Here is a 55589-nt window from a genome sequence, read left to right on the forward strand (position 1 = left end):
AGAACAGTCTTCCTCCAGCGAAACGGTTGAGGAGTCTAGCAGCTCTGAAGCAGAGTCCTCCTCCAGCGAAACGGTTGAGGAGTCTAGCAGCTCTGAAGCAGAGTCCTCCTCCAGCGAAACGGTTGAGGAGTCTAGCAGCTCTGAAGCAGAGTCCTCCTCCAGCGAAGTGGTTGAAGAATCCAGCAGTTCCGAGGAAAGTTCAAGCAGCGGGGCAGAATCTAGTAGTTCTGTCGAAGAAAGCCCCTGCATTGCCTTTGTGAACGGTGTCGGGGGCTATGCGGAACACTGCTATAATTCTGGTTTGAACAATATGACTGCGGAAACATGCTACACTATTTCCCCCACACGTCCAGGAAGTTTACAGTGGATGAATACGGATGCTTCAAATAGGGAATGGTGGGTGGAAACCTCCTGCTTAGACTTTGTTCCTCCCAGCTCCAGTTCTGCAACAACCATTGTGTCTAGCAGCTCTAGTGCAAGTAGCCCAGAAGCATTCGTAGCGGAACTGCAGTCGCAATTAAAGGTTTCCTTCGCTCACAACAGCCTTGCGATTTATGCGCCTAGAGAATCTTTAGTTCGCGTACAGGTGTTCGATATGCTGGGCAATCGCGTGAAGACTTTCCAGGAAACCTTTGCTGGTAGTAGGAATGTTTCCCTTCAAGGTCTCCCGCAGGGCAGTTACATGGTCCGCGTTGTGACCGGAAGTTCTGCAAAGACCAGCCGTATCAACATACGGTAAGTCTTTTGCCGACGGTGACTGGAGCTTACAAGTGTGTAATGTGGAGTGTGTAGTGAGAAATGAATAATTCCACATTCCCCTAACCCCTAGATCCTAGCCCCTAACCCCTAATCACTATTTACTATCTTTGGCCCGTATGTTTTTGAAGGGCGTGAAAGATGGGTTACCCATAGGCATCGGCTATTTTGCGGTGTCCTTCTCTTTCGGCATCGCCGGCTCCAAGTTCATGTCTTGGTTCTTGGTGACCTTCATCTCCATGACCAACTTGACTTCGGCGGGGCAGTTTGCGGGCCTTAACATCATGGTGGATGCCGCCGGCACTTTTTTGGAGATGGCTATCGCCACCTTCTTTATCAACCTGCGCTATTCCCTGATGGCCATTACCCTTTCCCAGAAAGTCTCGTCTGATTTTACGACGCCTTACCGCCTGCTTCTGGCCACGGGAATCACCGACGAAATTTTCGCCGTGTCCATGGCCCAGCAAAATCGCGTGACTCCCCGCTATTTCTTTGGCCTGATGGTGCTGCCCTATATCGGCTGGTCCCTGGGGACGCTCACGGGGGCTGTGTCAGGAGAGATTCTACCTTCCTGGATTACCAATGCCCTGGGCGTTGCCTTGTATGGCATGTTTGTGGCCATTGTGGTGCCCCCCTGCAAAAAACATCTGTCCACATTGATTGTCGTTGTTGTGGCTATCGCCTTGAGTCTTGCATTCAAGTATGTCCCTGTGCTGCAGGGCGTATCTTATGGTTTTTCCATCATCATCTGTGCGGTAGTAGCTTCTCTCTTTGGGGCCATGTTCTTTCCGGTCAAGGAGTCAGACGATGAACCTTAGGGAATATTTTGCCTTCTTGATGGTTATGGCGGGGGTGACCTTCCTTTTGCGGGCAGTCCCCTTTGTGCTTTTGAAAGGGAAGCTGAGCAATCCCTTTGTCAAGTCTTTCTTGGCCTACATCCCCTGCACGGTACTTGCCGCCATGACGGTGCCTGCCATCTTCTATTCTACGGATTCCATGCTGTCGGGCGTGCTTGCTCTTGTAACGGCCGTGGTGGCATCCCTGTTCCGTTTTGGGCTGGTGGGCGTTGCCCTGGTGGCCTGCTGCACGGTGCTTTTTATAGACGGCCTTTGGCCCATGTTCTTTTAATAATCTAGATTGGTGTGGCTTATGGAATTCGGGCGTTTTGAAGCATTGATTGAAAAGTTCCCTCAGGTGCAGATTTTTAGCACCGATGGTGCGGATCTGGACCGGGTCATTTCCCATTTCTTGAACCAGCGCAAGAATGTTTCTACTATGTCCGAATCCATGCAACGTAAAATCCAGCAGGCCCTGGCGCCCTTCTGGCAGCAACGTTTTATCAGCTTGCACGATTCGGAGGCTCCGCTGGTCAAGAACCTGCTTTTGAACAAGAAGTTCTTTTTGCAGACGGACCGCTATATCGACGACGTGCCGTTTCCGGAAACGGATCCCGCGAAGCTTGACGAGGCCATGGTCATCGCAGACTTGCCGATGGACATTCTGGAGAGAAAGCTCCTGAGCCTGTCTAACGGGGAACTCCGCCGGGTGTTGCTGGCCCGCATGTGGATGGAAAAACCGGAGTGGGTTTATTTCAATGACCTGTTCGGCGGTCTGGACCCGGAGTACCGCGTGCACTTGGCTGGCTGTGTGGCCGGTCTTGCCAAGCGGCAAAACTTGAATGTGGTGGTACGTCTTGCCCGTGAAGACGAACTGATTCCGGAGATTCCCGCTTTTGTATTCGAGAACAAGGTGTTCAAGGAATACGCCGGTTCGTTGCCCGATGTGGCGGTCCAGCCGAAATTCCGCAAGGCTGAACTGACGGACTACGAGGTTGTGAACCTGAAGTGTAGGCTTGGAGATCCCCGCCTGCGCGGGGATGACAATAAAGGGGAAGTCCTTTTCGATCTAAGAAATGTCAACGTCCGTTTTGGCGAAACGACGGTTATCAGAAATTTGAACTGGCAGGTCCGCAAGGGCGAACACTGGGTGGTCATGGGGGAGAACGGCGCAGGCAAGAGTACGTTGCTCGGGCTCTTGACGGCGGACCACCCCCAGATTTATGGAAACGACATTACACTCCTGGGCGAACGTCCGGGGCATGGTCTGAACATCTGGGACCACAAGGCGAAACTGGGATTCTTCTCTCCGGAACTGGCGCTCCAGTACCGCGAAGACCTGAGCCTCTTGGAGGTGCTCTGCACGGGATTTACGCCGAACCTCTGCAAGGCGGACAATACCACCTGGGAAGAACGGGCCAAGGCGAAGGAATGGCTTACCTACCTGGGTTTTGAAGACCCCGAAGAAAATGTCCGCAAGCTTTCACCCATAGACAAGCGGGTGATTCTTATGGCCCGTGCCGCTATCCGCCCGCCCCAGGTACTTTTGCTGGACGAACCCTCCCAGGGGCTGGAGAAGGGCTATCGGGATAAGTTTTTCCACTTGCTGGACCTGCTCTCTAAAGAAACGACTATTATTCTGGTGAGCCACTACGAAGAGGAATGGCCGCCTTGTATGACCCACCTTCTTCGAATGCCGCGATATTCATAAATGAGAAAATCAAAATGAAAAAATGTGTAATGTGAAATGACGAATGTGTAATTCCACATCACACACTCCACATTTCACATTTCACATCTCACATTGCTTATGCTTCTTTCTGAACAAAACATCTTAAGCGCCCTCCGGGCTGTCCAGGATCCCGATCTGCACAAGAACATCGTGGAGCTGAACTTTGTACAGAATCTGAAAATCGAAGGGACCAAGGTTACTTTTGACCTGGTGCTCACGACTCCGGCATGCCCCATCCGCGACCGGTTCAAGGACCAGTGCATTTCCATTGTGAAGGGGCTGGGTGCGTCTGAGGTGGAGGTGACCCTTACCTCCAATGCCGGCCGCGTAGGCGATGCTCCCGAACAGCCCCAGGTTTCTTTCCTTGGCGAAGTTTCCCACATCGTTGGGGTGGCCTCTGGCAAGGGCGGGGTAGGCAAGTCCACGGTGACGGCGAACCTCGCCATGGCGCTAAGCCTGTCCGGTGCCCGTGTGGGAATTCTGGACGCAGATATTTACGGCCCCAGTATGGGCCTCATGTTCGGTATCGACAGGGACCCCCAGGTTTTCGAAGACAATACCATCGCCCCGGTAGAAGCCAAGGGCGGCATTTCCATCGTGTCCATGTGCATGTTTGCCGGTTCCGAGAAGGCCACTATCTGGCGAGGCCCTATGGCAAGCCAGATGATCCAGCATTTCTTGAACCGGGTGCGCTGGGGCAAGCTCGACTACCTGCTGGTGGATTTTCCTCCTGGAACGGGGGATATCCAGCTGACGCTGACCCAGAACTGCCCCATGGCAGGTGCCGTAGTGGTGACCACCCCGCAAGAGGTGGCTCTTGCCGACTGTCGCAAGGGGCTTGCCATGTTTGACTCCGTTGGAGTTCCTGTGGTGGGAGTCGTGGAGAACATGAGTTATTTCATCTGCGACGGGTGCGGAAAACACCACAACATTTTCCGCCAAGGCGGCGGTGAACGCATAGCCAAAAATTGGGGTGTGCCGTTAATCGCGAAGATTCCTCTTGAACCTGCGGTCGCCGATTGCGGAGACGAAGGAACACCTGCGGTGCTCCGCTATCCGAATTCAGAATCGGCAAAGGCCTTTTTGCAGGCGGCAGATGCAGTCGTGAGAACACTTTCGGTATTCAAGTCGGTCGGAGATGGCGTACTCAAGAACTTCAACTATGCCTTTGACGAACTTCCGGAGGAGGATGTATGATCCAGCCCAAGAAAGTTTTCAGGACGAAAGATGGAAAGCTTGGCTTTGAGTGGAACGATGGAACACGAGGAGCATGTTCAGCCAGGGAACTTCGTCTCGCTTGCCCCTGTGCCCTGTGCGTAGATGAACATACCGGTGAAAAATTGCTTGACAATTCTGCTGTTCCCGACGATATTAAACTGGAGAGGGTTCAGTCCATTGGTCGCTACGCTGCGGGTTTATCCTTTAGCGACGGTCACCGTTCGGGAATTTACCCCTACGATAAACTGAAGGAATTGACGAAAAACGTGTAAAAAACAATATTTACTCCGAATATTTTGGAAAAATCATGAGCGAGTTTAACGAATCACTTTATTTTCGCGATTTGAATCGTTACCCAACTCTTTCTCAACAAGAGGAAGAGGCTTTGTTGACGATTATCCGGACCGGCGAAACGGAGGAAATTCGTAAATCGGCCCTCCAACGGCTCATTCGGGGTAACCTTCGCTTTGTGGTCTCTGTGGCCCGCAAGTACCAGGGGCGAGGACTGGCTTTGCTGGATTTGATTAACGAAGGCAATATCGGTCTTTACAAGGCAGCCAAGCGTTTTGACATGAACAAGGATGTCAAGTTCATCTCGTATGCTGTCTGGTGGATCCGCCAGTCTATTCAGAAAGCTCTTTTTGAGCAGGTTGGGTCTGTGCGTATCCCGCCCAACAAGCTCGCTTTGGTGAATCGTTTTAAACGAGCCTTGATGCTGAACGGTGGCGATTACGCCAAGACCATGGCCATGGAAGAGTTTGCGCCCAATGAAAAGGACATCATCGAGGTCATGGAAAAGATTGTGGACATCTCCCTGGATGCCCCTATCGGTGATGATGCGGGCAACAGTTCTGGAGCAGATACCGTCAGTACCTTGATGGATGTTCTTGGCAACGACGGTAAGCAAGAAGAGGAAATGGAGCGAGAAGAGCGTCGCAAGATGATTGACGAAACCTTGGCCTCGCTCCCTCGTAGGGAAGAAGAAATCCTGAAGATGTTCTATGGCCTGGATACCACGGAAGACACCACTCTCAAGGATATCGGTGAAGATTTGCGTTTGAGTCGTGAAAGGGTGCGCCAGATTAAGAACAAGACCCTTAGGCGTTTGCAGAAAAGCAAGGAACACAAAGAAAAACTCTCCGACTTCCTGGAGTTGTAATGCCTTTAGCGTCCGAGACATCGCGGAAAGCGGCATACTTATTCCTGATACTTTGCTGTCTGGCCGCTTTAGGCTTGGGCGGTTACCAGCTTTATTTGAATATGGCGCCTGCGAAGGTGGCGGTACCGGAAGTTCCTTTTGGAATCAAGGCCGGTACTGAATTTATGAAAGGCGATTCTCCCGACATGCGTGAGGAACTGGCATCACTCCCTATCCAGACTCAAGGTGAAATCCGCCGGGCGACCGAACTGTTCCGTAGTGGGGCTTATGCCCAGGCAAACGAAATTTTCAATGCAGTGTCGCTGTTGTATCCTGAATCGGTGGTTTCCCTGTGGAATGAAACGAATACTTTGTTTGAAATGGATTCGTTGACTGATTTGGAAAGCAACCGGTTGAATTTACTGGTTGGAAAGTTGCAGGGCAAGTATCCGGAGTCGGGGCTTTCTAAGTATCTGGAAAGCCGCAAGACCTATAAGTCGGGCAACAAGACGGTGGCCCTTGAAATGGCAAAGATTGCCGTGGATCAGGCTCCAACCCTAGTGGAGGCTCGCTTGTGGTTTGCTCGCCTGTTGAAGGAGAACAATCGCTTGCCTCAGGCAATAGAAGAAGCTCGTACGTCTATAAGCCTTTCGGCAGGGAACGAACCTCGCGGCTATGAAATGCTAGCTCGGCTTTTCCACGATCAGGGGAATCTGGACAGTTGTTCGTCGCTGCTGGACTATGGTTTGACTCAGTACCCCTTGGATGCGGAACTTATGCTCTTGCGTGGGTACTTGTGGGAGTATCAGGGCCGTTACGATGAAGCGGAAAAGATTTACCAGCGGATTCTGGCCTTTAGGCCTGATTTCGAGGGGGCTGCACTTGCCCTTTCTACAGTTGGTGAAAAGACTGCTCCTGGAACAGGAGGGGGTAAAATTTCTCCTATGGATCGCTCCCAGCTGGCCTGGGAAATTTTGGAACCCTTGGTGGAAAAATACCCAGAGAATATGCCCCTGCGGGAAGCTCTCGGGCTTGCTTATTTGAAGGGTCGCGACTACGATCGTGCCCGTATGCAGTTCCGAGAAATTCAGAGCAAAGATCCGGAGTATCCGGATATCCAACAGCGCATTCAGGAATGCAACGTGACGCGACCGGCCATGCCTGTGCAGGGGACCGGACTTGCGGCTGACTTGAACCGAGCCGTGGATAGCTTGCGTGAAACAATGGCTCCTGCGACGACGCATGATTTTTCCACAATGCTTGGCCATTACCTTGTTCGTTACGGTGCGTCGCCTGCTGAGTTTTTCAAGAAATACGACATCAAGAATTTTAGACCGGTGAAGAAAAATGTTTGGCAGGAATCCTTCTACGACGCTCCCTACAAGCACACCTATACGGTGGTGTTCGATTCCTTGAATCGTTTTCGTGAGGTTCATGTGGTCGTTTACGATTCTTCCAACACGTCTAATCATTTGGGGCTTGCTCCAGAGGTTTTCACCAGGTTTCTCAAACAGAATTCAAGGATTTCTGGTATCGGAAACAGTACTGGTGAAACGGATTGCGGGGAAGAGCTGGTGATTGATGCTGCGGTCTGGGAAACTCAAGATAATTTTGAAATTCTTGCTCGATTTGTCGGGACGCCTAAAGAAATCCGCATGGTGCGTTTCGACAAGTCCGTTCTCCCGGCTGGCCTCAAACTCTGTGACTACAGCACGTACCTGAAAGAGTTCTGAGTTGTGAGTTCTGAGTTGCGGGTAATGAGACATTAGACTGATAACTAGCCTGTTTTCCTCTTCTTCTCGTCTATTTTTGTATCTTTAGTCCTATGCTACGGTTCCGCTACATAGTGCTTGCATTGCTTGCTCTCTTGCTGGAGGGGTGTACTTGCTGTGCTTACTTGAACCATATGTTTAATGCGGAACGTTTGTATGATGAGGCGGGTGAACTTAGGGAAGCTCGGCTAGACAGCATTCCCGATGAAACTAATTCCAGCCCCGGAGCTGAAGAACGCCAGAAATACGACAAGATTATCGAGAAAGGTTCCAGAGTTTTGGAACGCTTCCCCAACAACAAGAAACGGACGGCCGAGGCGGTTTTCTTGATAGGTGAGTCTTTCCGCCACAAGGGAGAATGGGGAAAGGCCATAGTCAAGTACGATGAGTATGAAAGGTATTTTGCCGATTACGACTCTATGCGGGCGGTGGAATACCAGCGGGCTTACTGTCTCTATCGGAACCATGAATACAATATCAGCCGTTTTGCTCTGGAACCGGTGATTGCAAGTAAGAACCACCCGTACTATTTTCAGGGCTTGAATCTGCTTTCGCTTTTAGACGAACAGTCGGAATTCCCGGACCAGGCCATTGCCGCTCTGGAAGCAGTTCTTGCAGATACGGCAGGAACCCCCTTTATGAGGGGCAAGGCCCATTTCCGTCTGGCCGGTCTTTATTTCAAGAAAGAAGATTGGGCAAAATCCAGGGAACACTATACGGCCAAGGAAATTCAGGAACTGAATGTTCGGGAACGGCAGACGGCCGGTGAGCAGGCGGCGGAGTGCTTAGTAAACCAGAAAGAATACCTGAAGGCCGCCGACGAATACAAGGCTCTTTTCAAGAATCCGGATTACGAGCAGAAACAGCCGGAGTACTTAGTGCGTCTTGGGGAGGTAACCCTGATGGCGGAACGTTACCCCGATGCCTTTATCATCTTGCGGAAGGTGAATTCAGATTATCCCAAGACTCAGTATGCGGCCCGTAGTTACTACAACATGGGTGATTACGAGCAACAGAAAACCTTGAATTATGAGCAGGCCGTTATTTATTACGACAGCAGCTATAGTTCCCTGAATTACTGCGATTGGGCTCAAAAGAGCCGGGCTTTAAGCGAAGCGCTTAAGCGCCTGATTGCCATGCGAAATATGAACGATTCGTTGAGCAAGGATTCTGTTCCTAATGTGGATAATTTCTTCGGGACAGAATTCCAGATAGCGGAGCTTTTCTTGTTTAAGCTTGACCAGGTGGATAGTGCGGTAAATAGGCTGACGGGTATTATCGAGAATTCTACTGATTCTGCGCGGGTGATGCTTGCCACGTATGCTCGGGCATTTATTTACGACGAGTACAAAGGTGACGAAGATACCGCCGAAGAACTCTACAAAGAAATCATTGAAAAATATCCGGGTACGGAATATGCCAAGCAAGCTCAGGCGAACCTAGGGATGCGGGTGACCATCAAGACCCGTGATGACGAAGCCAGGGAACGGTATTTGCAGGCGGAAAGCCTGTGGACGGTGGCGTCGGAAGTGCCGCTGGACCAGATGGAACAGGTGGATTCGGCATACGCTACGGCCTTTGCCGCTTTTGACAGCTTGTACAGGGATTATCCCGACACCGAATCGGGTGTTCAGGCCCTTTACATGAAGTTCGTGTATTTTCAGATGGATCCAGAGCGTGGAGACAGTGTCGGAGTTGTTTTGAATGAATTGCGTTCAAAACACAGGGATACCCCTTGGGGAAAATACGCCGCCAAAGTTCTGGACCATAGGCTTGCCATTACCGACTCCGAAATAGAACGGCTTCGCAGGCGTGTTCAACAGAGCATAGAACACATTGACCAGATGTCTGCCCAGTATCACGAGTCAATTAACAAGAAGCCCGAAGAAAAGAAGGCTGAGGTCAAGAGCAAGGAAGATGAAATCCTTGAGAACACCTACAACAGCATGTATGACTTCGAGTAAGTTGGGTGTGCGGTTACGGCTGTCGCTGTGGGCTTTGTGCGTCGGACTTGCATTTGTTTTGTCGGGTTGTGCGGCTGCCAATGCAAAAATTGCTTCCCGAAAGGGCTATGTTCGTTTTCCCGAAAAGCATTACGCCTCCAAGGAAAAGGCCGAAATAGGCACCAAACTCCAGGGGGAAGCCAGTTATTACGGCCCGGGATTCCATGGAAAAAAGACCGCCAGCGGCGAAATTTTTAACCAGAACGATTACACTTGTGCCCACAAGTCCCTGCCCTTCGGCACAAAACTGAAGGTGGTTCGGGACGATACGGGGGCCTCGGTTGTGGTGCGGGTCAATGACCGCGGACCCTACGTAGATGGGCGAATTTTAGACCTGAGTGTGGCCGCCGGTAAGGATATCGGCCTTGACAAAGTGGGTCACGCCAAGGTCACTGCCACGGTGATTGAATAAAAATACGCAAAATGTCACTTTTTGACATGCTGTAGGTTCTATATTTACCTGCACAGAAAGACACTTTCTTGTTTGTGTGTCTTTCTAAAAAAGAGGTTAATATGAATCGTAAGTATCGTCGTGAAAACAATGCCCGCTCCGTAGAACTTCCTGAAAAATCCCCCTGGGATTCCGGTTTTTCCATATTCCGGCGCCGTATCAATGAACAGCTCCAGCTAGGCGGGGTAGATAGCAGTTTTGTAGATGACGATATGCTTTTGCCCTTTTATCGCGCTGGTGAAAGCGAAATATATGTGCTGGGCGCTCTCGGCTGCCCTGTAGGGGTGTGATGATTACTTACGGTTTACGCGGAACAGCAACTGGAACGAATTCATCGCGTGGTTGTGATGGTAGTAGTTTTCATAGTCCTCTTCGCCTTCCATGTCATCTCCGGAGGCAATGCCGAGGATTTGCCATTTCAGGGCTAGCCCGACGTAGGTCCTTTCCGAAACCTTCCAGTCCTTTCCGATTTCGAGATTCATGGCGAAGGCGAACCAGTCCTTGCTTTGGCTATTGCCGTGAATGTCAAAGTAGTAAGGGTCGTCCAGTAAAATGATTCCCATCAGTAAGTCGGCATTGATGAATGTCCCGCCCATAAAGGAATTTGGCTTGTTGTGCAGCCAGGGGAAGAACGTGATTCCTGCACCACCCATGAGGGTTGTTGTTTCAAAATCGTTTCCAAAGGCGTCGTTGTCGTTTCCGCTTCTCTGGTAATATCCGCCGTTGGGTACGGGCTGCTCCCGAATTCCGTTTTCTAAATCGTATTCGCCACTGGCTATGGAAAAGTCGAAAATTCCATGGACGGCGATAAGTTCCTTGAAGAGAAAGCCTAGCGAAAGTTCACCAGCGATACCCGCCCCGGTACCGTCATACTGGGTGTGTTCGTCGTAATAGCGGTGGTCGTAATAGATGTAGGAGTAATCAAATCCCAGGCCGCCGTTCAGGTAGAAACTGCTCCGCCTTTTGGGGCGTTTTTCCTTTGCAGATTGGTCGGGATTGTCCTGGGCTTGCAGAGCCTCCGCCTGCGCAGGAGTCACCACCTGGATTACATAAACGGTGTCCTGGGCAAAAGCAGTACCACCGGCGAGAAATATCGCCATAGCAAAAAGAATTGTATACCAAATCTTTCTCATGTACCCCCACACTTCCTGGAAAGATAGAACAAAAATCTATTTGGCCTTGTAGCTTACAAAACGAATGTTGTCGCAATAATCCTTGTGGGCGCCAGTAAATTCCAGCCAGGGGTAGTTTGCGGCTTCGTTTTTCAGGATTTCGGCCTGTTCCGACCCGATTTCCAAGAAGATAGGGGCCCCTGCGTTAAGCCGGCCTTCGGTCTGGGATAGCAGCTTGCGCACCAGGTCAAGGCCGTCGGGTCCGCCGTACAGTGCCAGCGCCGGGTCGAACTTGTCCACTTCTGGCTGGAGCTTGCCCTTTTCTCCGTCGGGGATGTAGGGAAGGTTCGCTATCAGGCAGTCTATCTTTGTGGAGGCTTCGCCGAACACATCGCCGGTGGCCTTCTTGATTGCCTCGAGTGTAACGGCGTCCAGCAGGTCGCCCTTGGCAAAGTTGAGCGTGTCGTCTAGTCCGTTGGCCAGTGCGTTTTCACGGGCCAGGGCCAGGGCGTCATCGGAAATGTCGGTGGCAAGAACCTTCGCTCCTTCGATTTCCTTGGCACAGGCGATGGCGATGGCCCCTGTGCCAGTCCCGATTTCCACGACAAAAGGATTCTCGATACCTTTTAGGGCGTCCTTCGCCATATCTACCAGGGATTCAGTCTCCGGGCGGGGAATCAGTGCACGAGGGTCGCACTTGATGACAAACCCGCGGAAGCTGGTATCACCGACAATGTGCTGTAAGGGCTCCCGGTTTCCGCGGCGGGCCACCAGCGGGCGCAAAGTATCAAGTTCCGCAGGGGTCAGGGGCTTCTCGAAATTCAGGTACAGGTCCATGCGGTTCTTCATCTTGAGACCGTGGCTGATAATGTACTGGGCGTCCAGCAACGGATCGGGCACGCCCTTCTTTTCGAAGAAGGCCTTGGTGCGGTTCAAGATTTCAAGCACTGTCATCTGCGGCATAAGATTCTCTTTTCCTCAATCGTCATTCCGGGCTTGACCCGGAATCCAGTTTCCCGTTCTGCAAAAAAGGAGATCCCCGCCTACTGCGGGGATGATATTTACGCGTTAAACTTTCCCAGTTTCTCTTGGGCGTTGGCCATCTGGAGCCCGTTGATGATTTCGTCCAGGTCGCCGGTGATGACCTTGTCCAGGTTATAGAGCGTAAGGCCTATGCGGTGGTCGGTGACGCGGTTCTGCGGGAAGTTGTAGGTGCGGATTTTGGCACTGCGGTCACCGGTACCCACCAGGGCCTTGCGGCTGGCCGCTTCTTCTTGTTCCTTCTTCGCAATCACGGCGTCCAGAATCTTGGAACGGAGCATTTCCATGGCGTGCAAACGGTTCTGCAGCTGGCTGCGTTCCGTCTGGCAGCTCACCACCACGCCGGTGGGAATGTGGGTCAGGCGAACGGCGGAGTCCGTCTTGTTGATGTACTGACCGCCAGCACCCGAAGAGCGGTAGGTATCCATGTGGATGTCCGCTTCGCGAATTTCCACGTCCACTTCTTCGGCTTCGGGGAGAATGGCTACCGTCGCAGCCGATGTGTGAACGCGGCCCTGGGCTTCGGTTTCGGGCACGCGCTGTACGCGGTGCACGCCGCTTTCGAATTTCAAAGTTCCATAGACGCTGTCGCCTTCGATGAACACCCGGATTTCCTTGTAGCCACCCACGGTACCTTCGCTGGCGTCCTGGATGGTCATTTTCCAACCCATGCGGCTGCAGTAGCCCTGGTACATGCGGAACAGGTCGCCTGCAAAGAGGGCCGACTCGTCACCGCCGGTACCGCCACGGATTTCGAGAGTGGCATTGCGGTAATCCCAGGGGTCCTTGGGGACCATCAAAATCTGCAGTTCGTTGGTGACGCCGGGCAGTTTCTTTTCGATGTCCGAAAGTTCGGACTTGGCCATGGCCACCATCTCGGGGTCGGAATCGCCAAGAGCCGCTTTCCATTCTTCTTGGTCGTTCAACATCTGCAGGTATTCCTTGGCCTTTGCTACGGCCTTTTCGATACCCTTGTACTGCTTGTGGATCTTGTTGTAACGGGCCTGGTCGGCTAGAACCTCCGGGTTCCCCAGTTCCGATTCCAGTTCCTCGTACTTTTCAATTAGTTTTTTTGCCTTGTCTTTCATCGGGCACAAATGTAGAAAAAAGGACGGTAAATTCTATATTGTCCTCTATGCAGGTGACCCCAATCGGCACATTCTACGGTGATGCAGTTTATAAGTACGACGCTCCTCGGCAGGGGAGGCTCTTTGCGGGGCATCCGGGCCGTATCGAACTGAAGCCGGGGCAGAACTTTGAGATGGCGCTCCGTGACCTGGACGGCTTTGAACGCATCTGGGTCATATTCCAGTTCCACGAAAATGAAGGCTGGCGCCCGACGACGCGCCCGCCGGTGCCGCCCAAAGGCAAGGACCGCGTAGGTACTTTCGCCAGCCGCAGCCCCTACCGTCCGAACCCCATCGGGCTTTCTTGCGTGCGACTCCTGAAAATTGATGGCCTTACTTTGTATATAGACGAGGCAGATCTGCTGAATGAAACTCCGGTACTGGACATCAAACCCTACATCCCCATGGCGGATGCCTTCCCCGATGCCAAGGCGGGCTGGGTGGAGGAACAGGAGGGGGAACCGTGGACAGTAGAATCGTCTGAAGCCTTTGCCGCACAGGCCCGCTGGATTGCGGAACGCTGCGGTTTTGATTTGGAAAGTTTTGCCCGGGTGCAACTATCTCGCGGGAATTTCTCCAAAGATTTTTTTGACAGCTCGCGCCGTCGCCTGACCATCAATGAAATTGAAAAAAACGGTGTGCTTGCCTACCGCACGTTCCGTATTCATTTCAACTATGACGATGTCGCCAACAAAGTTTTTTTACAACAAATTAGTAGTGGCTATACGGACGAAGAATTGAAAATTGGGGCCGAAGACAAGTATGGGGATAAGCAGGTTCATCGAGAATTTCTATCTGCTAAGATCCAGTCTTTGTGTAAACAAAAAATTACCTGAGCTAAAATTCCTTGAAAAGCGTTCTCTAAACGTTCCCTAATTGCATTTGTTTCTTTTGTTAGAAAAAAATATATTGTATCTTGGTTTGTTTTGCGCATTTTTTATTATTTTTAAGGCAACTAAAAACCAAAGGAGTTCTCTATGAATTTGAAATCCGCTTTCGCCCTGCTCGCCGCCGGAACATTCCTGGTCGCTTGCGGTGCTGACGAAGTCGTCAACGTCAATGACGAAGCCAAGGACAAGGCTACCATCACCCTCAAGGTGATGGACAACCACGATGGTTCTGCTGTCGAAGAAGCAGAAGTGTACTCCATTGTGGACGACAAGACTGTCAAGACTGACGAGTTCGGTCTCTCTACCTGGAAAAAGCAGGTTCTCGGAAATCATGCCTTCCAAATTTCCAAGGAAGGTTATGCCACGATCCTCACTCAGGTGACTCTAGACGAGCAAGGCCAGGGTAACGTGGCCCGCGTGGGCGATGTCATTGCTCCCATCTATATGTACAAGACCGGTGTGACTGCTAGTGGCACGGTTCTTTATACCAATGACAAGGGAAATAGGGAAGCCGCTGCGGAAGTCACTGTATACGCAACTCTCCCCAAGATGTTTGTTCCTTCCGAACTTTCTACCAAGACTGACAAGAATGGCGAGTACAAGTTCGAAAACCTCCCTGAAGGTGTTGAAGTTGATATCACCGTGGGCCAGGCAACCTTTGACAAGAAGAATTACGCTATTGTGGGCGAAACCACCATTGGCGGTTCTACTTACAGGGCCGGCGATGCCATCAAGGTTCCTCTGATTAGCATGAGCAAGGTGGCCGGTCAATTGGTGTTGGTTTCCAGCAACCTGGACAAGATTGACTCCAACTCTTCCATCACTTTGACATTCTCTGCGGAACTGGCTGCTGACTCCGTGAAGGCTAGCAAGTGGACCGTTGAAGATGGAAACGGTCGCGACCAGATGGTGGCCGTGTCCCTGGGTTCCGACAAGAAATCCATTACCATTAAACTGATTGATGGCTTCTGGAGCAAGACCTCGACCTACTACATTGAAGGCAATGCCTATTCTACCGAAGGTGCTTATGTTGAAGTGGATAAGAACTTCAAGGTTGGAGCTTCCGGTTCTGCTGCAGTTCCTGAAAATGTTACATTGAAGGCTACAGCCGATGAAGATTATCCCGAGACTCGGGTTGTCCTGACATGGACTGCTCCTAAAGGTGCTGTGAGCGGTTATACCTTGTGGTACAAGAATGTCACTCAGAAAATGAGTGCTTATGAGGTTGTCAATTCTAGTTATTATACCTTGAGCACTCTTGATTCGAAGGTGACTGTTCGCTTGACTTATCTTGGAGAGGAAGGAGACAAACTTTCCTTTAAGCTGATTCCTTATAACACAAACGGCACCGCAGACGTGACTAAGGCCAAGGCTGTGGAATACACCTATCCGACGGAAGAACCGGTGGTTGTTCCCGTGACTCCCGCTGTTGATGAGGAAGAACCCTAATTAGGTGCTTTTGCTTTCAGATTTGGCCTGGGCTTGTGCCCGGGCCTTTTTGTTATCCCCGCCCATTCGACCCCTCGGCAAGCTCAGCGTACCATTCAGTGCAGGCTAAGTCCGGGGTAAACTCCGGCGGGGATCTCCTAGAAAAAAAAGTATATTTAGTTCATGACTCCCAAATCGAATAATTGGCTTGCCGTTTTGCTGATGGCCTGCTTGCCTGTGCTTTTGCTTGCCTGTGCGGGCTCCGGTGGCGGCGAGGGCGGCTCTGCGGGTGATTCCGGCATGGGCGATGCCCCTTGTACGGAGTGCGGGGAACGGGGCGAAATCAAGCTGAAAATTTCCAAGGAAAAGTTCTACCGGGAGTGGAATGAGGCGGCCTATGGCCGTCTGGATTCCACAGCTGTGGTTGGCGTGTTGCCCACCTTGAAGGTGACGGCAGGCCGTCCGGAAACTTGCCGTATGTGTCACAGCTATAGTGCAGACGCCCTGGATTTTGACCTGGCCCGTATCGAAGATTCCTTGTTCGTGAAGGCATTCCCGAAGATGCGTCGGGAGCTGTTGCTGCCCGGCATGCGCCTGCCAGAATCGGACACCCTGTATATGGACAGCCTTTCGGCTTTGCTTTTGCAGACGGAATTTACCGATGGCAAGAAGCTGGAAGACTTTGCGCCCTGGCAGGAGCGGGACAATATAGAACAGAAGCTGGTCCGCGAGCCGCCCCAAGCCCTGCGGAACTTGCTGAACGAACTGGCCAGTCGGTACGAACTGCGTTATGTTTCTATGCCGGTGCGGCTGGATGTGTATATGGACCCAGATCTGGGAAGCAGTGGCGGTTACACTTGGAAGATTCTCTGGAGTCTTTGGGACGCCCGCTATGGAGAGTTGGTGTTCTTGGTGTATTCTGAATTTACCGCCGAGACGACCAGCCGTGTAGCTCCCGAAAAGGAGTGGGCTGTACCGTTTGCCCCCCGCCTCTGGAAGATGTTTTCTACGAATTTGAAAAGTATAGAGAATCATTAAATAGTGTGTAGTGTGGAATGTGAAATGTGTAATGATTTATTCCTCATACCCCAAAGGCGCAAAGCGCCTAAACGATACTTGGCAACTAGAATTGCGTTGCAATTCGTTGCCCTAGTAGAGTTATGCCCTTTGGGTAGACCTCAAACCCCTAGCCCCTAGATTCTAAATCCTAGCCCCTATCCCCTAAAATGAACACTCCCTTCTACATTTTCATGAAACTCTTGCCGAAGAATGCCGCTAGCCGTGCCTTCGGTGCTTTGACCCGCCTCCGTCTGCCTGTGATTTCGAAGGTGGCCCGCAATGCCTTTGCCGCCTATTACAAGCTGAACATGGAAGAGGCCGAATATCCGCTGGAGCATTACGCCAACATCGGAGAACTGTTTATCCGGCACTTGAAACCCGGTGCCCGCCCGATTGCGGAATCTGAAATTGTTTCTCCGGTAGATGGTGTGCTTTCCCAGACGGCCACATTCGACGAAAGGCAGGAGATGATTCAGGCGAAAGGCAAGACATACACGTTGAAGGACCTGCTCCGCGATGACGAAATGGCCAAGCGGTTTGAGGGCGGTGCTTTTGCGACGATTTACCTGGCGCCTTTCAACTACCACCGCATTCACAGTCCTGTTGCAGGAACGGTGGTGGGTGCCAGTTACTGTCCGGGAACTCTCTGGCCGGTAAATGTGGGCAGTGTTGAGCGAGTAGAAGGGCTGTTCTGCATTAACGAACGCCTTACCAGCCATATCCGCCTGGACGACGGATCGGAGATGCTTGTCGTTAAAGTCGGGGCTACCAATGTGGGCCGTATCGGTGTGGCCTACACCGACGAACTTCTGGTGAATGCGGGCAAGCTCCCTAGGGACTGCAAGCGTTACGACTGGAAACCCTCCAAAGAAATCCGTGTGGAAAAAGGCGGAGAGCTGGGACGCTTCGAGATGGGCAGCACCGTCATTCTCGTAGTGGACAAGAAGATCCGGGAACGCCATCCGGACCTGTTCAAGTCCAGGCTCGGTTCTGCAGTCAAGATGGGCGAGGCGCTTTAAGGCCCGAATCGTTGGTGACGCCCCTATGGCCTCTGCAAAGCGATTTCTGCAAGACGAACCTGTCCTTGGCAGGGCGCTTCGCCTGTTTGTAGAACGCTTTGCCAATCTGGATGATCCGGTTTTGCAGGTGTCGGCTCATGCAAAAACAGACGACGAAAAAATCGCCTGGACTCTGCTTGGAACGGCCCTGTATCAAGACCTGCGCATGGACGAAATTGGCGCATTGCTTACGGCGCTTTGTCGCAAGTTCCCCGGAGACAAGCTCTGGACTTTGCCCGTGCCCAAGGGTGGCGATATCGAGGCAGTTGTGGAGTCCGCCCTTGGAAACCGGGACTGGTCCTTGTTCAAGAACGTGGCGGGAATCTTTTGGAGCGTGGGCTTTTTTGTCCGCCGGCATGGAGACTTGAAAAACTGGATTGCAAGTTCCACTCCCGAAGAGATGTGGCGAGACTTGGGAGAGATTTATTTTATGGGAAAGCGTGGCGCGCGGCCTAAGGCCTGTGCCGCCATTTACCGCCTGTGCGGAAAGTCTCCCGCTGGTCTTGGCTATGGGGTAGGGCGCGGGCTCAAGCGTTTCCGTTGGCCAGACCTGCCCTTGACCATGGGAGCAAGACGATTCCTCTCTATCATGGGGCCTGCCCGGGAAGGCGGTTTTGCAGACCTTTCGCCTGAGCAGAAGCAGAAGATGATGAACGACTTTTGCGTGGCTCTGTATTCCGAGAATCCCTATGCCGTGGCCCATTCGTTGCAGTTCTATTTGGAAGAAGGGGAAAATTCCTTTATGTGCCGTGAGTGTCAGGCGGGTTGTGCCAACTGCCCGATTTTCGAGTTCTGTGATTACGGGGTGAAAGAATCATGATCCGTCTTTTTCTCGCAATAGCCTTGTTTGCATTATGGGGTTGCTCCGAAGAGCATGTCAAGGTGGACTATTCCAAGCTCCGGTTCGAGGGCCGTAAACCTATGCGTGTTTCGGTGGATTCCTCCAAGGTGCAGGGTAACGGTTTTGTGCGTGAGGTAGATTTGCGCTATGCAACCCAGTGGGGCGATACGCTGAATGTTTCTGTGTTGGAGTTTAAGGGCGACGTCTATGCGTTGGACTATTACACCAACAGCGGGCGGTTCCAGGGGGCCCATTCCATTTTGCGAGGAAAATATCTGGAGCAGAGCATTCGCGCCGATTACCGTATTTTCGTATTCCGGCATGACAGTTTCAGGCGTTACGAACGGCGCACCCTGGAAAATTTCGTTCGTTCGGTGCCGGGGGTGCGCATCGGCTTCCCTCAGGAGTTCCTAAGCTTGCCCTTTGAACATCGGGAGACGGGCAGGACAACCATTCAGACCAAAAATTTCTTGGGTGTCAAGTCCTTTTTCCCGGTGCTGGAGCAGAGCTATTCTGACGACAATCTGGCCTGGAACGTGGCCCGCAGTTGGGACCTGGTAGAGGAATCCCGCTACCTGGAGTGGATAAAGCAGTTGAAGCGGGCGATTCCCCGGAATATCGAACCGGATGAAGATGTCTGCTATTTCACGGCAGGAGATGGCGCCCGCGGGATGGCGACCCAGCTGTCCGGTGGACGCGTGGTGGTGGTTTGGGGTTACATGGACTGGCCTGACCTGAACCAAAAGTTCCTGGTGGCAGGCGACCGGATTTTTGAAGCACGATATTAGCGGCTTCGCCGCAGTTCTGAGTTCTAAGTTATTAGTTACTAGTGAAAAATAGGACGTTTTTTCTAGTAACTAGTAACTAGTAACTAGTAACTGTTTGCTTGTTATTTTATTATATTCAAGACATGGCTATTGAAAAACTTGCAGAAACTCTTTTGGAAAAGCTCCGCTTTATTACCCAGGCGGAAACAGTCATCGGTCAGCCTATCCAGGCGGGCGAATCTACGGTGGTTCCCGTGAGCCGCGTATCCGTGGGTTTCGGCTTTGGCGGTCATGCCGGCAAGGGCGATACCTCTGCCTCTGGCGGTGGGGCTTCTGTTGAACCGGTAGCGTTCTTGGTCATCAAGGGCGACGACGTACGCATTATGCCCATTACCAAAGACAGTTCGTTAGTCTCCAAGGTCATGGACATTGTTCCCGACGTAGTGAACAAGTTCAAGAAGAGCGAAGACGCTTAATTTGTCATCCCCGGCTTGACCGGGGATCTCCTTTTAAAACAGAAAAGGTCTCCGCATTCGCGGAGACCTCTCTAATTTATTGTTGGCTTGAGGCGATAACCCTTCGAACGTTGGGCTAGCCCAAAACTTTCTTCTCGAAGTCGCCGAGGCAGTCCACGAGGGCTTGCACGCCTTCCACCGGCATCGCGTTGTAGATGGATGCGCGGAAGCCGCCCACGGAGCGGTGACCCTTGAGCTGCTGGAGGCCGCGAGCCTTCGCGAATTCCAGGAATTCCTTGGCCAGGTCATCGGCCTTGTCGGCGGCCACAACGTCCTTGTTGAACACGAAGGGCACGTTCATGATGGAGCGGTCTTCCTTGGCTGCGGTACCCACGAACACCTTGGAGTTGTCGAGAGCGCTGTAAAGGAGAGCGGCCTTGGAACGGTTCACCTTTTCGATGGCTTCCACGCCGCCGAATTCCTTGAGCCACTTGAGGGTGCGGTTCATCACGTACACGGCAAATACCGGCGGCGTGTTGAACATGTTCTTCGCGTCGATGTGGGTCTGGAAGTTCAGCATGGTGGGGATTGCGCGGTTCACCTTGCCCAGCAGGTCCTTGCGGATGATGGTCACGGTCACGCCAGCGCAGCTGATGTTCTTCTGGGCGCCGCCGTACACAACGCCGAAGTCAGACACGTTGATCTTGCGGGCGAGGAAGTCGGAGCTCACGTCGGCCATGAGGAATCCAGACTTCGGCTTCGGGATGTTGTGCCATTCCGTACCGTAGATAGTGTTGTTGGCGGTGATGTGCAGGTAGGTGGCGTTGTCGCTCATCTTCAGGTTCTTGTCAATGCGGCTGTAAGTTTCGGACTTGGTGTCGCAGGCCACGTTCACGTTACCGAACAGCTTGGCCTCTTTGCAGGCCTTGTTGGCCCACACGCCGGTCAGCGCGTAGTCAGCGGTGGCGTTCTGGTCCAAGAAGTTCATGGGGAGCATGCAGAACAGCAGGGAGCATCCGCCGCCCAGGAACACGATGTCGTAGTTCTCGGGAATGCCCATGAGGTCGCGGAGGAACTGTTCGGTTTCTTCGAACATGCTTTCGATGGGCTTTGAACGGTGACTCATGGAAAGGATACTGATGCCGCTGTTGGCGTAATCGATGCAGGCAGCCGAGGCTTCCTTGAGTGCTTGTTCGGGCAGGACAGAAGGCCCTGCGCTAAAGTTATAGACTTTGTTTGCCATGATTCGTTCCTTTTTTGAGGGTGGTCCCTATAGTTTTTGCGTTGCCAAATGTAGAAAAATGAGTTCACGGGAGTTTTTCACTAGAGTGATTATTCCAATTTGGAACGTCCTTGCCCCAAAAATGGAGAAATGCGGTATACCGAACTTTCTTGTAAATAAAAATTTACAAACAGAGAGAGGTAAAGAGTTTGTTTGAAATTATATTAAATATACCAATTTGTTACAAAGTAAAACTACGCCATTATGCGAGGTGTTATGTCACAATTCCGTCTTTCCAAACTCCTTGCCTTGGGTTCGCTCGCCCTGGGCCTTTTTTCTGTCGTCAATGCCAGTGGTGGCCAGGAATACCTTATTGCGGACTTCGATGGGAACGGAATAGCGACCGGTGTGGCCGTGTACGCCTATGGCGAAGGAACTGTTGCTTACGAAGGCAGTTACTTGGAAAGCAGAATCGTTGTTGAGGGGGCAGGCATGTCGGATACCAAGGGTGCCGTGATGCAGAACGCTACCAACGTTTGCGACGATTGTGGCGATGGTGCCGAAATACAGGTGTCCGTTGGTGGGTTGGAAGGCTGCAAATACATCTCTTACGATTACAAGGGAATTTCCCATTACCTGGCCTTGCAAATGGCGGGGGATGAAGAAGGCAAATTAACGAATTGGGCCCAGCACCGGTATTATGAGAAACAGAGTAAGGATTGGAGGCATGTCCTTATAGATGTAAGTAAAATGAAGCAGCCATTTTGGGGCGGGACTTATGTTGATTTGGAAATGCCCCTGGTTAGAATGCTGAAGTTCAAGGCGGATTATGACGGCTCCCTTTATATTGACAATGTGGAATGTGTAGATCCCCCGACCCATATCATTAGCTTCTACAAAGGGGAAGACCTTCTTTACAGCGGAGAATTTCTCGAGGGAGAATATCCCGAATATCCTTATAAATGGGAGTTTGAAACCAATGAGTATGAATATGAAATTTTGGGGTGGGAACCGAGGCTAGCCGTGGTGACGGCCGATGCCGATTACGTTGCCGTTTTGGACAGTAGCCTTCGCACCTATAGTATCGACTTTGAAGACCCCTATGGTTATGGAGGACAATCGCAATCCTTGCCATATGGGGCCATGCCTGAATATACGGGCAGCACACCGGTTAGGGGTGCAACCGAGGGCTATACCTATACCTTCAAGGGGTGGGGCAAAAAGAATTGTGAAGAAACTCTTGTTACTGAGTGTTGGTACTATGACTATGAAAATGGCGAATGCCTTAAGTGGAGCGAATCTTATGATTACGTTTGCACATACGAACTGACCGGAATTCAGCCTGTAACAGGACATACGACTTACTATCCGGTGTTTGACTCCACCCTCAGGCAATACACGGTCACGTTTGCGGACTATGACGGTACAATTCTCAGTGAGAACGACTATGACTATGGCACGAATTCCAGTAGCATTACTATTCCAGACAATCCTTCAAGGGCCGGCGGATACGTTTTTGATGGCTGGAAACCGTATGTGGAACGTGTGACGGGCAACATGACCTACATTGCAAGCTATACGGCACCTAGCGGAAAATATACCGTTACCTTTATGAATGGCTCTGAAGTCTTGCAGACTGGAGAATACGAATCTGGTGACGTTCCTGAATTCAAAGGTGATAAGCCTACACGGGAATCTACGGTAAGTAACGTGTACACGTTCGCGTTCTGGGGCGATGTGGATTATAATGACGAATGGACTTATGATGCGGATTATATTGACGATAAATACAATGATGGTATTGATGAAGTATACAAGAATACAATCTACAAGCCGGTCTGGGCAGAAACTTGCAAAAAGTACATGGTTGTGTACAAGGATGACGACGGCACCGAGTTGGATTCTGCGGAAACTTGTTATGGGAATAGCCGGCCATATCTTGATGTGGCGACCAAGGCCACCATGTCGGATGACTACGAATTGGCGGGCTGGATTCTTGAAGGGGATCCCGTTCCAGAATTTGACTGGAAGTTTGAAGATTGGAAACCCATAATCGAAAGGACCGTTTTTGTAGCGGTGTATAAGTACAAAGTCAAATTTGTAAATGATGACCTTTCTGACCTGTATTATGACTATTTCATGCCTGGCGCTGTCCCCGGCCTCCCCTCGTATGTTACTCCTTATAAGGAGCCTTCGGTTGATTATTCTTATGAGTTTGTGGGCTGGGACAAGGATTTTGCACCTGCAACGGAACCTACGACATACATGGCGATGTATGTGCCTGTTCCCGTGCCCTCTAGCCCCGTTTTGGAAATTGCAGAAGGGGAAGGCTTTGTAATCGACGACTTTGAAGATGGTGATGTGGCTAGCAATTTGGGTACCAGTTGGCATGTCTATAGCGATAATGGCGTCTGTCTTTATGATTACAAGGGGTATTGTGAACGGTATGGCGAGTCTACGATTTCCCAGCAGGTGGTGGAAGACGTGGAGCACGGCAATGTCTTGCACGTTGGATATGTCATTGATGATTGGGCTGGTATAGGCCTGCCGCTTGCTGCCACCGGAGCGCTGGACCTTTCGCAGTGCAGTGCCATCCAGTACGATTACAGGGGAGGTGCGCACAAATTTAGGATAGAGAGCCCTTACGGGGTAGATGACCAGCACTTCCATAGATGGGTGGAGGCCAGCGATGAATGGACTACCGCCACGCTCTATTGGAGTGAATTTGAAAACTATTACATGGATTTGTCCATTGATGTGGTACGCAGCCGTGCTACCCAGTTTATTTGGGACCTGCATCATGACGGCGAAACCATTGAAATTGATAATGTGAAGTGTCTGAATAGGCCCAGTTATGTGGTGCGGTTCTACGACGAAGACGGCACGACGCTGCTGGATAGCGCCGAGTTCGTGGAAGGGGAAACTCCCATATACCGCGGCTCCAAGGACATAGACAATATTGCCTGGGAAATGAGCAATGAACGAATGCTGTACAGTGCCAACTGGACTCCGGAGCTGGCACCTGTATCGGCAAATGTAGATTACACGCTGGTGTATGCGTCCAGCACAAGGAAATACCTCGTTTATTTCTCTGCCGGGAAAGATTCGTATCAACATGAATATGAGTATGGCGAAACTCCTGAATATAATGGACCTACACCTTCACGTGATCCGGAGGACGATTGCAGAGAGTGGGCATTTACAGATTGGTCCTATTGGTCCTGTGATGAATATGGTATGTGTGGACAATCCTATGGTATAACATCGGTAACGGGTGATAGGGAGTATAGCGCTAATTTTGAGTGCGTAGATAAGGTCACCTATACTATTACCTTCCTGGATGACGAGGGTAACGTGCTGCCGAAATCTGGCGAGTATGAGGCCGGCTCATGGTTAGGCTCATATTGGCCGGAGAAGGCCCCTACGGATGAATATGAGTATGAATTCATAGGGTGGAAACCAGAATTGGAGATGGTCTTTGGACCTGCAACCTATACGGCAATGTTTGAATCCCGTGTTCGCAGCTATCCTGTGAGGTTTGTGGACAACGATGGATCAACAATCTACGTAGATGGTGAGTATGAAATATATTATGAATATGGAACTCCGTTCAGTAACATAGAAAAGCCCGAAGACCCATCTAGAGACCCAGATGGTGAAGTGGAATACACCTTTGCGGGCTGGTCGCCGTCTATTGATGATGGTGTCGTGACTGGTGCGCTCACGTTTGTCGCCACCTATACTTCTACCGCAGGGACCTATACTGTTACCTTTATCGATGGAAACGATAGAATCCTGTATTCGGCGGAATATGCAGAAAATGAAGTTCCTGTGTATGAAGGCGAAACACCCACGAAGTGGCCAACGGAACAGTTCACCTACACGTGGGATGAAGCGGATGGCTGGGATAAGCCCCTTGCTGCTGTGACAGGCCCCGTTGTCTATACGGCCAAGTTCACGGCACAACCTAGAAGTTATGAGGTGGTGTTTATCAATGACGATGGCACCGAACTCTACCGCAATACATACGAATACGGGTCCACCATAACTGATGCCCCGACAGAAACCCAGGTGACTGCTGGAAAGACTGGCGAATTTAGGTATGACCCGGATTGGTGCGGTACATACGAAGATTGTGAAGAATATGATGACGAATATGAATGTGTGAAAAAGACGTATGAACGTGCTTGGTGTGGCGGCTTGGATGCCGTGACTAGAGACAGGGTCTATATGGCCAATATTAAATACAAGGTGAATCTCAATAATTATGACGATGTTACTGTCCTAAGTGAATGGTTTGCATATGGAACCGACATTGCTGACGAATTCTATTGGGATATAAAGGATAACTATGCCCGATTTGTGAAAGCCCCTACTGTCCAGTGGGATTATCGTTGGAACGAACAATGGAATGTAGAAATGGTTCCGGTTACCGGATCTGTCACCTATAAGGCGAAACTAGACAGTTCCCTGAGAAAGTATGCCGTGAAATTTGTTGACGAAGACGGCACTGTTCTGAAGGAAGCCGTTGAGTATGAATATGGAACTCTTGCTTCGGCAATAGAACTTCCGGACGAGACTCCTACTAAGGAACCCACTGTTGCCGAAACGTTTGCCTTTGCGGGCTGGGATGTTTCCGATGTGACTGGGAGTATAACTTACGTGGCGTCGTTTACTCCTTCGCCTAGAATGTACACGGTATCCTTTGTGGATGAGGATGATTCGCCTATTGCATCTGCGGAATACGCATACGGAACGGCGGCATCTGCGATTGTGCTGCCGGATGCGCCACTCAAGGCGAATCGCAGGTTTGTAGGCTGGAATCCCGAGGTGTCTGACGTGGATGGAACTGCAGAATATGTGGCACAGTATGTGGATGACAACAAGTTTGTGATTACCTGGCGTAATGACGATGGCACGCTTCTTTACGAGGGAACCTATTCAAGTGGGGAAACGCCTGTTTATGGAGGTGAAACCCCTGTCAAGGAATCTACGGATGAGTACAGTTACGAATTTGCAGGCTGGACCCTGTCCGCAGAATCGGAGGCGGGAGATAGGGAGTACGTGGCGACTTATACAGGTACAAAGCGCAAGTACCTTGTTCGGTTCGTAAACTACAACGAGACCTTGCTATTTGAGAACGTGTACGAATATGGCACGCCCGTTGCGGATATCGAAGTCCCGGAAAACCCGACAAAACCCTCTACGGAGACCAATGTCTATACCTTTGTGGGTTGGAGTCCTGAATTGTCCGATGTAACTGGAGAAGTTACCTACACGGCTCGGTTCGCTGGTAGGCCCATTACCAGTTCCTCTAGCAGTGCTGTGGTAAGCAGCAGTTCTGCGGAAGAATCCAGCAGTTCCGAAGCGTCTAGCAGCAGCGAAGAAGAATCCAGTTCTAGCGAAGAAACTGCCGAATCTAGCAGTTCCGAGACTGTGGTCTCCAGTTCTAGCGAAGAGCCCGAGATATCTAGCAGCAGTGCGGAAGAGTCCAGCAGCAGCGTGCAGATGTTTACGGTGACGTATGAGTGCCACTTGGCACCTCTTATAAATTGTTGGCTTCGCAATATCCCGTATCAAATAACTGTGGCAGAAGGAACCCCGATATCGTCAGTGATTCCGGCGGAAAATCCAAAGATTAGCTTCGATGAAACGGAACAGTATACCTATGAATTTGTCGAGTGGAGTTTCACTGGGGAAACTGTGAATGAGAATATCCAATTGATTGCGGAATTTATTCGGGTTGTTCGTCAGTACACCATCACCTTCGTAGATTGGGACGGCTCGGAGATTGCTTCTGACGACTACGAATATGGTACGTCGGCAACAGACATAACGCCTAGCGCCCCCACCAGGGAAAGCGACGAGCAATACTCCTACACCTTTGCGGGTTGGAGCCCTTCTGTTGCAATCGTGACGGGGGAGGCCACCTACACGGCCACCTATACGCCAACGCCGTTGCCCTCCAGCAGCAGTGGCGAAGAAGAGTCCAGCAGTAGCGAAACGCCGGTGGTTTCTAGCTCTAGCGAAGAACCGATTGAATCCAGTTCTAGTGAAACGCCGGTTGTTTCCAGCTCCAGCGAAACGCCTGTAGCCAGCAGTAGTTCTGAGAAACCGGCCTCTAGTAGCAGTACAGAGATTGCCGCGAACTCTTCGAGTTCAACTTCGGCACCGCTCAGTTCAAGTCGCGATGACGACGCTAGCTCCAGTTCTAGCTCTGCCGACAAGCCGAAATCTAGCGCAAGTGAGGACGATAGCTCCAGTAGTTCCGATGCTAAGTCTAGTTCTAGCGCCAAGCCCGACGGACTCTACCCGACGGTGGGCAGTGTGAACATGGTTTTTGCCCACAACGAGCTGACGGTCACCGTGCCTAAGGCGTCGGAAGTCAAGGTCCAGGTGTTCGACATGCAGGGTAACTTGCAGGAACGCTATCAGGGTTACTCTGCCGGAGACCACGTGGTATCGCTCAGGCACCTGAACAAGGGCGTGTACATTGTCCGGGTGGCAAGCGGGAGTGCCGTCAAGAACATGCGTGTAATGGTGCGTTAGCAGTAGACTGTCATCCTGGAAGCCCCAAGGGGGCTGATAGGATCCACAAAAAAATCCCGGTTCATCCGGGATTTTTCATTTCTCTCGTCATTCTGACCCTGGAGCACGAAGTGCGATAGGGGAAGAATCCAGTCCTAAATCTTGTAACCTGCTTCGGATGGTATGGCGTTGGGGCCTGGATCCTTCGGCCCCTTACAGGGCACTCAGGATGACGCAGAGTGCGCGCCACTCAGGATGACAAAAAAAACGTCTTTTTTTTTGTATAAACTTGTCTGCTATGCCAAAGCGGAAGTAATGAGAAAAGAAATAAATCAGTGAATGTGGCTGGAGCCCTTGATTTTATTGGGTTTTCTTTTCTCATTTAACCCGAAAAATGTGTGTTTTTTGATTTTGCTGCTTTTTCGCAATTTTCGCGGTTTCTTCATTTTGCGGAAAAAGATGTTTCACTTTTCGTGAGACATTTTTTTTATGAATTGGCGTTTTTAGTCCGTTAAAGGCATTTTGAATTTTTCTTGAAAATTGCGGTGCGGACATTTGGTGCGGACATGTTTTTGAGTTTTTCGCAATTCGTGAGACAAAAAAAGAGGCAGGATTTTGCATCCTGCCGTTAAATTTTTCGCGGTGTAGAAAATCAGCCTTCGGTTTTTTCACCTTTTTTCTTCTGGAGTATGGCGGCGAACTCTTCGATGGTGGGCACCTGGAGTGTTCCCTTGCCGTAGGGGTTCGGGGAGCGCATCTGCGGGCATCCTGTGCCGAGTTTCTTGCTAGTGGCGTATTTCTTGACCATTTCGCGGACTTCGAAGGCGTTGAATGGGTATTCCAGGCGGTCGAAGCCGTAGAACTGGAGCACGGTGCCGATGAACGGATCGTGGAATACGAGCTTTTCTTTCTGCTTGGCAAGCGAAGCCGTTTTCTTGAGCAGCATGGGAAGCAAGAGCTCCAGCTGGCTGTCGGTTTCAGCCTGTTCGGGGGTCTTTTGTGAGCCCTGGAAGTCCTTCCAGTTCCTGAGCGCGGCATGCCAGTCGGAGAGCGGGAGCCCGGATTTCATCTTCCAGCCGGTCATGGCGTAGTAGTTGTAGAAGCGGCGGGCGCAGTCGGCGGACTTGCCGAGCTTCGCGGCGTACTCTACGGCTTCGTCTTCGCTTGCAGGGCGGTTTCCAACGTTTGTGCGGGTGTTCTTCCCGGAGCGCTTGACGGACACGACGCAGTAATCATCCTTGATGCCTACGGCGTCCTCTGCGTGCATGATAAATGTGATGCGCACGGTAAGGCTACGGCCTGTTTCATTACCGCCTTCGGTTTCGAAGAGCACCAGACGGTCGCCAACGCAGTAGAGCCTGTCAACCTTGTGGATGACGAAGGTCAAGTCGCCGTTCATGAGCGATTCAAAGTTCCTTTTTCTGATTTTCAAGACGTATTCCATAGCGTTTACCTCACGAATTGCCAGCTTTGCGGGGCCCTTTTGATGTGCAGATCTTCGGGATAGAGCCAATCGGGACCGTATTCATCGACGCCGCAAATCTCCCAACCGTAGAGCTTACCCCTGCCTTTTGCCTTGTATTTCTCGATTTCATCGAGAGAAACGCACGAATTTTCGACAATCTTGGGCGTTATTTTGGTGATTTCGTGGCAAAAATTCACGTATATGACGCCTGTGATACTTTTAAGGTCGGTGTCGTAGAGGTAAACCTTCAAACCGTCACCGTCCAATGCTTTCGGGGCGGTCTTGCGAAGTTCCAGCGTCTTTTCGCCACTGTAAATCAGTTCTGCCCACTTGTGGTGGATGCTCATCAGGACTTCTTTCATCTTTTACTCCTTTACAGCAGGGCGTTCACCTTGGCGGCGATTTCGAACATGCGTTCTTCCAGATACTGCCCCGGGCAAGCCTTGTTCTTGAACCACTTGTGCAGCGTCATGTTCTGGATGAGTTTGCCGTCGCCGTCTTCGTGGCCTACCAGGGCCTTTTCGTTGTGCCAGCGGAGCTTGGTGATGCCGTTACGTTTGCAGATGTCGGCGACCAGGTAGATGAGGCTGGAAAATGCAGCGTCGGTTACACGGTAGGGTGCTTTTTCGTCGCTCGATACCTCGATGGTGACTGCACGGTGGTCATTGACGGCGTTGCTGCTGCACCAGCTGCGGTCGGATTCCTCGACATAGAGCGCGATGTGGCCCTGATCATCGATGCCGTAGTTGGCAGACGCCTTGCGGGCCTTGGCTGCGAACAGCTTGCCGAGTGCCCGCACACTGATGTGGTCTGCGGTGCAGTGGATGGTGATGGTGTCAATCTTGTGGTTCCGGGGCGTAGTCCTGTTCGGGCTTATCTCGGTGTGGGATACTAGCGGACTGTTCATTTTGACTCCTATAGTGATGAGGCTACCATGTAGAGTACGGTTATTGCGAGTGCGACAAAGGCGACGCAGTAGGCCGCCTTTGCCGTGGTCTGTACGACCTTGAGTATGCCTTTTCGGGTAATCATCTGAATGCGTTTGCGGTGATTGCCCTGCCGTTGAAGCGTTTGAGCGTGAAGCCCTTGCTGTCGAGCCACTGCATCTTCACGAGGGTCTTGTTGTGGTTGTAGATGTCGCCCTGGTCTTCGTCGAGCGTGTTGTAGTGGGAACCGGCAAAGAACTTGACCGCGTAATAGACGGCGTTACGCTTGACGGTGCCCATACCTGCGTGTTCCAGCATTTCGCGCAGGAGCAGGTCGGCATATTTCTTGCTCAAAAATCCGTGGTAGTTGACATCGTGGATGAGCCAAGCGAGTGCAAGAAGGATGTCGCCGATTTTAGGAATGAACGGGTTCACGACGGAAGGCCCGCTCCTGAAGTCGGTCATGTAGCCCGCCATGATTTCATACACCAGAGTTCCCGGAATGCAGTCGCACTGGATTTCGATGCGGAGCTTGTTCACGATTTCGTAGAGTTCCTGATGCTTCAGGCTCCTTTTCCAGGTGGGGACTTGCGGCCTATACGCGATGTTCACGGTCAACTCCTGCGGGGTGGTTGGTATCGCAGGCCTTGCAGACCCACTTGTGGTCTTCGAGCTTGCAGTATTTCTTGTGACCGCACCAGCTGCAGGTCACGTATTCGTTGTATATTCGGGTGTCTTTCATTTGGCCTCTGTTGTAAAAGGGTTGCCTGCGGATGCTTCGCGGCTGCACCCGCAGGCGTCGTTTGCTGCTTATTGGTCAGCTTTGCCGAGTTTAGGGACAGTGCAGGGGCTCGAACCCCGCCGCCGAAGGCTTCACAACTCCTCCGACGTGGCCAACCGCAACCGCCCGGGGACTACCGCCACGACAATGGCTTAAAACGTGACGGTAATCGAGAGTACCGCAGCGGACACCCAGTAGATGACCTTGCGGATATCTCCATCGACGACACCGTAGGCGACTGCCGCGGCAAGGTCGAGGAGAATAAGGATGAACGGGAAGATTTGAGCCTTCGTCACTAGCCCTTCTCCCACTTTTCGGCAAGGTCTTCCATCGCCTTGTGCGGGGTGGAGCCCACGCCACGGAGAAGCGGCTTGCCGTGGTTCTGCCTGAGCACGACCGCGTAGCCGAACTGGAAGTCGGCTTCGAGTTCGAGCTGGTCGCGGAAAAGGTCGAGTGTCCTGTAGGTTTCGCTATTCGGCATCTTTCTTTTCCTTCTTGGCTGTTGCCACGATATCGTTGAAGTTGAGCACGACGGTTTCCCACACTTCGCCGGAGTCCTTCTTCACCTTGCGCTTGAAGTTGATGGACTGCTTGGAGGACTTGACGATGATCGACTCTTTCAGCATGCGCATGGCCTTCTTCCATTCGGAATCCTCGATTTCGAGGTGCAAAAGCTTCATGAGCATGGCGGTGTTCACGCGGCCCTGCTTATCGACATTGAACGCCTGCGTGATGACCTTTCCCAGGTTCTCGTCGATACCGTCAAGACGGTCGTTGAGCCACTTGTCCACGATGGTCTTCACCATCTGGAGCCTTTCGTCGAAGCCGATGTGGTCGTCTATGCGGCGCTCGATGACAAGCGACTTGTCAAAATTCTGGAGAAGGATGTTGCCCTTCCAGTTCTCGCGGACACGGTTTTCCTTTGCGATTTCGTCGAGATACTTGTCGATACTCCCGACGATTTCGACCTTGGTTTCCGCAATCTTTTCGGCAAGCTTCACGACCTTCTTGAAGGTCGCTTCCACCAGCTTGTCGCGCTTCTTGTCGATAGCGGGAATGTACTGTTCGGGCACGGGGCGGCCACGGTCGTCGAGCCAGTTCCCGTCTTTGTCTTTCTTTGCCATAGGGTTACCTCTGGTTAGTGTTCTTGTTTCGGTTAAATTCTTCGGGGCTCTGCGCCCCCATGGCGTGTATCGCCTTGATGAGTACCTTCGCGTCGTCCTTGCAGATCCAGGTGACCACTTCCACGCCGGTCAGCCGCTTGCAGAAGGCGTTCAGGGCCTTGCGGCGGTCTTCGGAAGTCTCTGCGCGGCTGACCTGCGCCCACATCGCCTCGATTGCCCGGAGCTGTGCGGGGCTTGCCTTGTGCTTTGCCCTGCCGGAGAACTCGTTGAACTTCTGGACCTTTCCGTGGACCTGTTCGCGGAGGCTCTTGATGAGCGAGCCGCGCTGCTGTGTCGAGAGCTGCTTGGAGCTTTCGACCTGGTAGCGGTCGCGCAGCATGTCGCGGTAGGCTTCGTCGGTCATCCCGAGCAGGCGCACAAGGCCGTGGATTTGCCTGTACTGTTCGGCTCTCTTGTCGGCGGGAGTAGTCATTAGCGTGCCACCACGAGCATCTGCGATGCGGATTCAAGGATTTCGTTGTCGAGCGTGTCGCGGTCGTTGTTGCGCATGAGTTCCTTGCTCCACATTACAAGGTGTGAGAGTAGGCGGAAGTTGCGACGGCAGATCTGGGCGGCGCGTTCGATGCAGTTGCCTTCGTACTTGGGGAAACGGCTCTCGATGAACGCCTTTACATCGGCGTTATCCAGGAGCTTTGCACGGCACGGTGCGCTGATGCGGCTGTTCAGCTGGGCGTAGTGGTTCTTGTCGCCCTGGACGTTCTTTTCGAGGCGCGGCATGCCGCAGAGAGCGATGCCGACGCCCGCCTTGTCGTGGACGCGGCGGATGAGTTCAAGCGCCTTGTAGGGCAGGTGCTCGGCTTCGTCGATGACGATGAGACGGCCCGAGTCCTTGAGCTTGTCAACGACACGCACCAGCTTCTGGTGCAGGTTCCCGCGTTCGTCGAGACCGAGTTCCGCGCAGAGCTCGTCGAAGAGAGCCTTGGCGGTGTAGCCGTGGTCCGCCTCGATGAAGATGATGGAAGGGTGAGCCTTGGCGAATGCCTTGAGCGCGGTGGTCTTGCCGCAGCCCGCGTCGCCCGTGAGCATCCCGCAGATCTGGTGGCTGAGCACGAGAGAGCAGAACTTGTGGATGGTCTTGAAGCACTTGGTCTGCACGATTCCTTCGTTCTGCTTGATAGTCTCGCGCTGGGCTTCTACTTCGAGGAAGTCCTTCACCTTCTCGCAGATGGCGTCGATGTCGCCGGTATAGGTGCCCTTGATGAAGTAGCTGAGCGTGGCGGGGCTTATGCCCATGGCGTTCGCCACCTTGGTCTGCGAGGCCCCGGTGCGGGACATGTAGTCCTTGAGTTGCTTGATTGTTGCGTCCATATTCTATCCTTTATGGTTGCTGGGTTAAAAGGGTTGCCTCCGGGGGCGGTTTCAGGGAGATTTGTGTTGTGTTGCGGCAAAGTGTGCCTGCCCCCATTGGCGATGTCTTAGAGAATACCATGGTTTTTAAGGGCTTCTTTTACTCTGAACCAGGTTCGAATTTCGCTCTTGAGCAAGCCTTCCGGGAATTTGCCTCCGTTCTTGATTAATTCAAGAGCGATTTTCACGTGCTTTTTGGCAACAGGACCAACGACCGCACGGTAGATTTCCAACATTCTTTCATTAATCATTACATTGCCTCGCTTGTGGTGAGTTCGTCCCAGAGGTCGGTGCTGGGCTTTTCTTCCACGTCGCCGTCGAAGATGTTGTAGATGTCGGCATTACCGACCTTCTTGTCTGCCTTGAGTTCCTGTGCGTCCTTGTCGTGGCGCGTGAGGTGCGTGGGGCCTTGCGGCACGAAGATGTCCTGCGGGCCCACGGCGCTGCGCATGGCGCTGATGTAGTCCGCCGCCTGCTCCTTCGTCATGTCGGGGCATATTTCCTTCAGGAGCTTTTCTTCGTGGCGCTTGCGGGCGACACCTTCTGCAATCTGCGCCTTGCCCACGGCATCGTCGTCCTTGACCATGGCACCAACGGCGCTCTGCAATGTGCATTCGCCGATAAGCTTCTTGTTAAGGTCGTAGCACCAGGCGGTGCGCATGTCGTCGGGGTCGTAGCGGAAGATGACCTCGCGGCCCTTCCATACCGGCATCCATTCCGCCCAGTACCAGGTGTCGAGCTGTGCCAGGTGGAAGCCCATGTGCATGATGCGGCCCGACACGGTGCGGCTCACCAGCATGGAGAGCGTTTCCTTCGAGACGCGGCGCATGGGTTCGCGCTTGACGATTTCTTCGTTCCAGAGCTGAGAACGCGTTTTGCCGTTGTGGTGCTTTCCCTGGCAAGGGAGTCCGGGGAACACGTTCTGCATGTAGTCCTGCGCCATGTCGTAGAACTCTTCCCAGGTAAGGAAGTTCCCGCTCTTGAGCACGCCCTTCAGGGGCTCCGGCTTCTCGACCACGGTGCCGCCCTTGAAGCTGTTGAACATACGGTCAAAGCCGTTTTTAATGATGAGGAAGTTGCGTTCAATGATCTTCGCGCGGGCGTTACGCACGATGGCGAAGTGCATCTTGATACCGAGACGGCTTGCCATGGATTCAGCATACTGCTCGTCTTCCACGATCTGGTGGCCACGGCTTTGGCCGGAGAAGTCGCGGTTACGGTATTCGCGACCGTTGTCCACGTAGATTTCTTCCGGAAGACCGTAACGCTCGATGCCGTGACGCATGGCGCGGAGCGTGTTCTCGGTACCCGGGGCGTCGTGGTGCAGGCACCAGCCCATGGGCATGTAGGTCTTGAAGTCCATGAAGAGCGTGATGTAGCAGGTGGCGGGCTTTTCCTGCCCCTGCACCTTCACGAACACGTCTCACGTGCGGGTATCGCCCACCCATACCTGCCCCGCCTTGAGGTCGGAGTAGTCGCGGTCCAGGTGGAAACCCTTGTTGTCGTAGAACTTCTTCTTGCCTTCGCGGGCAAAGTAGATGACATCGGGTGCGAACTCGCTCTTGAGCCTACGATTGAAAGCTGACTTGCTCGGGAACTCGCTCTGGTCCTTCACGTCGCCGCGTTCCATGGCCTTGCCGAGCGCAATCATCCAGCTGGAGAATACGCTTATCTTGTTCGCGGTCAAGTAGGCGTTCTTGAAATCCTCGAACCAGGCGTCGCGCACGGTGGAGTGCATCACCTCGCGGTGGTTGATGAGCGCAATCTTCCCGCACTCGCCGACCTGCGAACGCTGACGGTAGATGCTCTTGATGCTCGTCTTCATTTCGGGGTGTGCGCGGTTCCAGTCGTCCACGAAACGCCCGAGTTCCTTGGTGCCCGTGATGCCTTCGCACTTCAAGAGGATGAGCGTCCACTTGTCGAAGTTCTTCTTCGCGCGGTCGGTGGCGCGGTCGTAACTCCTGATGACCGTTTCCACGTCCTCGGACTGGACCTGGACTTCCGTGCTTTCGGGGAGTGTCGCCATGACATAGCGGTCGGAGGCTTCCTTGGGGAGACTCCGCACGTTAATCTTGAGCACCTTCCTGCCGCCTTCGTCGTCCCAGCGGTATTCCCACATGGAGGCGTTGCGGCGCACCTGCCTCTCGGAAATTCCCAGGAGCTCGGAAGCCTGCGTTGAACTAATCCAGATCGGTTGCATTAGCGGCTGGCCTTACCGAGGAGAAACGCGCGGACACGGCGGGACTTCATGCAGTCGCCGCAGAAATGGTCACGGTTGATGGTGATGCGGGCTTCTGCACCGCAGATGTCGCAGTGGCGGACTGGGGCGACGAAAGCGGGACGGGCGGGGATAGTTGCGGTTGCGGTAATCATGGAAAACTCCTTGGTGGTGTGTGGCGGTGTTGTTTAGTTCATCAGGCTGTCGATGCCCTTCTTGACAAGGAACTTCAGGAAATCCTTGTTGGAAGGGAAGGTCGTGCCGTGTTCGAAAAGGTTCTGCTTCGCGGCGTTGATTTTCTCGGTCAGGGGCTTCGGGAAGGTCATCGACGGCATCATGTTGGGGAACAGTTCGCATTGGACGGACTCTTCGGCAGGGGCGACCGTCGTGGCGTCGGTGGCCGCCGCGTAGTCGATTTTGCGCTTGACGGTGTACTTGCCCGTCTTGCGGATGGTCGGGAGCACGTCTTCCACCACCCAGCGCTCGAACCTGACCGCGTCGGGCATGCGGCTGCGCATGATGAGGCGGTAGAGGTCGGGCTCGTTGATGGCGATCATCGCCTGCTTGCCGCCCTTGGTGTCCACCGTAATCTTCTTGGCTAGCTCGTTTGTGCCGTCAAGGTCCTTGCTGTCATAGACCTTGTTGCAGTGTTTCTTGATGACTGCCGCCGTGTCCTTTGTATAGCCGAGAATCTTGCAGATGTCGTCGGCCACGAACCACGCGTTCTTCTGATCGTCGAGAACCATTCGGATTGCGGTGTCGTTGAAGATGCGATAACGGAGTCGCAGGGCCCCGGACATGGTCGGGTCAAGGTCGTCTTCCTTGACGCCGGTTTCCCTGGCGATGCAGTGGGCGGAACTGCCGGAGTATTCGGCGGGAACGATGTCGCCGGACTGGGAGTCCGTGTCAATAGTCGGGGTTTCCACTTCGTCCAAAGGGGCAACCGTTTCGGTTGACCCTTCGAGGGTGGTTTCGGGTTCTTCGTCGAAAATTTTCTTGATCATTATGCTACTCCTTTGGTGGTGAGTCCCAGGTCCTTGAGGATGGGGGTAAGCTGGTTGTTGGTGCGGTAGCCAGTGGCTACTTCCCTTATGTATTGGGCGCTATAGGGCTTTCCGGCGATTTCGGAAACCCTTTCGGCGGCCTTGCGCCATGAGAATTTCGTCACTGTAAGATTTTTATCCATTTGGAAAAGTTCCTCGTCTTTTTTAACTTTTTGTAGTGGTGGTTAATCACTACTACATTCCAAAATTAATCAAAGATTAATCAAATGTCAAGAGAAAATTCAAAAAAGATTAATTTTTCTTCAGAAAATGTTCGAAATTTTGCCTCCGAGCGGTTTGGAACCCTGAAAAAACTTGCTGAAGCTATAGGCGTAAGTCAGCCAAACCTAACGCAAAGCCTATCTGGTAAGCGTCCTTTTGGCGCATCTTGGCGCGAAAGACTTGAAGATGTCGGCTTTTTTGAATGGCTTTCGCAAAAAAACGGCGATTTAATCAAAGATGAATTAATCAAAGATTCCTCAAATGTCAAGGGGGAATCTGAAAATAGTGGAATTTTAGACATTTCAGGCGCTCTTGAGCTTTCGAACACGCCCGCAAGCCGCCTCGCCCAGCTCGTGGGGGTAAGCCCCGCCACGCTCGACTCCTGGCGGCAGGGCACCGCCACGCCCACTGTCGAGGAGCTCTCCCGCCTCTTCAACCAGGTCGTCGCCCTCGCCCTGAGCTCCCGCCACGCCGCCACCACGCCCGAAGCAGAGAACCCACCCGCCCAAGCTACCGCGTAAGAGGGAATATTATCGAGTTGGTTCCGCACTTTTGAAGAATGATATAATTTAGTGGTAGGCGGGCAGGAAATCCCGCTGCTGCATGCGGAATGAACCGTGTGTAGCAACTTATGGAGGAATCCATGAATAGGATAGTGCGTTTTTCGTATGAAGTGTTTTACTTTGTCAAGGCAACCAGCAATGCTCCGGTTTGCCCAGCTCCCAATGGTCTCGCTACGATTTATCATCAAAGCGAGAAGGCTGTTCAAGTCTCTGAAAAGGATCGCGAAGAACTTGATCGCCGTCCTTTTGCAAATGCCGAAACGGCGTTTGAGGTCTTGGTCAATAGACTGAGAATGCTTTATATGGGTGCTGAGCCGAACATTTCCGACATTCCCGAACCGTCGGAAGAGATGAAACGCCTTGACGCGTTGAAAGCAATCTGCGAACCGATAGAGAATCAATAGACCGAGAGTGTTCGCCCCGCACCTGCGAGGCGACACCTTCTTTTTCAAGGAATTATTATGCCCACCACAACCGTCATCGACACCATCCACCACGTCATCCATGACACCGTGCATACATCCGTATTTGATACTGTTCATACAGTCTCCTTCGATACGGTCAAGGTTGCGCTTGACTCGAATTACTCGGTTCAGATTCTTCATGAAGCCCAGCAGTTCTACTCGACGTCGTTTAACTGGCTGCTTGCCATCTTTGGCGCTTTTCTCACGATTATCGCCATCATATTTGGTTTTAAGCTTTATCACGATCTGAAATCCATTGACGAAAAAATTGCAGATGTCGCCAAAAGAACAGCTGACGGAATGAACAAAAAATTTGAACAGCAATTTGATGCTCAAAATAGACAATCTCTTGAACTTTCCGCATTGGTTAAGGATATGCAAGAGAAAATCATTCTTAATTGGATAACGCAGGGAAGACTTGCAGAAACTCAGAAACAGTTTTACCATGAATTTATGTGCTATGATTTTGCACTGAAAGAAATTGTTGATCACTTTGACAAGACCTTTGCTCAATATGGTAAACTCGCTATAGAAAAACTTGTTGAAAAGGCTGCTGCTTTGAAAGACTCTTCAAGAAAGAATAAGGTGTTTGAATCCGTTTTGTCTAAAATAAAGTCATTTGAACAATGTCTGCTAAATGCTCCGCTAGACAAAGATTCATCTAAAGCCGAAGACGAAAGGATTTACATATTAAGCATTATGTCCCTATGCACTTCTGCGAAATCTACCTTCGAACAAATGATAGAAGAACGATGACGAAACAGGTTATTGCGCCCAATGCAGGTGGCGCGACTTGATACATAAACTCGGCAAAGACTGATTTTGACATCTCTTTTTCTTTCTTCATTTTTCATTTCCTTTTTTTACATTGTTGTTTTTTTCGCTCATTTTGATTATATTTGCAATACAGAATGAGCTTCTGGGATTCCCTGACAATCGACGACCTTCCGAATGACGACCTGAAGTGGGTGGCAAGCACCCTCGGGCTCGACATTGCCAAGCGTATCTGGAAGAAGTTCGCGGGCAACCATGTAGCCTGCCCAGCCAGGATGAACCCAACAGCAGTGCGCCGCTATATGCGCGACAACTTCGACAAGCCAGTTCACCAGCTTGCGTTTGAAACCGGAGTCAGCGAGCGCACGATCTACAGGTACATGAACGTGGTTGAAAAGAAGCCTGAAAACAAAGGGCAACTGAGCCTGTTCTAGCATACACTTTATTCCTTCATCCATTCGCCGGTTCTTGCGTGGTGCAGATAGTTTTCGGCCTTGCGGATGTCGTCTTTCCTGTCGTTGTCGGGCTTGAGTCCTGCGCGGCATTGATACTTGACGGCTGTGCCGATGTCGTAGGCGGCTTCACGCGGGAGTTCTTCGCGCTTCACGATGGCGTGGATAATCTTGATTGTTTCCACGGGCATTTCGTTGTAGTAGGCGCGTTTGGGCTTGTTTGTTTTGGGTGCGGGTTTTGTCATTTTGTACCTTGGGTTAAGTGTTCCATAAGTGTTTCTTTGAATCCTTCAAGGTCTTCGGGCTGAACGACCATGAAGGGGCGTGCGGGAATTTCGCGGGTTTTGGTTGTCACTCTTGCGTATATACGCCGCATTCCATTCCATATGAACGAGAGTGCTTTCTTTTCTCTGGGGATAATGGTGCGCCCTGCTATTGTTCCGCCGAAATTATGGATTTTTGCGTAGGCAATATTTGTTCCGACTTGCGCTGAATTTTTGTCACTTTCGCTTGTGATGGAGTCGCGAAGGTTGCCAGTTCTTATCAAGGAACCGCCGTGCTGGCTTTTGGTCCATTTCTTGGGTCCGCCTATCAGGGAACCCGCCTTGCTGTATCGACCACCTACCTCGAAGTTTTCCCGGACGGACTCCTCCAGCTCGACGGCGATGGTTCTCATCGCTCTGGACATGTTTTTTCCGTTGTTTTCGATGCCTTTTAGCAGAATTTTGCAATTTTTGTCATCAATTTTAGCCTTGATCATTGCTTTTCTCCGAAAAAAGAGGTATATTATGAATAAAGAACGCGCTGAGTTAGTGGAACGAGGTTCACCACTTCGGGAGCTAAACTTTCAAAAAAGTCACAGTACCGTATGCAAGAGTTCGCCGCCTTGCCAGTCGTTCTTTTTTCACAATAGATGTTTCTTTGAAAACGCAGTCGCATCAACAACCATTCCTGTTTTAAAGACTAATCGCTTACTGGATTCGTTCTCTAGCCCGAAAACGGCTTTATAGCGTTTTTTTGTATTTCCTTTTAATGGTTCTGAGTAGAATACCAAGCCATCAACAGGTGTGTACGTGCAAGACCATTCTTTGATAAGTTCAGGTAACCTAGATAACACTTCTTTGGGTATTGCAGGATGGTCTGTACGAAGTGCGTGAATTATCCTTTTGTCATCTATCGTTAAAAGACGAGACTCAATGTTGAGGTCGTTCCCCTTTCGATTCTTCTTACTTTGCAATTTGTTAAAGACACTTTCAGGCAACATTCCCGCCACAAATGTTTCTCCCTTTGGGGCATTCAATACAGACTCCACATCGACAATATTCTTGAAACTGTTTACTACTTGGCTTGATAGTTGGTCGAACATTGTTTCCTGTTCTTTTAAGGGAAGTTCCTTAATCTTCCTTTCGAGCATCCTGTCATAATCAAACGAATACGAACCCGGTGCATAGTCCCAGCCTTGACTTGGGTAAACAACGGTATTGCCCACCTTGTAGCCAGTAGTCGTCACTTTGACCTTTTGAGTTTCTACCGTTCCGTCAAGTCTTATATGTTCTCTCTCGATTTCTTCTGTCTTGCTCACGAAATCTTCGGGCTTGCTTTCTCGCACAACCTCATTTGCGGGCTTGCCGAACTTCTTTTCCAGAGTCCGTTTCGTCATCCTGGACACGGTGCAATGGCAGCCCCAGCCATTAGGGGCATAATGCGTTTGCCAGAACGGGTCGTCATAACGGAAAACAAGGTTGTGCAACGCGGCGTGTTCCACCCTCGGGTTCTTGTTTCCTGCACCCTTAGGAACAGCGACATATCGCCAATACGGTGCTACATCGGCATCTTCCATCATGCGCTCGTATCGACCTGCTGCGTATGCCGTCTTTACGTTCGTGTTAAAGATGTTTCGCAGTCTTCTGTGGTCTACCTTTATCGGCTTGACCAATTTCTGGTCTTTGTTTACGGCATCGATATTGCCCCACCAGCCTTTTTCCTTGAGCGTCGGGATGATGTCGTTCGCAAAGTCTTGGTAAGGTTTCCCTTCCTTAATGGCCTTTAGAAGGCTTGCGTGGATGTCCTTGACCAAGTCGATGCTTGTCGCCTTGGCTACGACAAAAACCCTGTCGTGAGCATGGCGCATCGTGTCCGTCCAGTCCCAATGTTTCTTTGGGCCTAGAGCGACTTTCTTTTCAAAGTATTCAATCGCCTTTTTATGAGGGAGATTGAACAGCATCGAAAGCTCTTTCTGTAACTTTTCATCAGGCATCGGCACGGCCCTGCATTTCGGAAAGTACGAGGCACTTGGTCACGGCCTCGTCCATTTTCTTGCTGCTGAGGTTCGGGAGAATCTTGTAGAGCTCTTCTTCGAACTGTTCGTAGTTGCCGCAATGTTCCGCAAGGTCGATAATCGGCTTTGCAAGTTCTTCAATCTGTTCCTGCAAATCCTCTGCGGAGAGATCCTGAATCATCTTCTCGATTTTGTTCTTGACGCTTCCTTCTGCGAAACAATGACAATCATCATCATGTTCGGCGAACATGCCGCCTTGCTGAACTTCGGTCATCTCGAAATACTTCTCGTCGATACCGTAGATGTCGCTGATGTACTGGGCGTTGAACTTGACTCCCAGCTGCGAGAGCTTTGCGTCGCGTTCGAGGCGTGCCTGCTGCATGTCTTCCGGGAGAATGATGTTCATCCACGGTATGACCTTTTCACCAGGCCAGTTGATTTCGTAAATCCACCTGATAAGCTGATTGAAGCTGGATTCAATCATGGCGGCATCGTCAAGGGCCAAGTCCAGGCGCACGTCGTTGTGCACGGTGGCCATGGCCTGGGTGCCGCCCGAACTAGTCTGCTCGGTGGTGAGGGTCTCGCCAAGCCACGCCTTGCTGATTTCGGAATCCGCCCAGGCCACGATTTCGCTGTGGGGGTTGGTGCCGCTCATCTTGGTTTCCAGGAGTTCCACGGAACCTGTCTGCGGGATGACTGCCACGGCGTCGCGCACAAGCCCAGAAAGCATCCTGAGGAAGGTGCTCTGTTCCTTGTCGGTCGCTCCCGGAGGAATCTTCCCGACGGCCTTGGGCATGCCGTACTTCTCGACGAATATCATCCAGAACTTGAGACCGCCCTTCTTGAAGGCCATGGGCCAGAAGCAGCGGGCATAGACGGGCTCGCCGTAGGGGTTTACGGCCGTGGGGCGGTTGCGGGTCACGATGAACTTGCGGTCGGGTACGGGAACCTTCGCGTTGAACTTGTTCTGGAATAGCAGCCTGCCTTCGTCATCGAAGCGGAACCATTCCTGCGGGCGGTCCTTGATGGCGACAGGCAGAATGAGCGTTCCGTAGGCCGTGGGGACGGAATCCCACACGATTTCGTGGACGGCGAAACCGAAGCCGATGGCCTGGAGCATCTGCGAAATGGTGTTGCGCAGTTCCAGGTTCCAGAAGTATTCTTCAAGCATCTTCGCTTTCTTGGGGTCGCCCTTGCTACCGTCGATGGTCCAGGTGCGGCTGGTGATGGATGCGAAGCGCTTGCTCTTGACGGCATCGAGGTGCCCGTCCACGAAGTTGCGGTAAACCTTGATGTTCCCACCCTGCGCCTTGAGGATAGGGTCGGGGTTGGGCAGGTAATCTTCGCCCGTGATGAAAGTTGCAGCCGCCCGGGTGGCCACTTCGGTCGCCAGGCGGAGTTTTTCACCGCCGTTCTGGGTGTTTTCGGTCTGTTTTTTCCTTTTTTTGCTCATGCAGTCCTCGGTGTATTTCTAATCTCGTTGAATGGCCGTTCAAATTCGTTGAATTTTGATTTTCTAAAATCGGATGACCGTTTACTAGTCCAAAACAAAAACGGGCTAAAAAGGGCCTTTCTGTGCGATTGTCAGAAACCGTTAAAATTCATGCTTTCCCCTTTGAACGGATTTGCGGTCTGGATGAATACCGGACCCGCGTCACTTGCGTTTTTCGCATGGTATGCAAGTGCGGCTCCCCAGAAGAAGTCGCCGTGACCCTGCTCGGTGCTTGCGGCATCGTAGCGCACGTTCCCGGCACTCGTGACAATCTTTCGGACGGCGTGGATGCTTTCGGCCTGTTCGTCCTCGATTTTGGTATCGATGCCCGGGAACTTCGGGCATTTCTCGATGATAATCTTCTGGTCTTCAAACGCCTGCAAAAGGTTGATGGCAAGGTCGGCCTTTACCGTGTTGGAGAAAAGTACGCCCTCGACCTTGACAGTGCCGAACTTGTCCTGGGCCCGTTCGGTGAACTGGTCGCCACATCCGGTGCGGTCGATACAGCCGCGGACAAGGTTCGGGAGTTTCAGGAACTTGTAGAGCTTCTGTTCCAGGTAACTCCACTTCTTGTTCTGATAGGCTTCTACTGCACGGCAAATTAGGCGGTCGCCGATGTCTTCGAACACGTAGATGACATAAAGGTGACGGTGGCGGGCCACGTCGCACCCCAGGTAGAGCGGGCCTTTAGCCTTTTCAAGCCCGAGCACTCCCTGACGCTCGCAGCTGTGAATCAGGTCGTAGCTGATTATGGCCTTGGATTCGTCCTGCGGGTTGCAGCAGTATTCCTCTTGCCATATTGCTTCGGTAAGGCAGCCTTTGTGTTCGTTTTCCAGCCACGCTTCGCGTTCTTTCCTGGAGAGCTTTCGCCCGCAGATACGGTCGGCGAGGCCTTCTTCTACTGCGAGCTGGATAGGAACGGTGTGCACGCTGTAATCGAGTTCGCCTTTTTTGCACTTGTCGATGATCAGGTAGAAAAGCGAGTTGACGCCGTTGTGCGTAGAGAGTATGCGGATTGAGTAACCCCACATGGCGGCGGGCTTCGCGGCGGCCCACATCTTGCGGTCGTCCTTGTGGTGTGCCGCTTCGTCCCAGACAATCTTACCGCCTTTGGAGCGGAACGCCTTTGGGTTGCTGGATAGCGCGTAAATCTTTGAACCGTTGTTGAACTCGATTACTTTGGACTTTACGCCTTTGTCTTCGTCGGCAAACTCACATTCGGAAATGTCCTCGCAGTTGATTTCCGCCAGCGCCTTTGCAATCGTGTTCAGCTTCGCAACCCAACCGGCTATGTAATCCATGTATTCTGCGGCGGCGGTCATGTCTGCCGAGCTGAAGAATATCTTCAGTCCGGGCTGTTCGATGCAGTCCTGCACGTCTTCGAAACTCTGCACGTAAGTTCCACCGATACGGCGGGACTTTTCGAGGATTTTAACCTTGCTCTTGTCGAGCAAGTACCTCTTTTGGTACGGAAAAAAGTAGTCAATTAGGCTTTGGTCGGGCATAGTCCAAGAGCTTCCTTCATTTTGGCGAGAGCGGCTTTCTGTTTTTCTTCCGGGGAAAGTTCGGACTTGTTGGCCTTGGGTGCCACGGCCTCGTACTTGCGGGCGTGTTCGGCTGTATCGATGATGCGCTGGAGTGCGGTGTAGCGTTCGGCTGCAACCTTTACGCCGTCGAGTTCATCCTGCTTGATCTTGCGGGCCATTACTTCGCCCAGCTCGAACAGCTGCGCGTGGAAGTTCTTTTCGCTGCCGCTGATTTCGGCACGTGCTTCGTCCCAGTGTTCTTCAGATTTCCAGTTCTGAAGGGTGCGCGTGGAGATGTTGAGCCGGCGGCTAATGTCAGCTAGGCTCATCTGGTGAATGGTGTAAAATTCTTTCGCCTTGGGCTTGAGTTCGGACTTGCTCATGGCATTCTCCCGGGCGTAGCGTGGTTTTCGGCACAGCAGGCGCGTATCGTTTCGAGGGCCCTTTTCTGGTCGTCGCTGTACTGTTTCAGAACCGCTTCCCATCGCACCTGGTCATTGGCGGCGTTCTTTTCCCACTTTGCGTTTTCGTTTGTGTAGAAGATGGCTAGCATGACGGCGAAGACAATGCCCACGCCGAACTGTTTCAATGCTTCTTGCCAGAAAGTTTTATCCATGGTATATACCTCCTCGCAAAGTTACCCAATAGGCTCTGACATAGGGCATGACAATGTCATGTCCTCGTTCGCTTTTATTCGGGTATCTTTGAGGCCATGAAAGACAAAATTCTGAAATCGGAAGATTTGAAGGAACCGTGGGTCGAAGCCTTCAAGGTCGGCAAGGTGACCGACATGGCAGGCAAGGAACACGAGTTCAGCGAATCGGACTTGAACGACCTCAACGAAGGTATCCACAACCAGCTTGACGCCGGTTACCAGCCGCCGATGGTCAAGGGCCACCCGCAACTTGACGATCCGCGTGTCGCATCCATTGTCGATTCCAAGGTGGAAGACAACGTGCTGAAGGTAAAGCTCGACGACGTGAACCCGGACTTTGCCGAAGAGGTGAAGAAGGGCGGCTTCAAGTATCTTTCCGCAGCCATTTACAGCAACTTGAAAAAGGGTCTGCGTCACCTGGGCGCTCTCGGTGCGCACGCTCCGGCTATGAAAGGGATGGCTCCGCTCTGTTTCGGCGAAGGTATGTTTGCCGACCAGGACAAGGATGCCACCGAGCAGGACGTGAGCGTCTTTGCGGAGCCGTTTGCCTGGGACCGCCTGGTGCCGCGCAGTGTTTTTGAATCGCTGGTGTACAAGATTAGCGGCATTGGCCGCATGTTCCGCAGCCAGCGCGAACAGCTTATCGAAAAAGACGGCATTGAAGCCGCCGACAAGGTTTTCCCGGAATATGCCATCAAGGATATTGAAGAAGTCGAAAGCGTCTTGAAGGACGCGAAGGACTTCCCGGAACAGCCGAAGCCTGTTGTGGAGAAGCCTGCGGAATCTACCGCTTCTTTCGGTGAACCGAATGAACCTGGTCCTGATTCGCCGGAGAACGGGAAGCAGGATCCTCAGCCTACAACGCCCCCTCACGACGAGCCAACCGCATCTATCCCGGAAGGCAATTCTAGCGAAGCGGCGCGACTGAGCGAAGAGAATGCCGCTCTCAAGGCCGAAAATGAGGCACTCAAGGCCGACAAGCTTGCGGCGCAGCGCCAAAAGGCTGAGGCGGCATTCTCGGAGACTTTGGACAACGCCATTGCAGAGGGCCGCTGCACCCAGATCATGAAAGACAACCTCATGAAGGTCTTTGGCGCTATGCAGGCCCTGCCCGTCGATGGCGAAGGCTGCTTTGGCGAAGGTGACGAGAGAATCAATCCGATGCAAATCCTGGATGAAGCGGTCAAGGCGATGCCGAAAATCGTTTCGTTTGGCGAATTTGCGCCAGCATCTGTTCCGGGAAAGGAATCTGCGGCGGTACGCATCGGCAAGTATCACGATGAACAGCTGGCAAAGGGGCGCAAGCTCAGTTTCGCCGAAGCTGCTGAAGAATGTTACAATCAATAAGGAGTACCTGATGAAGGGCAATATCCTCAACTTTACGGCGGAAACCGCCGTCCCCGCTTTCCGCTTCGTCAAGGCTGGCGAAGCCCAAGGCAATGTTAAACTTGCAGGTTCCGGCGATGCCGTGCTTGGCGTGTCCATGGATGTGGATGTCAAGGAAGGCAACCGCGTCGATGTGCAGCACGACGGTATCGGCCATGTGGAACTGGGTGCCGACGTGACCTACGGCCAGGCACTCTCTTCCGATGCCGAAGGTCGCGGTGTTCCTGCCGAAGGTGTGTCCGGCATCGTGGCCCTTGATTCGGGCTCCGAAGGCGATGTGGTCCGCATCAAGGTGGACTGCGCCGGTTCTTCTGCGACGGCATCCACTGGCGACGAAACGCCTAGCGAACCCACTGAACCTACTGAACCCGAAGGTGGCGAAACGCCTTCCACTGGTGATGACACACCCGCAGGTGGCAACGACACCCCGACAAACACCGAAAGTGGCGATACAACCACTGGCGACGAAACGCCCACCGAACCCACTGAACCTGAAACCAGTGGAACTGAAGGTGGCGAAACGCCCACCGAACCCACTGAACCTGAAAATTCCAACGAAGGAGCATAACCCATGAAGAAAATGACCAAGATCGCTCTTTTCCTCATCACCTTTGCGCTTACCGTCTGCGCCTTTGCAGGTGGCGACGCGCTTACCGCCTGCGGCGTTCCGCAGTTCATCGTCGATTCTCTGGGCTTTGGTAGCGCAGGCGCAAGCTTTGCAACCATCCTGCCCATTGGCGAACAGCAGACCGGCCTTGTGACCGCATTCAAGAACGGTCGCCTGATTGCCGACGAGGTGATGCCAATCAAGCAGCTTGACGGTAACGAACTCGCATTCAAGTATTTCCGCAGGAACATGGGCGACGCCTTCGGTGCCCAGGATACCCAGGTGGGCCGAATGTCCGCTCCGAATGTCGTGTATTTTGGCGGTGAAGAGATTGCAGGGCTTGCCAAGGCTTACGGCTTGCAGACTCCCGTTCCCTACGAAGACCTTGACCAGGTGAAGAACAAGGACCGCTTCGTCAACAAGACCATCGAAAACCTGATTGACCGTATTCTCCTGGACAGGGAAATCCGCATCGCGAAAATCGTTCAGGATGCAGCCAACTATGAATCCTCGCAGGTCAAGACCCTTGCCGCCGATGAAAAGATCGGTGCCGAAGGTTCCAACATCTTCGAGCTGATTATGGATATGATGGAATCCGCCCTTGTGCGTCCGAACGTGCTTGGCATGAGTTCCAAGGTGTTCTACAAGCTGCGTACCGACAAGTCCGTGATTAACGCCATCTGGCCCACCAACAACGGCTCCGGCGTCGCCACCCGCGAACAGATTGCCGATCTCTTCGAGGTTGACCGCATCATCGTCGGTCAGGCCCGCGTGAACACCCGCAAGAACCCGAAGAAGCCCGATCTCACCTCTTGCTGGGGCGAAAACATCTTCGCCCACTACCAGGAAGAACTTTCCGACTTGAAGGAAGGTCTTGCCTGGGGTATGACCGCCCAGGTCGGCGAACGCTACGTGGAAGTCATCGAAGACAAGAATATTGGTCTCAAGGGCGGCGAAATCGTGAAGGCTGGTTTCTACCAGGCTGAACTGGTGACCGCTCCTGGTGCCGGCATTCTCCTCAAGGACGTCCTCAAGGACGCCTAAGGAAAGCTGATGAACTACTGCACTCTCGACGATATACGGGGGCACGTGCCTGACGCGCGTTTGGTGGAGGTCACCGATGACCTCACGCCAAATGCCGACGGTGAAATCAAGGAGAACATCGTGGTCAAGGCCATCGAGGAAAGTTCTACCCTGATTGACGCCTATATAGGCAAGCGTTTTAGGCTACCGCTCCCGCGTATTCCGAGAGTGCTTCGCATGATTTGCGTTGACCTGACGATTTACAACCTTTACGAGCGCCTGACGGAGATGAACATCACCGAAGGGATGAAGCTCCGCTACAATAACGCCATAGCCCTCCTGAAGAGCATTGCAGAAGGCAAGGCGGATATCGGCCTGGACGAAATTGGTCCTGTCGATGAATCCGGATTCAAGGTCTCTTCAAAGCTGGATGGCGGGCCTGCCATTTTCTCGCTTGAATCCATGAGGTCCCTATGACCGATTTCGATATCGAGGATAAGATAAATAAACTCTTTTGCGGAGAGAATGGTAAGACCCCGGCAAAAGAAAGAGATGCCTTTTGGTTTAAGGCTGTTGAAATTGGCTCCGTCGTAACGGTCCTTTCGCGCCCGGGTTTTTCTGCCGCCGTCGTATCGGGCAGCTATGAAAAGGAAGACTCTACCGACAAGCTGAAAGTGACTTCCAAAATTATCGTTTACCTGGTGTTCAAGAATGTTGCGAACGAAGTTGAACGCCGCAAGCTTTTGCACCCTGCAGTCAAGTATGTGGTAGGCAAGCTGCAAGGTAACAACCTTGGTCTTGACATCGAACCCCTGAATGCCAAGAACTGGAAAGAAACGACTACTCCAGAACATCTTATCGACAAGATCCTGGAAGCTGAAATCGAATTTGAAACGGCGTACACGCTGACGCCTGAAACAGAAGAAGCAAGTTACCGCAACCTGCTTTCTATCTGGAGTTCCTTCAAGAGCGAAGAGGAACCGCACGAGGAACTCGCTACATCCAAAGTGAACTTTGATAACGGAGAAACACCATGACACTGACCAACAACATCCCGGAAACCATGATTCCGGGCTCCTACTCGGAATACAACTACTTTGCCGGCCCGAACGGACTCCCGGCGAACATCCAGAAGGTGCTTCTGGTCGGCGACATTGCCGAAGGCGGCACCCTTGCAGTGGCGAAGCCCACGGCGGTCTATAACGAAAGCGAGGTTCTCGCTCTCGTCGGGGCCGGTTCGGTACTCCACCAGATGTACAGGGCTGCAAAGAACGCCTGGAAGTACGCCCAGATTACCCTGGTGCGCCACAAGGCTACTGCGGGAACCCCCGCCACCTGGACCATCACGCTTTCCAATCCGACCGACGAGGATGCCGCGACGGTTGGCGGACTTGTCCGAATCGTCTATAACGGCAAGAAGGTCAATGTGGGCGTGAAAATCGGCGATACTGCCGAGGATGTCGCCAACGGCATCGCCACCGCCTTGAATGCCGAAGTTGCCGCACCGTTTACCGCCGAAGCCGCATCGGGTGTTGTAACCCTTACCGCAAAGGCAAACGGTGCCTACATTTCTGCCGCCAAGGGTGGCGTGAACGTCTCGGTCGAGGTCGTTTCCACCGATATCACGGCAGCAGACCCGATTCTTACTGCGGGAACTGGCGAAATTGACGTGGAAAGCGCACTTGCTGCGGCCTTCCCGGAACGTTTCCACCTGATTGTACTCCCTGCGGCTGACGAGGACAATTTGACCCTCTTGAAGACGCACTTGATGCAGGCCGCTGAACCGCTTGAACAGCGTGGCCAGCGTGGCATTGTGGCTACAATCGTTGCCGGGGCTAGCGACGCCATTTCCCTTGCAACCGACTTCAACTGCGAACGCCTGCACATTGCCGCAGTCAAGAACGCCATTCCCGCCACTACCTGGGAAATTGCCGCAGGCCTTGCCGCCATCTTTGCCAGCAATTCCCAGCCCAACAAGCCCATGAACGGGCTCCCGATCCCTGGCATTGGTCTCCCGGATATTGCCGACAAGTGGAGCGGCGAAGAGCAGGACGCCCTGCTTTATGGCGGCGTGATTCCCCTGGTGGAAGCAGATAGCGAACTTTGCATTGTCCGTGCAGTGACTACTCGCAGCACCAAGGACGGCGTCCGCTTCACCAAGCTCATTGACACGGGTGTTATCGCCTCGCTCGACTATTTCCGCGATTCCATTCTCGCCATGCACAAGGTGAAGTACAAGAACAAGGTCATCCACGAGCTGTTGCCCGATGCCCTGAACGAAGACAACATCGCCGTGGCAAAGAGCCTCGAAGGGGTGCAGATTCTGCGTTTCATTGACCAGTACGCAGACCAGTTCATCACCGAGGAATCGAAGGATGAACCGGGCCGTATGCTCTGCCAGATTCCGGCTCCTGTCGTGCCTGGCCTGAATCAGATCTATTCCACCATCGACCTTTACCTCAACTAAGGAGTGAACCATGAAGATTTCCCAAGTTACAGTCGTTCTTGACGGCGACAAGATTACGGGCTTCAAGCAGTTCAAGGAGAACGAAATCGAAGAAGCCCAGACCGTGGAACTCGCCGATGGCGAAGACGTGGTGGAAGTTCCGCCGAAATACGGTTTTTCGCTTACCGTCGTGCCCGACAGTGGTGCCGATCGGGATTGGACCGGAACCAGCGATGCCACTGTTGTCGTGCAGTACAAGGGCGGCAAGAAGGTGGTGTTCACCGGTTGCCGTCTCCTAAAACAGACTCCGGGTGACATTGACGGTAAGACCGCCAAGGAAACCCAGCTCGACTTCTACGCCCGCGCTCGCAAGGTAAGCTAATGACGGAACTTGAAAAAGCTATCCGCGAAGATAAACCCGACGAACTCATCGAACGCATCAAGGCCTCCCACGATGTCAAGCGTGTCGTGAGTTGGCCGGGCAGGCCGGACATCAAGATTGAAATTCGATTGCTGACGCTTTCCGAAACCCGCAAGGCTAAAGTCGATAACCAGCTGGAGTTCAAACACGACGGCATTGAAGTCACATGGTACAATCAGGCAGATTACCGCGAACAGGAAGCGGCGCACGGCATGTGGCGGGCCTTCTACAATGTCGATACGGGAGAACGTATTTTCCGCTCTGCGGAACACCTGCGCTCGTTCTGTACGCCCGATGAGCTGAAGAAGCTCTGCGACGAATTCAATGCTTTTGTGGAAGAATGTGACCCTAGCCTTGATGAAGTTTCGGACGAAAGTATCGAAACTCTCATTGAAACGCTAAAAAAAACGCCGGACCTGGTTCAATTGAAAGTCGTAAGCTTGAATACGGCCTGGAAGCTAGTGCGTACTTTGGTTGCCCGGTTGCAAGCATAACTGACGCCCAGTGGCTCCTTGTCTTTGCGATGAAGGGGCTTTTGGAACCCAACGAAGAAGATAAAGGATGGCAGACAATTGGCGAATAACGAAGTCACATTGCGAATCGGGGCTGACGCTACAGGTCTCCAGAATGGCCTGCGCCAGTCATCGACTGCCGTCTCTTCTTTCGGGACGAAGGCACGGGCGACCATTGCACGTGTCGGCGGGTCCATGCGTGGCCTTGCCGACCGTATGGTGACTCCGTTCAATTCGTTGGTTCTAGGCGGAGGCCTTGGTATGGCCGTCAAGAACGTGGGCGACCTTTCCGAATCGCTCATGTATTACGGTTTTGCGGCAAAGAAAAGCGACGCGGACACGAAGGTGTTCCGCGAATCGCTGCATAAGACGGCCATCGAAACAGGAGTTGCCGCCAATGAAATCCTGAACGGCGTTTCAAAGATCGGTGAAATTACGGGCCAGTTCGATTTTGCCGAAGAAATGGGCCCGAGACTAGCAAAAGCCGCTAAGGCTTCAGGGGCTTCCATGGAAGACTTGGCTAATGTAGCCTCGTCTTTAAAAGTGACCATGGGCTTGACCGCCGATGAAGTCTCGAAATTCTTCAATTCGCTGATTATCCAGGGCGACCAGGGTTCCTACACCCTGCAAAAGTTCGCAGCTGAAGGCAAGGCTCTGCTTGCTACTACATCGACTCACGGCATCAAGACTGCGGAACAGTTCGCTAGTTTCGGCGGCTATTTGCAGGTGATGAACTCGCAGATTAAGAGCGAAGCGGAACTCACCACATCCGTATCTGCTCTTTTTAGCGAACTTGCGTCAAAGGCAAAAGACCTTAATAAAATCGGTGTCCATGTTGTTGATAAAAACAGGGAATTTAATGATTTTGACGCAATTATGCGTCAACTGATGGATAAAACAAAAGGCGATATCCTGAAATTGGGCAAATTTTTTGGCGCATCATCTATGAAAGCTTTAATGCCCATCATCACCGAATACAAGAATGGATGGGAAACCTTAGATACCATTACGAAAAGCGGCCAAGAGGGTATGACCAATACGAAAGTGTTGGATGAACGCTTCCAAAAAACCGCTAATGATTTCAACAGCAATGTAGACAAGATGAAGGCAGTCGCCCTTCAATTCGCCGATACGAACCTTACGGGCCCCGTGGAGCAGCTCACGACCGCTCTGGGCTTTCTATCCCGCCACCAGGGAATAGTTACGGCGGGCTTCAAGATGATGGCCGTTGCGGCTGCTGCCTTGGGAATGGTCAAAATTGGCGGTCTCGTGAAGGATGTGGCCGGACTTGCCAGGGATATCAAGGGCATCTGGAGCAAGAAGGGTGGTGCCGGGGCATCTGCCGCAGGGACGGGCGCTTCCGCGTTGGATGCATCTGTCCAAAAGGTATTCGTAGTCAATATGCGCAGCGGTTTTGGCGGTGGTTCTGACTACATGGACGATGATGTGCCTATGTATCAGCCTGCTACCCAGAAGGCGGCCCAGGCTATGGAATCGACCACAAAAGAGGTCGGCAGATTCCGCCAGGGCCTTTCCACCGCACGTGCGGGGCTGAACAAGTTCGGGAGCAGTGTCATTGGCGGCACATTGATGACGGCTGCCACAGGCTGGGCCATGAATCAAATCTACAACTTTGGCCAGGCTTTCATGGAATGGCGAAATGTCGTTGCCGATGTCGAGGCCAACAGCCGGGCCATGGTGGACCGTAACCAGGCAGAATTTGAAAAACGGTATGGGCCTGAAGCAGCAAGGTGGAGCAAGAAGCATGGGGACACCCTTCTCGAAATCCAAAAGGAAGAAAACAGCTTCTTGCCGTCACAAAAGAAACTTGACAAGCTTTATGGCGATTTACGGCTATACAATCAGCTGACAAAGAATGCTGTCGCGGCTCAAAAGGGCGATAAAATGATGTCGCCCCAGGAATACATGCAGGCTTTGAACCAAAACATCATTATCAATGTGGATTCCAACGGCAAGGCTGTCGTCGAAACCGACAAGGGCAAGCCGCCCAAAGTCAGCGGACGAAAAACGACACCGGGATGGGGGGCATAATGGCTGAAGAAAAAATTCCAATGCTTGGCCCGTGGAAGCTTCGGCTGGAGTCGATTGGCGACGAAATCTCTCACGCTATAGCCGAAACTAAATACCCTTACAAGAACGGGGCCGATCTCGAAGACATGGGCGTTGAACCTGAAACGCTCAAGTTCTCTGGTGTTTTGATCAATGACGAGTATGACAGAAACTATACCGAGCTGAGAAATTGGTTCCTATCGATTTTCAAAGCGCCAGTCTTGCTGGTACATCCCAAGCATGGCGCGGTTACAGGCTACCCCAAGAACGTATCATTCAGTAATGACCGTCGCAAGAGATATGCCGCATTTACATTTGATTTTGTGGTAGCGCATGTTCAGGACGATATCCAGAGCTATACGGACCCGTATGACGCCAATTTCGAAGAAACACAGGCTCTCAATTTGGAAGTCCAGGAGAGTGTCGCCGTATCGATGCAACAGACCGGCGTTCCCGATATTCCCGGTTCTTCGGACTGGTCGCTTATCGATGTTTGGGGCTCATTAGGCGATGCTGCCCGCAGCTTTGGCGAAGCGACAAACAAGGCCATGGGGCAACTCCTGGGAACAATTGAATCCATAAAGGCCCCTGTCGATGCAATCAATACGACCATCGATTATATGGACTCGCTGTCAGGAACCTTGACAAAGGCTATCCAAGAATGCTGCGATTCTTTCGTGACACTTGCCAGAAAGGCCGGTTCCAACAAGGGCAAATCCAGGGCATCTACCGCCACCTTGGTCACCAACGCTTCATCGATGTTGGCGTCCCTTTATGGTGCCCCCGCAAGCGTTCGGGCTGCATTTGCGACCCTTGCTGCCGCTACTGTCGCTACGGAGACCGCCAAGCAGATTTCTGATGACGAGAAAAAGATGGGCGAATCTATTGCGGCTGAACGAGTCGCCATTGACGATGCCGAAGGCCGCGAACTAGCTTCGGAAAGTGAACCGTATCTGCTTTCCCCCGATGAACTTGAGGATACGTTAGCCTTGGCAAGGGAGTTCATCCAACAGGTTCTTCCGCAGGCTGTAAGCCCCTACAGGCTCAAGAAAATGGCGGCGACGCTGTCGGATGCGGTGCTTCGTATCAAGCTGGAATACATGACCACAAAGACGGTCAATGTGACCCACGAAACACCACTCCACAAGATTGCCCTGGACAACAAGCTGAATTACAAGGCGGCTGAACGCCTTTGCGCATTGAATAACGCCAAGAATCCCACGTTTATGAAAGGCGAGGTGCTTGTCTATGCAGAATGATGAAGTCCTCTTGCTTGTGGAAAAAGCGCATGCTGACAGGTTCGTGAGCTACACGATCGATACCGACCTGTATTCACCGGAAGGCTCGTTCCAGTTCGAAAGTGATTCTAAGTATGAAGTGAACAAGGGCGATTCCTGCGAAATTTTTGTTAATCGCAAACGCGTGATGAAGGGTCTTGTCGATTCCGTGCGTCGTTCTCTGTCTCGAAGCGGGCCAAAGCTGGAAATCGAGGGCCGTTCCGTCGCGTCCGTCCTGGCAGACTCCAGCGTGACAAACTTCGGAACTTTGCCGACTACCTTGCCCGCACTAGCTGAAAAGCTGGTGCGCGACCTTCCGTTTATCTCCAGGAAGGATTTTGTTTTCAAATCGGGCTCCGATAAAGTCAAGGTCAAAAGAAAGTTTGTGGAACTTTCTCCGGGCGACAGCGTTTTCGATGTCCTCAAGAAGGCGGCAAATTCGCAAGGCTTCCTGTTCTGGGCGTCTCCCGAAGGCGAACTGGTCTTTGACAAGCCTGTTGAACGAGGCAAGGCTGATTTCAAGATCCATGCCTTTGAAAATGGCGAGGAAATGGACTATATCGAGGGGTCTGTCACCGAAACAATGAACGGTCAGCACTCGCTTATCAAGGTTATCGGCGAAAGCCAGGACGATAGCGATATCAAGTATGTTGCCGCCTCGGTCAAAAATGACGATTTCCCGTTCTATCGCCCTCTTGTGGTAAACTGGAACGAGAACGAGGGCCCTGCCAAGAAAACCGCAGAACTTCAGCTGGCAACGGAAAAGGCTTCCGCAATCCAGCTCGAATACACGATGCCCGGGCACTCGCAAAACGGTATTCCCTGGACAATCAACGCTTTTTGCGACGTGGAGGACCATTACAACGGCGCTGTTGACTCGTATCTGATTAAACGCCGCACGTTCACGCTCTCCAGGAGTGAGGGCAAGAGAACCCGCCTTGAATTACAGCCTGGAGGCTCCCTATGATGAAATTTTTCACAAGCTTGGTAACCAGCTGCAAGGATGTGGCAGGCAAGCTCCGC

Annotated in this window: 63 protein-coding genes (1 of these 63 running past the window's edge); 35 read left to right on the top strand and 28 right to left on the bottom strand. The window is 52.2% G+C overall.

Features of this window, described 5'->3' with window-relative positions:
- From IKB43_07855 to IKB43_07905, 11 genes are all read left to right on the top strand, one after another.
- On the top strand, window positions 1–739 hold a 739-nt coding region (locus IKB43_07855), incomplete at its 5' end, for a T9SS type A sorting domain-containing protein (GenBank protein ID MBR2470046.1).
- A gap of 136 nt (window positions 740–875) precedes the next feature.
- On the top strand, window positions 876–1574 hold the full coding sequence (locus tag IKB43_07860; GenBank protein MBR2470047.1) for an AzlC family ABC transporter permease: 699 nt from the start codon (window positions 876–878) through the stop codon (window positions 1572–1574).
- Window positions 1564–1884: an AzlD domain-containing protein gene (locus tag IKB43_07865; GenBank protein MBR2470048.1), complete on the top strand. Its 321-nt coding sequence runs from the start codon at window positions 1564–1566 to the stop codon at window positions 1882–1884. Before IKB43_07860 ends, IKB43_07865 begins: the two co-directional genes overlap by 11 nt.
- Before the next feature lie 21 nt (window positions 1885–1905).
- Window positions 1906–3303, top strand: coding sequence for an ATP-binding cassette domain-containing protein (locus IKB43_07870; GenBank protein MBR2470049.1), 1398 nt, complete (start codon window positions 1906–1908; stop codon window positions 3301–3303).
- 99 nt (window positions 3304–3402) lie between these two features.
- Window positions 3403–4521, top strand: coding sequence for an Mrp/NBP35 family ATP-binding protein (locus tag IKB43_07875; GenBank protein ID MBR2470050.1), 1119 nt, complete (start codon window positions 3403–3405; stop codon window positions 4519–4521).
- On the top strand, window positions 4518–4814 hold the full coding sequence (locus tag IKB43_07880; GenBank protein MBR2470051.1) for a DUF971 domain-containing protein: 297 nt from the start codon (window positions 4518–4520) through the stop codon (window positions 4812–4814). Before IKB43_07875 ends, IKB43_07880 begins: the two co-directional genes overlap by 4 nt.
- 35 nt (window positions 4815–4849) lie before the next feature.
- Complete coding sequence (locus IKB43_07885) at window positions 4850–5701, top strand: RNA polymerase sigma factor RpoD/SigA (GenBank protein ID MBR2470052.1); 852 nt, start codon at window positions 4850–4852, stop codon at window positions 5699–5701.
- Complete coding sequence (locus IKB43_07890; protein MBR2470053.1) at window positions 5701–7413, top strand: tetratricopeptide repeat protein; 1713 nt, start codon at window positions 5701–5703, stop codon at window positions 7411–7413. Before IKB43_07885 ends, IKB43_07890 begins: the two co-directional genes overlap by 1 nt.
- A 92-nt stretch (window positions 7414–7505) precedes the next feature.
- On the top strand, window positions 7506–9416 hold the full coding sequence (locus tag IKB43_07895; GenBank protein MBR2470054.1) for a tetratricopeptide repeat protein: 1911 nt from the start codon (window positions 7506–7508) through the stop codon (window positions 9414–9416).
- Complete coding sequence (locus IKB43_07900) at window positions 9403–9867, top strand: septal ring lytic transglycosylase RlpA family protein (protein ID MBR2470055.1); 465 nt, start codon at window positions 9403–9405, stop codon at window positions 9865–9867. The genes IKB43_07895 and IKB43_07900 overlap by 14 nt, the downstream gene beginning before the upstream one ends.
- Window positions 9868–9968: 101 nt before the next feature.
- A complete protein-coding gene (locus IKB43_07905) occupies window positions 9969–10196 on the top strand; it encodes a hypothetical protein (GenBank protein ID MBR2470056.1) in 228 nt (75 codons plus the stop codon).
- Window positions 10197–10199: 3 nt separating this feature from the next.
- On the opposite strand, the gene IKB43_07910 is transcribed toward IKB43_07905, so the two are convergent.
- The 3 genes from IKB43_07910 to prfA all read right to left on the bottom strand — a co-directional run bounded on the left by IKB43_07910 (window position 10200) and on the right by prfA (window position 13147).
- Window positions 10200–11006, bottom strand: a complete 807-nt coding sequence (locus IKB43_07910; protein ID MBR2470057.1) for a hypothetical protein — start codon at window positions 11004–11006, stop codon at window positions 10200–10202.
- Window positions 11007–11075: 69 nt separating this feature from the next.
- Window positions 11076–11981 carry a peptide chain release factor N(5)-glutamine methyltransferase gene (gene prmC / locus IKB43_07915; GenBank protein ID MBR2470058.1) on the bottom strand — a complete coding sequence of 302 codons (906 nt, stop codon included), beginning with the start codon at window positions 11979–11981 and terminating at the stop codon, window positions 11076–11078.
- 98 nt (window positions 11982–12079) lie between these two features.
- On the bottom strand, window positions 12080–13147 hold the full coding sequence (gene prfA, locus IKB43_07920) for a peptide chain release factor 1 (protein MBR2470059.1): 1068 nt from the start codon (window positions 13145–13147) through the stop codon (window positions 12080–12082).
- A gap of 53 nt (window positions 13148–13200) precedes the next feature.
- On the opposite strand from prfA, the gene tsaA reads away from it, so the two are divergent.
- The 7 genes from tsaA to IKB43_07955 all read left to right on the top strand — a co-directional run bounded on the left by tsaA (window position 13201) and on the right by IKB43_07955 (window position 19705).
- A complete protein-coding gene (gene tsaA / locus IKB43_07925; protein ID MBR2470060.1) occupies window positions 13201–14022 on the top strand; it encodes a tRNA (N6-threonylcarbamoyladenosine(37)-N6)-methyltransferase TrmO in 822 nt (273 codons plus the stop codon).
- 141 nt (window positions 14023–14163) lie between these two features.
- Entirely contained in the window at window positions 14164–15525 is a 1362-nt protein-coding gene (locus IKB43_07930) for a hypothetical protein (GenBank protein MBR2470061.1), read from the top strand.
- Window positions 15526–15687: 162 nt separating this feature from the next.
- The gene (locus IKB43_07935) at window positions 15688–16542 is read left to right on the top strand and encodes a hypothetical protein (GenBank protein MBR2470062.1); all 855 of its coding nucleotides are present in this window, start codon (window positions 15688–15690) and stop codon (window positions 16540–16542) included.
- 188 nt (window positions 16543–16730) lie between these two features.
- On the top strand, window positions 16731–17582 hold the full coding sequence (gene psd, locus IKB43_07940) for a phosphatidylserine decarboxylase (GenBank protein MBR2470063.1): 852 nt from the start codon (window positions 16731–16733) through the stop codon (window positions 17580–17582).
- A 25-nt stretch (window positions 17583–17607) separates the two neighbouring features.
- Complete coding sequence (locus IKB43_07945; GenBank protein ID MBR2470064.1) at window positions 17608–18441, top strand: hypothetical protein; 834 nt, start codon at window positions 17608–17610, stop codon at window positions 18439–18441.
- A complete protein-coding gene (locus tag IKB43_07950) occupies window positions 18438–19250 on the top strand; it encodes a hypothetical protein (GenBank protein MBR2470065.1) in 813 nt (270 codons plus the stop codon). Before IKB43_07945 ends, IKB43_07950 begins: the two co-directional genes overlap by 4 nt.
- A gap of 122 nt (window positions 19251–19372) precedes the next feature.
- Window positions 19373–19705: a GerW family sporulation protein gene (locus IKB43_07955; protein ID MBR2470066.1), complete on the top strand. Its 333-nt coding sequence runs from the start codon at window positions 19373–19375 to the stop codon at window positions 19703–19705.
- Between the two features lie 115 nt (window positions 19706–19820).
- On the opposite strand, the gene serC is transcribed toward IKB43_07955, so the two are convergent.
- Complete coding sequence (gene serC / locus IKB43_07960) at window positions 19821–20927, bottom strand: 3-phosphoserine/phosphohydroxythreonine transaminase (protein ID MBR2470067.1); 1107 nt, start codon at window positions 20925–20927, stop codon at window positions 19821–19823.
- A 255-nt stretch (window positions 20928–21182) separates the two neighbouring features.
- Between serC and IKB43_07965 the strand changes: the two genes are divergently transcribed.
- Entirely contained in the window at window positions 21183–27455 is a 6273-nt protein-coding gene (locus IKB43_07965; protein ID MBR2470068.1) for a T9SS type A sorting domain-containing protein, read from the top strand.
- A gap of 357 nt (window positions 27456–27812) precedes the next feature.
- Here the strand turns inward: IKB43_07965 and IKB43_07970 are convergent, their stop codons facing one another.
- The 17 genes from IKB43_07970 to IKB43_08050 all read right to left on the bottom strand — a co-directional run bounded on the left by IKB43_07970 (window position 27813) and on the right by IKB43_08050 (window position 36541).
- A complete protein-coding gene (locus tag IKB43_07970) occupies window positions 27813–28106 on the bottom strand; it encodes a hypothetical protein (protein MBR2470069.1) in 294 nt (97 codons plus the stop codon).
- Window positions 28087–28866 carry a DUF3850 domain-containing protein gene (locus IKB43_07975; protein MBR2470070.1) on the bottom strand — a complete coding sequence of 260 codons (780 nt, stop codon included), beginning with the start codon at window positions 28864–28866 and terminating at the stop codon, window positions 28087–28089. The genes IKB43_07970 and IKB43_07975 overlap by 20 nt, the downstream gene beginning before the upstream one ends.
- A 17-nt stretch (window positions 28867–28883) precedes the next feature.
- Complete coding sequence (locus IKB43_07980) at window positions 28884–29261, bottom strand: ASCH domain-containing protein (protein ID MBR2470071.1); 378 nt, start codon at window positions 29259–29261, stop codon at window positions 28884–28886.
- 11 nt (window positions 29262–29272) lie between these two features.
- On the bottom strand, window positions 29273–29806 hold the full coding sequence (locus IKB43_07985; GenBank protein ID MBR2470072.1) for an N-acetylmuramoyl-L-alanine amidase: 534 nt from the start codon (window positions 29804–29806) through the stop codon (window positions 29273–29275).
- 121 nt (window positions 29807–29927) lie between these two features.
- Window positions 29928–30437 (bottom strand): DUF1353 domain-containing protein, encoded by a 510-nt coding sequence (locus tag IKB43_07990; protein MBR2470073.1) that lies wholly within the window; start codon window positions 30435–30437, stop codon window positions 29928–29930.
- Complete coding sequence (locus IKB43_07995) at window positions 30421–30567, bottom strand: hypothetical protein (GenBank protein MBR2470074.1); 147 nt, start codon at window positions 30565–30567, stop codon at window positions 30421–30423. Before IKB43_07995 ends, IKB43_07990 begins: the two co-directional genes overlap by 17 nt.
- 191 nt (window positions 30568–30758) lie before the next feature.
- Window positions 30759–30902: a hypothetical protein gene (locus IKB43_08000; GenBank protein ID MBR2470075.1), complete on the bottom strand. Its 144-nt coding sequence runs from the start codon at window positions 30900–30902 to the stop codon at window positions 30759–30761.
- On the bottom strand, window positions 30902–31087 hold the full coding sequence (locus tag IKB43_08005) for a hypothetical protein (GenBank protein MBR2470076.1): 186 nt from the start codon (window positions 31085–31087) through the stop codon (window positions 30902–30904). Before IKB43_08005 ends, IKB43_08000 begins: the two co-directional genes overlap by 1 nt.
- Window positions 31077–31730 carry a DUF3164 family protein gene (locus IKB43_08010; protein ID MBR2470077.1) on the bottom strand — a complete coding sequence of 218 codons (654 nt, stop codon included), beginning with the start codon at window positions 31728–31730 and terminating at the stop codon, window positions 31077–31079. Before IKB43_08010 ends, IKB43_08005 begins: the two co-directional genes overlap by 11 nt.
- Before the next feature lie 4 nt (window positions 31731–31734).
- Window positions 31735–32202 carry a regulatory protein GemA gene (locus IKB43_08015; GenBank protein ID MBR2470078.1) on the bottom strand — a complete coding sequence of 156 codons (468 nt, stop codon included), beginning with the start codon at window positions 32200–32202 and terminating at the stop codon, window positions 31735–31737.
- Entirely contained in the window at window positions 32202–33098 is an 897-nt protein-coding gene (locus IKB43_08020) for an AAA family ATPase (protein MBR2470079.1), read from the bottom strand. Before IKB43_08020 ends, IKB43_08015 begins: the two co-directional genes overlap by 1 nt.
- Window positions 33099–33205: 107 nt before the next feature.
- Window positions 33206–33388 carry a hypothetical protein gene (locus IKB43_08025; GenBank protein MBR2470080.1) on the bottom strand — a complete coding sequence of 61 codons (183 nt, stop codon included), beginning with the start codon at window positions 33386–33388 and terminating at the stop codon, window positions 33206–33208.
- Complete coding sequence (locus IKB43_08030) at window positions 33388–34557, bottom strand: transposase (protein MBR2470081.1); 1170 nt, start codon at window positions 34555–34557, stop codon at window positions 33388–33390. Before IKB43_08030 ends, IKB43_08025 begins: the two co-directional genes overlap by 1 nt.
- A gap of 3 nt (window positions 34558–34560) precedes the next feature.
- Window positions 34561–35337: a hypothetical protein gene (locus tag IKB43_08035; protein MBR2470082.1), complete on the bottom strand. Its 777-nt coding sequence runs from the start codon at window positions 35335–35337 to the stop codon at window positions 34561–34563.
- Window positions 35337–35510 (bottom strand): hypothetical protein, encoded by a 174-nt coding sequence (locus tag IKB43_08040; protein ID MBR2470083.1) that lies wholly within the window; start codon window positions 35508–35510, stop codon window positions 35337–35339. Before IKB43_08040 ends, IKB43_08035 begins: the two co-directional genes overlap by 1 nt.
- Before the next feature lie 33 nt (window positions 35511–35543).
- Complete coding sequence (locus IKB43_08045; protein MBR2470084.1) at window positions 35544–36359, bottom strand: hypothetical protein; 816 nt, start codon at window positions 36357–36359, stop codon at window positions 35544–35546.
- Entirely contained in the window at window positions 36359–36541 is a 183-nt protein-coding gene (locus IKB43_08050; protein ID MBR2470085.1) for a hypothetical protein, read from the bottom strand. Before IKB43_08050 ends, IKB43_08045 begins: the two co-directional genes overlap by 1 nt.
- Window positions 36542–36625: 84 nt before the next feature.
- On the opposite strand from IKB43_08050, the gene IKB43_08055 reads away from it, so the two are divergent.
- The 4 genes from IKB43_08055 (at window position 36626) to IKB43_08070 (ending at window position 38855) form a co-directional block, all read left to right on the top strand.
- The gene (locus IKB43_08055) at window positions 36626–37141 is read left to right on the top strand and encodes a hypothetical protein (GenBank protein MBR2470086.1); all 516 of its coding nucleotides are present in this window, start codon (window positions 36626–36628) and stop codon (window positions 37139–37141) included.
- A gap of 122 nt (window positions 37142–37263) precedes the next feature.
- Window positions 37264–37587 (top strand): hypothetical protein, encoded by a 324-nt coding sequence (locus IKB43_08060; protein MBR2470087.1) that lies wholly within the window; start codon window positions 37264–37266, stop codon window positions 37585–37587.
- A 57-nt stretch (window positions 37588–37644) separates the two neighbouring features.
- The gene (locus IKB43_08065) at window positions 37645–38403 is read left to right on the top strand and encodes a hypothetical protein (GenBank protein MBR2470088.1); all 759 of its coding nucleotides are present in this window, start codon (window positions 37645–37647) and stop codon (window positions 38401–38403) included.
- 155 nt (window positions 38404–38558) lie between these two features.
- Window positions 38559–38855: a hypothetical protein gene (locus IKB43_08070; protein ID MBR2470089.1), complete on the top strand. Its 297-nt coding sequence runs from the start codon at window positions 38559–38561 to the stop codon at window positions 38853–38855.
- An 8-nt stretch (window positions 38856–38863) separates the two neighbouring features.
- Here IKB43_08070 and IKB43_08075 read toward each other — a convergent pair whose 3' ends face one another.
- From IKB43_08075 to IKB43_08105, 7 genes are all read right to left on the bottom strand, one after another.
- Window positions 38864–39118 (bottom strand): DUF3310 domain-containing protein, encoded by a 255-nt coding sequence (locus tag IKB43_08075; GenBank protein MBR2470090.1) that lies wholly within the window; start codon window positions 39116–39118, stop codon window positions 38864–38866.
- Window positions 39115–39633 (bottom strand): phage virion morphogenesis protein, encoded by a 519-nt coding sequence (locus tag IKB43_08080; protein MBR2470091.1) that lies wholly within the window; start codon window positions 39631–39633, stop codon window positions 39115–39117. The genes IKB43_08075 and IKB43_08080 overlap by 4 nt, the downstream gene beginning before the upstream one ends.
- A gap of 144 nt (window positions 39634–39777) precedes the next feature.
- Entirely contained in the window at window positions 39778–41130 is a 1353-nt protein-coding gene (locus tag IKB43_08085; GenBank protein ID MBR2470092.1) for a hypothetical protein, read from the bottom strand.
- A complete protein-coding gene (locus IKB43_08090) occupies window positions 41123–42604 on the bottom strand; it encodes a DUF935 family protein (protein ID MBR2470093.1) in 1482 nt (493 codons plus the stop codon). The genes IKB43_08085 and IKB43_08090 overlap by 8 nt, the downstream gene beginning before the upstream one ends.
- Window positions 42605–42735: 131 nt before the next feature.
- Window positions 42736–44148 carry a terminase family protein gene (locus IKB43_08095; GenBank protein ID MBR2470094.1) on the bottom strand — a complete coding sequence of 471 codons (1413 nt, stop codon included), beginning with the start codon at window positions 44146–44148 and terminating at the stop codon, window positions 42736–42738.
- Window positions 44130–44552 carry a hypothetical protein gene (locus tag IKB43_08100; protein ID MBR2470095.1) on the bottom strand — a complete coding sequence of 141 codons (423 nt, stop codon included), beginning with the start codon at window positions 44550–44552 and terminating at the stop codon, window positions 44130–44132. Before IKB43_08100 ends, IKB43_08095 begins: the two co-directional genes overlap by 19 nt.
- Window positions 44549–44785 (bottom strand): hypothetical protein, encoded by a 237-nt coding sequence (locus tag IKB43_08105; protein ID MBR2470096.1) that lies wholly within the window; start codon window positions 44783–44785, stop codon window positions 44549–44551. Before IKB43_08105 ends, IKB43_08100 begins: the two co-directional genes overlap by 4 nt.
- 96 nt (window positions 44786–44881) lie before the next feature.
- Here IKB43_08105 and IKB43_08110 point away from each other — a divergent pair, with 96 nt between their 5' ends.
- The 12 genes from IKB43_08110 to IKB43_08165 all read left to right on the top strand — a co-directional run.
- Window positions 44882–46171: a hypothetical protein gene (locus IKB43_08110; protein MBR2470097.1), complete on the top strand. Its 1290-nt coding sequence runs from the start codon at window positions 44882–44884 to the stop codon at window positions 46169–46171.
- A 10-nt stretch (window positions 46172–46181) separates the two neighbouring features.
- On the top strand, window positions 46182–46778 hold the full coding sequence (locus IKB43_08115; protein MBR2470098.1) for a DUF2190 family protein: 597 nt from the start codon (window positions 46182–46184) through the stop codon (window positions 46776–46778).
- Between the two features lie 3 nt (window positions 46779–46781).
- The gene (locus tag IKB43_08120; protein ID MBR2470099.1) at window positions 46782–47861 is read left to right on the top strand and encodes a hypothetical protein; all 1080 of its coding nucleotides are present in this window, start codon (window positions 46782–46784) and stop codon (window positions 47859–47861) included.
- A 9-nt stretch (window positions 47862–47870) separates the two neighbouring features.
- Complete coding sequence (locus IKB43_08125) at window positions 47871–48317, top strand: DUF1320 domain-containing protein (protein MBR2470100.1); 447 nt, start codon at window positions 47871–47873, stop codon at window positions 48315–48317.
- Window positions 48314–48877 (top strand): hypothetical protein, encoded by a 564-nt coding sequence (locus IKB43_08130; protein ID MBR2470101.1) that lies wholly within the window; start codon window positions 48314–48316, stop codon window positions 48875–48877. Before IKB43_08125 ends, IKB43_08130 begins: the two co-directional genes overlap by 4 nt.
- Window positions 48874–50307, top strand: a complete 1434-nt coding sequence (locus IKB43_08135) for a phage tail sheath subtilisin-like domain-containing protein (GenBank protein ID MBR2470102.1) — start codon at window positions 48874–48876, stop codon at window positions 50305–50307. The genes IKB43_08130 and IKB43_08135 overlap by 4 nt, the downstream gene beginning before the upstream one ends.
- Before the next feature lie 10 nt (window positions 50308–50317).
- Window positions 50318–50668, top strand: a complete 351-nt coding sequence (locus IKB43_08140; protein ID MBR2470103.1) for a hypothetical protein — start codon at window positions 50318–50320, stop codon at window positions 50666–50668.
- The gene (locus IKB43_08145; GenBank protein ID MBR2470104.1) at window positions 50668–51201 is read left to right on the top strand and encodes a hypothetical protein; all 534 of its coding nucleotides are present in this window, start codon (window positions 50668–50670) and stop codon (window positions 51199–51201) included. The genes IKB43_08140 and IKB43_08145 overlap by 1 nt, the downstream gene beginning before the upstream one ends.
- A gap of 78 nt (window positions 51202–51279) precedes the next feature.
- A complete protein-coding gene (locus IKB43_08150) occupies window positions 51280–53271 on the top strand; it encodes a phage tail tape measure protein (GenBank protein MBR2470105.1) in 1992 nt (663 codons plus the stop codon).
- Complete coding sequence (locus IKB43_08155; protein MBR2470106.1) at window positions 53271–54548, top strand: DNA circularization N-terminal domain-containing protein; 1278 nt, start codon at window positions 53271–53273, stop codon at window positions 54546–54548. The genes IKB43_08150 and IKB43_08155 overlap by 1 nt, the downstream gene beginning before the upstream one ends.
- Window positions 54538–55533 carry a hypothetical protein gene (locus tag IKB43_08160; protein MBR2470107.1) on the top strand — a complete coding sequence of 332 codons (996 nt, stop codon included), beginning with the start codon at window positions 54538–54540 and terminating at the stop codon, window positions 55531–55533. Before IKB43_08155 ends, IKB43_08160 begins: the two co-directional genes overlap by 11 nt.
- On the top strand, window positions 55530–55589 hold the start of the coding sequence (locus tag IKB43_08165) for a phage baseplate assembly protein (protein MBR2470108.1). Its footprint extends 405 nt past the window's final position; 60 of the gene's 465 nt are visible here — the first part of the coding sequence; it begins with the start codon at window positions 55530–55532; its stop codon lies off the right edge, out of view. Before IKB43_08160 ends, IKB43_08165 begins: the two co-directional genes overlap by 4 nt.

Origin of the sequence: Fibrobacter sp. (genome assembly GCA_017503015.1) — a bacterium.
Classification (GTDB): domain Bacteria; phylum Fibrobacterota; class Fibrobacteria; order Fibrobacterales; family Fibrobacteraceae; genus Fibrobacter.

What these genes read in the sequence shown, in the direction of transcription:
- IKB43_07860 (MBR2470047.1), top strand. Translation starts at nt 876, where the DNA reads ATGTTTTTGAAGGGCGTGAAAGATGGGTTACCCATAGGCATCGGCTAT.
- IKB43_07865 (MBR2470048.1), top strand. Translation starts at nt 1,564, where the DNA reads ATGAACCTTAGGGAATATTTTGCCTTCTTGATGGTTATGGCGGGGGTG.
- IKB43_07870 (MBR2470049.1), top strand. Translation starts at nt 1,906, where the DNA reads ATGGAATTCGGGCGTTTTGAAGCATTGATTGAAAAGTTCCCTCAGGTG.
- IKB43_07875 (MBR2470050.1), top strand. Translation starts at nt 3,403, where the DNA reads ATGCTTCTTTCTGAACAAAACATCTTAAGCGCCCTCCGGGCTGTCCAG.
- IKB43_07880 (MBR2470051.1), top strand. Translation starts at nt 4,518, where the DNA reads ATGATCCAGCCCAAGAAAGTTTTCAGGACGAAAGATGGAAAGCTTGGC.
- IKB43_07885 (MBR2470052.1), top strand. Translation starts at nt 4,850, where the DNA reads ATGAGCGAGTTTAACGAATCACTTTATTTTCGCGATTTGAATCGTTAC.
- IKB43_07890 (MBR2470053.1), top strand. Translation starts at nt 5,701, where the DNA reads ATGCCTTTAGCGTCCGAGACATCGCGGAAAGCGGCATACTTATTCCTG.
- IKB43_07895 (MBR2470054.1), top strand. Translation starts at nt 7,506, where the DNA reads ATGCTACGGTTCCGCTACATAGTGCTTGCATTGCTTGCTCTCTTGCTG.
- IKB43_07900 (MBR2470055.1), top strand. Translation starts at nt 9,403, where the DNA reads ATGACTTCGAGTAAGTTGGGTGTGCGGTTACGGCTGTCGCTGTGGGCT.
- IKB43_07905 (MBR2470056.1), top strand. Translation starts at nt 9,969, where the DNA reads ATGAATCGTAAGTATCGTCGTGAAAACAATGCCCGCTCCGTAGAACTT.
- IKB43_07910 (MBR2470057.1), bottom strand. Translation starts at nt 11,006, where the DNA reads ATGGCGATATTTCTCGCCGGTGGTACTGCTTTTGCCCAGGACACCGTT.
- prmC (MBR2470058.1), bottom strand. Translation starts at nt 11,981, where the DNA reads ATGCCGCAGATGACAGTGCTTGAAATCTTGAACCGCACCAAGGCCTTC.
- prfA (MBR2470059.1), bottom strand. Translation starts at nt 13,147, where the DNA reads ATGAAAGACAAGGCAAAAAAACTAATTGAAAAGTACGAGGAACTGGAA.
- IKB43_07930 (MBR2470061.1), top strand. Translation starts at nt 14,164, where the DNA reads ATGAATTTGAAATCCGCTTTCGCCCTGCTCGCCGCCGGAACATTCCTG.
- IKB43_07935 (MBR2470062.1), top strand. Translation starts at nt 15,688, where the DNA reads ATGACTCCCAAATCGAATAATTGGCTTGCCGTTTTGCTGATGGCCTGC.
- psd (MBR2470063.1), top strand. Translation starts at nt 16,731, where the DNA reads ATGAACACTCCCTTCTACATTTTCATGAAACTCTTGCCGAAGAATGCC.
- IKB43_07945 (MBR2470064.1), top strand. Translation starts at nt 17,608, where the DNA reads ATGGCCTCTGCAAAGCGATTTCTGCAAGACGAACCTGTCCTTGGCAGG.
- IKB43_07950 (MBR2470065.1), top strand. Translation starts at nt 18,438, where the DNA reads ATGATCCGTCTTTTTCTCGCAATAGCCTTGTTTGCATTATGGGGTTGC.
- IKB43_07955 (MBR2470066.1), top strand. Translation starts at nt 19,373, where the DNA reads ATGGCTATTGAAAAACTTGCAGAAACTCTTTTGGAAAAGCTCCGCTTT.
- serC (MBR2470067.1), bottom strand. Translation starts at nt 20,927, where the DNA reads ATGGCAAACAAAGTCTATAACTTTAGCGCAGGGCCTTCTGTCCTGCCC.
- IKB43_07965 (MBR2470068.1), top strand. Translation starts at nt 21,183, where the DNA reads ATGTCACAATTCCGTCTTTCCAAACTCCTTGCCTTGGGTTCGCTCGCC.
- IKB43_07980 (MBR2470071.1), bottom strand. Translation starts at nt 29,261, where the DNA reads ATGAAAGAAGTCCTGATGAGCATCCACCACAAGTGGGCAGAACTGATT.
- IKB43_07985 (MBR2470072.1), bottom strand. Translation starts at nt 29,806, where the DNA reads ATGAACAGTCCGCTAGTATCCCACACCGAGATAAGCCCGAACAGGACT.
- IKB43_07995 (MBR2470074.1), bottom strand. Translation starts at nt 30,567, where the DNA reads ATGAAAGACACCCGAATATACAACGAATACGTGACCTGCAGCTGGTGC.
- IKB43_08005 (MBR2470076.1), bottom strand. Translation starts at nt 31,087, where the DNA reads ATGCCGAATAGCGAAACCTACAGGACACTCGACCTTTTCCGCGACCAG.
- IKB43_08010 (MBR2470077.1), bottom strand. Translation starts at nt 31,730, where the DNA reads ATGGCAAAGAAAGACAAAGACGGGAACTGGCTCGACGACCGTGGCCGC.
- IKB43_08015 (MBR2470078.1), bottom strand. Translation starts at nt 32,202, where the DNA reads ATGACTACTCCCGCCGACAAGAGAGCCGAACAGTACAGGCAAATCCAC.
- IKB43_08020 (MBR2470079.1), bottom strand. Translation starts at nt 33,098, where the DNA reads ATGGACGCAACAATCAAGCAACTCAAGGACTACATGTCCCGCACCGGG.
- IKB43_08025 (MBR2470080.1), bottom strand. Translation starts at nt 33,388, where the DNA reads ATGATTAATGAAAGAATGTTGGAAATCTACCGTGCGGTCGTTGGTCCT.
- IKB43_08035 (MBR2470082.1), bottom strand. Translation starts at nt 35,337, where the DNA reads ATGCAACCGATCTGGATTAGTTCAACGCAGGCTTCCGAGCTCCTGGGA.
- IKB43_08040 (MBR2470083.1), bottom strand. Translation starts at nt 35,510, where the DNA reads ATGATTACCGCAACCGCAACTATCCCCGCCCGTCCCGCTTTCGTCGCC.
- IKB43_08045 (MBR2470084.1), bottom strand. Translation starts at nt 36,359, where the DNA reads ATGATCAAGAAAATTTTCGACGAAGAACCCGAAACCACCCTCGAAGGG.
- IKB43_08050 (MBR2470085.1), bottom strand. Translation starts at nt 36,541, where the DNA reads ATGGATAAAAATCTTACAGTGACGAAATTCTCATGGCGCAAGGCCGCC.
- IKB43_08055 (MBR2470086.1), top strand. Translation starts at nt 36,626, where the DNA reads ATGTCAAGAGAAAATTCAAAAAAGATTAATTTTTCTTCAGAAAATGTT.
- IKB43_08060 (MBR2470087.1), top strand. Translation starts at nt 37,264, where the DNA reads ATGAATAGGATAGTGCGTTTTTCGTATGAAGTGTTTTACTTTGTCAAG.
- IKB43_08065 (MBR2470088.1), top strand. Translation starts at nt 37,645, where the DNA reads ATGCCCACCACAACCGTCATCGACACCATCCACCACGTCATCCATGAC.
- IKB43_08070 (MBR2470089.1), top strand. Translation starts at nt 38,559, where the DNA reads ATGAGCTTCTGGGATTCCCTGACAATCGACGACCTTCCGAATGACGAC.
- IKB43_08075 (MBR2470090.1), bottom strand. Translation starts at nt 39,118, where the DNA reads ATGACAAAACCCGCACCCAAAACAAACAAGCCCAAACGCGCCTACTAC.
- IKB43_08080 (MBR2470091.1), bottom strand. Translation starts at nt 39,633, where the DNA reads ATGATCAAGGCTAAAATTGATGACAAAAATTGCAAAATTCTGCTAAAA.
- IKB43_08085 (MBR2470092.1), bottom strand. Translation starts at nt 41,130, where the DNA reads ATGCCTGATGAAAAGTTACAGAAAGAGCTTTCGATGCTGTTCAATCTC.
- IKB43_08090 (MBR2470093.1), bottom strand. Translation starts at nt 42,604, where the DNA reads ATGAGCAAAAAAAGGAAAAAACAGACCGAAAACACCCAGAACGGCGGT.
- IKB43_08095 (MBR2470094.1), bottom strand. Translation starts at nt 44,148, where the DNA reads ATGCCCGACCAAAGCCTAATTGACTACTTTTTTCCGTACCAAAAGAGG.
- IKB43_08100 (MBR2470095.1), bottom strand. Translation starts at nt 44,552, where the DNA reads ATGAGCAAGTCCGAACTCAAGCCCAAGGCGAAAGAATTTTACACCATT.
- IKB43_08105 (MBR2470096.1), bottom strand. Translation starts at nt 44,785, where the DNA reads ATGGATAAAACTTTCTGGCAAGAAGCATTGAAACAGTTCGGCGTGGGC.
- IKB43_08110 (MBR2470097.1), top strand. Translation starts at nt 44,882, where the DNA reads ATGAAAGACAAAATTCTGAAATCGGAAGATTTGAAGGAACCGTGGGTC.
- IKB43_08115 (MBR2470098.1), top strand. Translation starts at nt 46,182, where the DNA reads ATGAAGGGCAATATCCTCAACTTTACGGCGGAAACCGCCGTCCCCGCT.
- IKB43_08120 (MBR2470099.1), top strand. Translation starts at nt 46,782, where the DNA reads ATGAAGAAAATGACCAAGATCGCTCTTTTCCTCATCACCTTTGCGCTT.
- IKB43_08125 (MBR2470100.1), top strand. Translation starts at nt 47,871, where the DNA reads ATGAACTACTGCACTCTCGACGATATACGGGGGCACGTGCCTGACGCG.
- IKB43_08130 (MBR2470101.1), top strand. Translation starts at nt 48,314, where the DNA reads ATGACCGATTTCGATATCGAGGATAAGATAAATAAACTCTTTTGCGGA.
- IKB43_08135 (MBR2470102.1), top strand. Translation starts at nt 48,874, where the DNA reads ATGACACTGACCAACAACATCCCGGAAACCATGATTCCGGGCTCCTAC.
- IKB43_08140 (MBR2470103.1), top strand. Translation starts at nt 50,318, where the DNA reads ATGAAGATTTCCCAAGTTACAGTCGTTCTTGACGGCGACAAGATTACG.
- IKB43_08145 (MBR2470104.1), top strand. Translation starts at nt 50,668, where the DNA reads ATGACGGAACTTGAAAAAGCTATCCGCGAAGATAAACCCGACGAACTC.
- IKB43_08155 (MBR2470106.1), top strand. Translation starts at nt 53,271, where the DNA reads ATGGCTGAAGAAAAAATTCCAATGCTTGGCCCGTGGAAGCTTCGGCTG.
- IKB43_08160 (MBR2470107.1), top strand. Translation starts at nt 54,538, where the DNA reads ATGCAGAATGATGAAGTCCTCTTGCTTGTGGAAAAAGCGCATGCTGAC.